Genomic DNA, 57,671 nt, shown 5'->3' on the forward strand with positions numbered 1-57,671 from the left:
ATCATTATGACTTAAATCAAACTCCTATCAACTTTACTGTTGAAAAGAGTCAAACCGCTACAGCTTCTGTTACTGCTACAAATAGCTTAACGAAGGGCGCTGTGGAACTTTCTAAAGTAGATGATGTCGATGGTACTGCTCTTAAAGGTGCAGTATTTAAAATCGTGGATATGAACGGCAATGACGTTCACTCTGATTTAACTACTGATAAAGATGGAAAAATTTCTGTTTCTGATTTACGTCCGGGTGACTATCAGTTTATTGAAACGAAAGCTCCTACTGGGTACGATTTAAACGCTAAGCCAATTCCTTTCACTATTACGAAAGGACAATCTCAAGTTACTTCTGTTAAAGCGTTAAATAGTTTAACAACAGGTTCAATAGAATTAACTAAAGTTGATATGGATCACAATGGAACACTTGAGGGTGCCATTTTCAATATTTTAGATCAAGATGGAAAAGTAGCACGAGAAGGCTTAAAAACAGATGGGCATGGTAAATTAATCGTAAATGATTTGAAACCTGGCAATTATCAACTAGTGGAAACAAAAGCTCCTGAAGGCTATCAATTAGATGCATCACCAATAAGCTTTACAATTGAAAAAGCCCAAGCTGCACCACTACAAATTACAGTTTCAAATAAAAAGATTGAATCTTCATCAGGTGGAGATAATGAATCAATTACTCCTCCGAATAAAGAAGAGAAACCAGGTAAGGAAACTTCCGAAGAACTAGAAAAAGGAAATCCTGAAACACCTGGTACAGAAACTTCTGAAGAACTAGAAAAGGGAAATCCTGAAGCACACGGTAAAGGAACTTCCGAAGAACTAGAAAAAGGTAACTCTGAAACACAAATAAACAAACAGCAAGATGACCGAAATACGGGTAAAGAACTTCCAAATACAGGTCACAAAAAAGATCCTACTCAAACAGTAGGTATCGTACTTCTACTAGCTGGATTGTTAAGTATTTTAACTACAAAACGCAAAAAATATTATTAATAGTTTTTCACACCCAATCAAGTGAACATTTGATTGGGTGTTTTTTTTATACAAAAAAGGACGATACATAGAGTATCGTCCTTTTAACGGGGTGAGGCTGTCCAAAAGTACGGAAAACCTTTGAACAGCCTCGTATTTTCATATGGATGCCTTACATATATCACTGATGATAATTATGAAATGCGGAAACATATTTATCATCACATGATTCAAACACGAGAAAAGAAACCCTACAGTGGATTCTTTTCTCTACATAATCTAAAGTTTGGGTACACTAGATTCATGCAATGTAGGAGCTTTCCAAGTAGAAAGCGAACCTTCGTTTAAAATGATAGCATACATATCTCCGTCAAAAATATGCAAATGTGCATATAGCGTTTTTTATTTCTCAATGTCAGAATATTGAAAAATAATAAAGATAAGGGTAAAATGAAGTCGTTATCCGTCTTCTTTTGTCAGTCAGAGAGAATAGAAGAATAGGAGAGGAAAAAATGAAAAAATCTTTGAAACAAAAAATAGTAAGCTCTTTGCTTGCTGTATCACTCGCTGTTAGCTTAGCTCCGATTGGACAAGCCAAAGCTGATTCCACTTCAGAAATCACACAGACTTCATCTATTACAAAACAAGTTGATGCAAGCCGCGCTATCGAACACATCCGTTTCTTATCCGAAACAATTGGTCCTCGACCTGGCGGGACAAAATCAGAAGAATGGGCTTCTCGCTACGTCGGTATGCAGCTTAAATCAATGGGCTACGAAGTAGAATATCAACCATTCCAAGTGCCGGACCAATACGTTGGATTTATTGAATCACCATTATCCACAAAGCGTAATTGGCAAGCTGGTGCTGCCCCTAACGCACTAATTTCTACAGAATCTGTTACGGCTCCTCTTATCTTTGTTCAAGGTGGGACAAAATTAGAGGATATCCCAAATGAAGTAAATGGAAAAATTGTTCTATTCGAAAGAGGAACAACAGTAGCTGACTATAATAAACAAGTTGAAAATGCCGTTAGCAAAGGAGCAAAAGGTGTTCTTTTATACAGTTTAATTGGTGGACGTGGAAACTACGGACAAACTTTCAATCCCCGCCTAACGAAAAAGCAATCTATCCCTGTCTTCGGTCTTGCTTATGCGCAAGGAAATGCATTTAAAGAAGAAATCGATAAAAAAGGAACAACAATTCTTTCCCTAAAAGCGAGACATGAATCTAATTTAACATCATTAAACGTCATCGCTAAAAAGAAACCAAAAAACAGTACAGGTAATGAAAAAGCTGTCGTTGTAAGTTCACACTACGATAGTGTCGTTGGAGCACCTGGAGCAAATGATAATGCTTCTGGTACAGGATTAGTATTAGAATTAGCTCGTGCTTTTCAAAATGTAGAAACTGATAAAGAAATTCGTTTTATTGCTTTCGGTTCTGAAGAGACTGGCTTACTTGGCTCCGATTATTACGTTAATAGTTTATCCCAAAAAGAACGCGATCGAATTTTAGGTGTCTTTAACGCAGACATGGTCGCAACAAATTACGATAAAGCAAAGAATTTATATGCTATGACGCCTAACGGTTCTCCAAACCTTGTAACAGATGCAGCCTTGCAAGCAGGTAAACAGTTAAATAATGACCTTGTACTGCAAGGAAAATTCGGCTCTAGTGATCACGTACCATTTGCTGAAGTTGGGATTCCTGCCGCTCTATTTATTTGGATGGGTGTCGATAGTTGGAATCCATTAATCTATCATATCGAAAAGGTATATCACACACCTCAAGATAACGTATTTGAGAACATTTCACCTGAACGTATGAAAATGGCATTAGAGGTTATTGGAACAGGAGTTTATAATACACTTCAAAAACCTGTCGCTCAAACTGAACAAAAAGCTGCTTAGTCATTTAAAAGACCACCGATTTTTATCAGTGGTCTTTTATTGAGAAAAAATATATATGCATAAAAGCATATTTTCTCCTACTCATTATCGTATACAATATTAACTGTAACAAAAATGATTACAACTAATAAGGAGGCTTTTTTACTATGAAAAAAATGATTTTAGCCGGTGCATTAACTTTAGCAGGAATTACTGGTGCTACCGCGTTTATTCCTGAAACAAAGGCCGCTGCCGCTACTCAAGAACAAAGCTTTACAAAATTTTATTCTTTGCAAACTGGAAGTAGTTCTGAACAAGAACCTGTTTTCCTTCAAAAGGGACAAGAGTTAACAGTTCAACCTAACAGCAAAACCCCTAGTTACAGTGTTTATGACTCAAATCATAACCTTATTGGACGTTATTCTGATGGCTACGGCCGAATTTTCACTGCAAAAACAGATGGGAATATGTACGTTCAATTTCATGCACCTTATGTTTACTATAGTCCTGTTAGCTTTTCGGTTACGTATACAATCCGATAAAATAAAGGCCCTTCCCAAGGGCCTTTATTTTGTTTCCCAATTCACTTTTACAAAACCATCTTTCACCATTAAACCACTTATACTAAATACATACTTTTCATTCGCTTTCAATGTAGCTTTAAAAGTACCTTTTTTGGATTCACAGATTTCTTTTAACTCCCTTATACCTTCTCCTTTCCTTTCATACAAGCTAAAGCATAAATTCCCACGTTTTGCATCTGTCTCATAGGAAAATGTTACTTCTGTGTCTTTTGCATACTCAAGTTCAATATCTTTCCCAGCAATATCCCATGATGAGAATTTTGCCTCATAGCTTGTCTCTCCTTGTTGCTCACTCTCTAAATATATATCACCAGCTCTCCACATATCATCTAACGTTTGAACGAAAGCGAAGCCGCTCAGTAATACAAACATCGCACTTGCAAATATGACAACTAATGTTATCTTTTGTTTTTTCATAGCATTCATCGTATGCTCTCCTTCTATTTTCTTGTTACTTCTCCGTATCATATATAACAAAACTCCAATAAAAAACGGCAATATAATCGCTACAACACTCCACCACTTACTTATTCCACGCGTTTTCGCATCTGTATACACCCATGATGTTATACATACTAAAAGTGCTATAAAAGCCAAAAACATTGTAATCCCAGCTACCTCAAATACTACAAATGGATTATCGAACTCTATCATGTAATTTATACTCCTTCTTTAAAAATGACTGTATGACAACATATATCGGAATGTATAGGTGCATCATAATAACTATCGTTATAATGACAGATATTTTATGCTCCAAATGACTAACAAACTGCTCTAGGGTGACTGTTAATACAATCATCCAAATAGCATGAATGAAAACAACCCATCTCTTCTCTAATTTCCGAGCATTTCGCATGCCCTGCTTCGTATTATTTATTAGCTCTTCGCTAGGAATCATCTCTCCCGCTAAACTACTTTTTATCTTTTGATCAAATTTATCTTCCTTCATAAACGAACCCCTCCAAATGTTCTCGCATTTGCTTCTTCGCATAATTAAGGCGGTATTTCACCGTACCAATTGGTATATTTAATATTTCACTCATTTCTTTGTAAGAATATTGTTCATAGTAGTAGAGTACGAGCACTGTTTTATATTTTTCGTTTAATAACTGTATAACTTCTCGTATCATTTCTGCTTCGACTTTTTGAATAAATTCTTCTGATATATTCACATCATCTGCATGCTCAATTTCTCCGCCATCTTCTTTATGAAATAAATCCAATACACGATCTTTCCATCTTTTCTTTTTACGATAAAAATCATAAAACGTACGAATACAAATCGTAGTAATCCACTTTTTATAATTTTCCACGTAAGAAAGTTGGTGCCGCGATGAAAAAACTTTTATCCATGTCTCTTGAAAAATATCTTCCGCATCTTCTTTCGTTTTCGCTAACTTATAGCATAAGGAATATATTTGCTGCTTATATATGTCAATCAATTCTTCTACCTTTTCTTCCATCATAAACCTCCTGTCATTTATATAAGACGACGCAAATTCTCCTTTTGTTTGATAAAATTTTATTTTTTTATTATTTCCATACAAAAAGGCAATCACAACATCGTGTGATTGCCTTTTACTGAAAGCGAAAAATCGGCTCCGCTTTTCTTAATTACATTTTTTCTGGCGCAGATACTCCTACGATTGCTAATGCGTTTTGAAGTGTAGTGCGTACTGCTTTCATTAACTCGTAGCGAGCTTTACTTAATTCTAAGTTATCTTGGTTTAATACTTTTTCTGCATTGTAGAAGCTGTGTAATGTTGCTGCTAATTCAAATGCATAGTTTGTAATACGGTGTGGTAAACGTTTTTGTGCTGCATCCGCAACTACTGCTGGGAATTCACCAAGTTTTTTCAGTAATTCTACTTCTTTCTCAGAAGTAACAAGTTTGTAGTTCACGTCTCCGCCTGTAGCTAATCCTAATTCTTCACCTTGACGAAGGATACTGCATACACGAGCATGAGCGTATTGTGCATAATATACTGGGTTTTCATTAGATTTTGATACAGCTAAGTCCATGTCGAAATCTAAATGAGAATCGCCACTACGCATTGCGAAGAAGTAACGCATTGCGTCCACGCCTACTTCTTCCATAAGCTCACGAAGTGTAACTGCTTTACCTGTACGTTTACTCATCTTCATTTTTTCACCGTTTTGGTATAGTTGTACCATTTGGATGATTTCTACTTCAAGTGTTTCTTTATCGTAACCTAGCGCTTGAATAGCAGCTTTCATACGTGGAATGTAACCGTGGTGGTCAGCACCCCAAATGTTGATTAACTTATCGAAACCACGCTCTAATTTATCACGGTGATACGCGATATCTGGCGTTAAGTACGTGTAAGAACCATCATTTTTAATTAACACACGGTTTTTATCGTCACCGTAAGTCATTGAACGGAACCAAGTTGCACCGTCTTCTTCAAAGATTTCGTCGCGCTCTTTTAATACAGCAAGAGCTTGATCGATTTTTCCGTTTTTGTATAATGATGTTTCTGAGAACCATACATCAAATTTAACACGGAAACTTTCTAAGTCTTTTTGAAGTTTTGCTAACTCATATTTTAAACCGTACTCACGGTAAAATTCATAACTTTCTTTTTCATCAGCTTTCGCATAACGATCGCCAAACTCTTCAGCTAAACGCTTACCAATTGCAATGATGTCCGCACCATGGTATCCGTCTTCTGGCATTTCTTTCTCTAAGCCTAAAGCTTGCATGTAACGAGCTTCAACAGAAAGAGCTAAGTTATGGATTTGGTTACCAGCATCATTAATGTAGTACTCACGAGATACATCATATCCTGCTTTTGCTAATAAGTTACATAACGTGTCACCTACTGCTGCACCACGTGCATGCCCTAAGTGAAGGTCACCTGTTGGATTCGCAGATACGAACTCAACTTGTACTTTTTCACCTTTACCAGTATTCGTTTCACCGTAAGCTTCACCAGCATTAACGATCGTTGGGATTAAGTCTGTTAAGTAGCTATTATCCATGTAGAAGTTAATGAAACCAGGACCTGCGATTTCAATCTTTTCAATAGAAGCTTTTGCTTTATCGAAGTTTGCAACTAATTCTTCTGCAATCATACGAGGTGCTTTTTTCGCAACACGTGCAAGTTGCATTGCCATATTTGTAGAGAAGTCACCATTTGTTTTATCTTTTGGAGATTCTAATACTACATTTGGAATCTGTTCTTCTGTCGCTAATTCTGCCTTTAATACAGCAGCTTGAATTTCTTCTTTAATTAATCCTTTTACTTGTTCTAAAGAATTCATTATTTTGCCTCCTTCAAATTAATCGTAATTGTATATCTGCCAGCTTCTTGTTCACTTAGAAGCAATGCGTACGTTAAGAAGAGTTGTCCTTTTTTCTTTTCATCCGACCATTTAAAAAGAACGTTATCAGTCTTTGTTTGCAATGCAAACGTACCAAGTTCACTCGTGTACGTACCAGTTGTCCATTCACCTTTCACATGCGTTTGACGCATAGAAACAGCACCTGAACGCATAATGAGAACTTGTTCATCTTGAATTTTAATAATTGTTTTCACTTCGCCTTGTTCGTTCGGCTCTTGGAATGTTACGTATGTACCTTGACCTTTTACATAGTATTGACCATTTGCTTCAAAAGCAACGGTTTCCTTCCTCGCCCCTTCACGGATTTCTGTTACGAAATGAACGTGTACCGGCAAGCCTGCAAGTTGTTTCTCCACGTCTTGCACACCTTTCAACTGTTATAGATATTAAATAATGTATATAATAAATCACTTTTCCTATCATATCAAAAAAAACCTCTGTCTGTCTGCTGAAAAATCAGGAAAACTCCATTTCAAAACATAATTCACTTTCACTTTATTTCATATGATAAAATATTTCTTAAATCTAAATATTCTTTCTTTTAAAGAGGTGAATGAAGTGCTACCAACAAAATTGAAAAAAGGTGATGAAATTAGAGTGATTTCACCATCTTGTAGTTTAAGTATTGTCTCAACTGAAAACAGGAAGCTTGCTGTAAAAAAGTTAACCGACATGGGCTTTCACGTTACATTTTCAACATATGCTGATGAGATAGACAGATTTGCTTCCTCTTCTATTTCTTCACGCGTTCAAGACCTTCACGAAGCATTTAGAGACCCGAATGTAAAAGCCATTTTGACGACACTTGGCGGATACAATTCTAATGGCTTATTAAAACATCTCGATTACGATTTAATTCGAGAAAACCCGAAATTTTTCTGTGGCTATTCGGATATCACTGCACTAAATAATGCAATTTACACTAAAACAGGACTTGTTACATATTCAGGCCCCCATTTCTCTTCATTTGGAATGGAGAAAGGGCTCGAGTATACAACAGATTACTTTTTAAAATGCGTAACTTCTAATGAGCCGATTGAAGTCCTACCATCTGAAACATGGAGTGATGATTCTTGGTACATTGATCAGGAAAATCGAGAGTTTATTAAGAATGAAGGATACGTTTCGATTCACGAAGGAGAAGCTACGGGAGATATTATCGGTGGTAATATGAGCACATTGAACTTACTGCAAGGTACACCATATATGCCAAACTTAAAAGATAAAATTTTATTTCTTGAAGAGGATAGTTTAACTGGGAGAGCTACTCTTAAAACTTTTGATCGATATTTACATTCTCTTATGCAGCAGCAAGATTTTGAACATGTAAAAGGCATCGTTATAGGAAAGATGCAAAAAGGCGCAGAATGTACGATAGAAGACGTGCAAGAAATGATTGCTTCAAAGCCTGAGCTTGCACATATCCCTATCATTGCAAACGCAAGTTTCGGTCATACAACCCCGATTTTCACTTTCCCAATTGGCGGACGTGCAACAATCATTTCTAACAAAGAAAAAACATCTATCACTATTTTAACGCACTAAAAAAGGAGCGAATAGGTCGCTCCTTTTATCGTTTTTCTATTTTCTCCAACGCTTTTTGCGGAATTGATTCTTTCGGGATTTCAGCCCATCCTTTTCCTTGCATACCTTTTGCATAAATTTTTATAAAAGCACCCGTATGCAATTCACGGTTCATCATTCTTTTAATAACCTGTAACTTTCCGTCTTCTGTATACCCTTTAAAAGTATACAAGTATTCTCCGTCTTTTTTCTCACCTTTATCTATAACCGCATAATAATCTTGTATTTCTTTATTTGAAAAGAAGTTGTCTACAAAAGCATGTACACCTTCTGTTTTTGTGTTCAAATAATACGCTGTTCCACCTAGAATGATGGCGAATACAACTAAAACTTTAATTACCAATTTCATACATGCGCCTCCTGTTTGCACTTCTTTTTCCCTAGTCATATATCTATACTTGTATTATACGAAAAATGGCATACTATACTCTATCTAAAAGTCTTACACTTTCCTTACATTATTGTAAGGCATTTTCACCTTATAGCAATTTCCCAAGAAAAAATTTTTCCGTTTCATACACTTTTATATTATTATTGAATGATACAAATTTTTATTACAAAAATCAAAGGAGACAGTTTTCAAATGGCTATCTTGCAAGGTTTAGCACTATTACTTGTTGTACTTTGTCTATTTACACTTTTTAGTTACCGTGCTCCTTACGGCATGAAAGCAATGGGTGCTTTAGCTAATGCAGCAATCGCAAGTTTTCTTATTGAAGCATTTCATCGTTATATAGGTGGAGAAATGTTTCATAATGACTTTTTACAATCAGTAGGAGAAGCTTCCGGTAGTATGAGCGGTGTCGCAGCAGCGATTTTAGTCGCATTAGCAATCGGTGTTTCCCCCGTATATGCTGTTTTAATCGGTATCGCTACTAGTGGATTTGGTATTTTACCAGGATTTTTCGCTGGATACGTTTGTGCCTTCGTCGTGAAATTTCTCGAAAAGAAATTACCGGCTGGTGTAGAGTTTTTAGCAATTTTATTTATCGCTGCACCAATCTCACGCGGAATGGCAATGCTTATGGATCCGCTCGTTAACGCAACACTTGGTAAAATCGGTTCTATGATTTCAGTTGCAACTACAGAAAGCCCTATTATCATGGGTATTATGCTTGGTGGATTAATAACAGTTATTTCTACCTCTCCACTGAGTTCTATGGCACTCACTGCAATGCTTGGATTAACGGGTTTACCAATGGCAATTGGTAGTCTTGCCGTAGCAGCCTCAGCCCCAATGAACTTTATTTTCTTTAAACGACTAAAGATTTGTTCAAAGAAAGACACAATTGCTGTAGCAATCGAGCCTTTAACACAAGCCGATGTTGTTTCAGCAAATCCAATTCCAATTTATGCGACAAACTTCGTTGGCGGTGCACTTGCTGGTATTATTACATCTCTGTTCCAGCTCGTTAATAATGCACCAGGAACAGCATCACCAATCCCAGGACTTCTTGTTTTATTCGGATTTAATGACGTTGTAAAAGTAACAATTGCTGCTATATTATGTGGAATCGTTACCACGATTGTTGGATACATCGGATCAATTGTGTTCCGTAAATATCCAATTCGCTCTGCTGATGACATTCGCGGCATTACTTCGGAAGAGAAGGTTGCATAAGAAAAAGAGCTATTCCCGTTGTTTAGGAATAGCTCTTTTTAATGTTACGTAATGGTAAATGAAATTATATCGACGATTTTTCAAATATATCGATCACAACTCAAAATATATCAACGATTTTTTCATTATATCGACGATTCGACAAGACATATCGACTTACCGACACATAACGACAAAATAAGAGCCCCTAATCATATAGAGGGCTCTTATTTTATCCAGCTACAGCGGATTCCGCTTTTATTTCACCCAACCGAGCAGCATTTCCCGCACGAATTTGCTTGCTGCGACTGGTGTTTGATCACTATGGTCGTAGACAGGAGCTACTTCTACTAAGTCTGCTCCAACTACATTTATATTTGAATTTGCAATTGCTACGATGGAATCTAATAATTCTTTAGATGTGATACCACCAGCTTCTAACGTTCCTGTTCCTGGAGCGTGAGCTGGGTCTAATACATCAATGTCGATTGTGACATAGACTGGGCGTCCTGCAAGTTTTGGTAATACTTCTTTTAACGGTTCTAATACGTCAAATTTATATAAGTTCATACCTACTTCTTTCGCCCATTCAAATTCTTCCTTCATTCCAGAACGAATTCCGAAAGAATATACGTTTTCCGGACCAATTAAATCACACACTTTACGAATTGGTGTAGAGTGGGATAAAGGCTCCCCTTCATACGATTCACGTAAATCAGTATGAGCATCCATATGGATGATTGCTAAATCCGGATATTTTTTTGCCATTGCCTTAAAAATTGGCCAAGACACTAAGTGCTCACCGCCGAGACCTAGTGGAAACTTATCGGCATCTAAAAGTTTTGATACATATTCTTCAATCATGTCTAAGCTGCGCTGTGCGTTTCCGAATGGTAATGGGATATCACCCGCATCAAAATATTTTACCTCTTCTAGTTCACGATCTAAATACGGACTATATTCTTCAAGACCGATTGATACTTCACGAATACGTGCAGGGCCAAAACGAGATCCCGGACGGTAACTTACTGTCCAATCCATAGGCATCCCATAAATAACTACCTTCGACTCTTCAAAACTTGGATGACTTTTAATAAATACTTTACCTGAATAAGCTTCATCAAAACGCATATTCTTTTCCTCCTTATGTGGAACTTAAGGTATCCCAACCTTTCATTATTTCTCAAATTTGGAGCGAGTTGCTCCTCTTTCTCGATTTACCGGGTCTTCTATTTCATACAAAGAAGACAATTTTCTTTACAGAAGTGTAAATAGCTAGCATGTTCAAGTCTTCTGGACAAACACCTTAAATGAGCTATTTACACTTTATTTGTTCCGTGCGATTCTCTTACTTAATTAAATCGCCAACAAATTTCGGTAATGCGAATGCTGCATTGTGTAATTCTTTTGTGTAGTATTTCGTTTCGATTTCGTGGAAACGCTCTTCACTTACTTCTAATGGATCATGTTTTTTAGATCCGATTGTGAACGTCCAAAGACCGCTTGGGTAAGTTGGAATGTTCGCTGTGTATAAACGAGTAATTGGGAAAATCTCTTTTACATCTTTAAACACAGTTGTAATTAGTTCTGGCGTAAACCAAGGGTTGTCCGTTTGTGCAACGAAAATACCATCTTCTTTTAACGCTTTTGAAATTCCAGCGTAGAAGCCTTTTGTAAATAGGTTTACTGCTGGTCCTACTGGCTCAGTAGAATCTACCATAATTACGTCATATTCATTTTCGCTTTCTGCGATATGTAGGAAACCGTCTCCTACTTTTACTTCTACACGCTCATTATCTAATGCACCTGCAATTGATGGTAAGTACTGTTTAGAGTACTCAATTACTTTTCCATCGATTTCAACAAGAGTTGCTTTCTTTACGCTTGGGTGTTTTAACACTTCACGAATAACACCGCCATCGCCGCCACCTACAACTAATACGTTTTCAGGGTTTGGATGTGTAAATAAAGGTACGTGCGCTACCATTTCATGATAAACGAACTCATCTTTTTCTGTTGTCATAACCATGCCATCTAAAATAAGCATGTTTCCGAACTCTTCCGTTTCGACCATATCAAGTTTTTGGAATTCTGTTTGCTCCGTATGTAATGTGCGGTTAATACGCGCCGTAATCCCAAAATGTTTTGTTTGTTTTTCAGTGAACCATAGTTCCATCGTACAATCACGCCTTTCAATGCAAATTTATAATAGGGACATCATTAATGTCCCCTAACAAAAATAAAACAAAACATCCAAAATGTATAGTTAAAAGTACAAAAATACCGAAAATATATTTTAGTCAGAGCGTTCTAACATATACATATAAAGAAAACCCTTTCTTAAGAAAGGGCTTTTCTCTCTACTTCTACCTGTTTTCGAATCGGAATTAAAATCATTACACAACCAACTAATACAACAATCCCACCTACTAAAAATGGACTTTGCGGTGAAACAGCGTGGCCGATAATCCCTGATAAAATGGGAGCAATTGCGCCACCTAACCAACGAACGAAGTTATAAACACCAGATGTAACAGATCTTTCATAAGGTGAAATATCCATTACATAACTTGTAAATAATGCATTATTTAATCCTGATGCTAATCCTGATAGAACAATTAATACAATTTGTAACCACATAATTTTCACGAAGAATAGTGCAATTAAGAATAGCGCAAATACGAGTAAACTGCCTTTCAACAATGTTTTCGGCTCATATTTCCCTTCTAGCTTATGTGCTAAAATTGCAGAACCGTAAGCTAACGCGAGTCCCCATCCACAAAATACAAAACCTAATTGAATAGCAGATAAATGCATAATAAGTGGTGAATATGCTAACACAACGAAAAATCCGTAGTAGTATAACATTCCTGAAATGGCGCCTTGCATAAACGGCTTATACTTCACCAGGTTAAATAATTCTCCTACGCCTGCCGCTTTACGCTTCACTTTTCGCTCTGGTTCTTTCACAAAGAAGAAAACTAAAATAAATGCTAAGAAAATTAAAATACTCGTCGCAAAAAATGGGTAACGCCAAGAATGTCCACCTAATATCCCGCCTAATAATGGTCCACCTGCCATTCCTAAACCGATAGCCGCTTCATATAACCCTACTGCTTCATGAACTTCTTTACTTAATGCAATCAATAAAGTCATCGCCGTTGCGAAGAACATCGCATTCCCTAATCCCCATCCAGCGCGGAAAAGAGATAACTGAGCAATCGTTTGCGATATACCGCATATAAACGCAAATACAGTCACGATGGCAAGACCGATTGTCATCATTCGTTTATCACCAAATCTCGATGCAAATATTCCAGCTGGTAACATCATAATTGCCATCGTTAAAATATATGCTGTAAATAACATCTCTACTTGCCAATGCGATGCACCAATCTTTTCAGCAATAATTGGCAAAATTGGATCGACTACCCCTATACCTGAAAAGGCAAGGAAAGTAGCCAACACTGTAATCAATCTCCCTAGTTTTTGTTTGCTCTCCATTTTGATTACTCTCCTTTTGTATTCTCTAAAAATGTCACTGCACGATGTAAGCTGTCTTCAAGTTCTCCCTTTACACGCTGCATTTGCTCCATTTTCTCGTCTAGCGTTTGCACTTGTTTTTCAAGCATCTCTTTAATTTCTTGAATCACTTCACGATCACGGGGATTCTCACTATTTCTTCTTTGCTCCATTCTTTCTTTTAACGATAAAAAATGTTGCATTTCTTGAAGCGTAATCCCTAACACTTCTTTCGCTTCCACAATTCTTTTAATTCTAGCGATATCTTCGTCTGTATACAGGCGAATGTTCCCCTCACTACGTTCTGGGGGATGAATTAAACCAATTTCCTCATAATAACGAAGTGTACGTTTTGTTAAACCAACTTGCTTTGTAACTTCATCAATCTTATACATGTTTATTCCTCCCTTCACTCGATTATTACATTTTACGTTAACGTTAACTTTTGTGCAACTGTTAGACTTTTGTAAATGTTTGTCATATTAAATTGTATTTTTTCAAAAGCAGTTTCATAATGAAAGAAAAGAAATGATAAGGAGAATTTCACATGAGTAAACCACTTATTTTCGCTCATCGCGGCGTAAAAGGAACACATCCAGAAAATACGATGATTGCCTTCCAAGAAGCTGAACGCATCGGCGCCCATGGAATTGAGCTTGATGTCCACCTATCAAAAGATGGTGAACTTGTCGTAATTCACGATGAAACAGTCGATCGTACAACGAATGATGTAGGTCTTGTCTCTGAAAAAACGGTAAAAGAGTTACAAGCTTTAGATGCCGGCAGCCATAAAGATCCTTCTTTCCATGAAGCAAAAATCCCAACGTTACGCGAAGTATTCATTTGGTTATCTACAACAAAGTTACAGCTCAACATTGAGTTAAAGACAGATGTCATTCACTATCCAAACATTGAAGAAAAAGTTGTTGCTCTCGTTCGAGAATATCATCTTTCTAATCAAATTGTATTCTCTTCATTTAATCACGACTCTGTTTCATTATTAGCAGAAATTGCTCCTGAAATCCCAAGAGCCATTTTATATGACCAGCCACTTGCTGATCCTATCGCCGAAGCAAAAAATAGAGATGCAACTGGTTTACACCCAAACTTTCAACTACTAACAAAGGAATTTGTTCAACTCGCGCAAAAACAAGGGTACGTTTTCCGCCCTTATACAATTAACGAATACAAAGATTTACAAACTATGATTGATTATGGCGTAGATGTCATTATTACCGATTGGCCAGCACGTGCATTTGAGCTCCTTTCTTAATTGAAGGAGCTCTTTATTTTCGAAATTTCATTGTTTAAAATAATCGAAAACCCTCAATACTAATACAATAATGTTTGTATGAATGAGGGGCTGAAAAAGATGGATCAAACTATGAATACAAAACTTAAAAAATATAAACGTCTTTTCTTCACCGTAATGTTTTCTTCTGTTCTTTTTTTCGTTTTCTCCTTTTTTGTTATTATTATAGTTGCAAAAATTATGGGACCTCCTCCTGTCGCTGTCCCGCAAACAAGTGTCTTTTATGCTAATGATGACACTGTTATAGGACAAAGTAATGAGATGCAAAAACGATACAATGTATCTCTCAAGGAAATTTCTCCTTACGTAAAAGAGGCAACACTTTCTATCGAAGATCAAAGATTCTACAAACATCATGGCTTCGATATGAAGCGTATCGCTGGTGCCATTGTTGCTGATTTAAAAGCGATGGCAAAAGTCCAAGGCGCTAGTACGATTACACAACAGTATGCCCGTAACCTATACTTAGATCATGATAAAACGTGGAAACGTAAACTATTAGAAGCAATGTACACAATCCGTCTTGAAGTGAATTATAATAAAAATCATATTTTAGAAGGATATTTAAATACAATTTATTACGGGCATGGTGCTTATGGAATCGAAGCTGCGTCCCGTCTATATTTTGATAAAACAGCAAAAGAATTAACATTAGCGGAAGCTAGTATGCTCGCGGGTATACCAAAAGGACCTAGTGTCTACTCTCCCTTTTTAAAAAAAGATCGTGCGAAAGAACGACAATCTCTTATATTAGATGAAATGGTAGAACAAGGCTATATTACGAAGAAACAAGCAGCTTCAGCAAAGAAAGAATCACTAACTTTCGCTTCATTAGATACGAAAAAAGTCGCAGAGGTTGCGCCTTATTTCCAAGATGCTGTACAAGCTTCTCTTCTTCGCGATGTTGGATTAGATGAGCAAGCCTTACAAAAAGGCGGCTTGCGTATTTATACAACGCTAGACCCAAAATTACAATCAGTTGCAGAACAAGCTGTAAAAGACCACATACCTGACACGACAAACATACAAACTGCGCTCGTCTCTATGAATCCAAAAACAGGTGAAGTAGCTGCCCTTGTTGGTGGAACTGATTATAATACAAGTCAATTTAACAGGGCTACACAGGCCGCTCGCCAGCCTGGATCTACATTTAAGCCATTTCTATATTATGCGGCATTAGAACGAGGATTCACCCCTGCTACGCGCTTAAAAAGCGAATACACCGTGTTCACTTTAGGTGACGGTGTTTCAAAGTATAAACCGAAAAACTATAAAGACTATTATGCAGACGATTTTGTAACAATGGCGCAAGCTCTTGCGGTCTCTGATAACATATATGCCGTGAAGACCAATTTATTTTTAGGCGAAGACATTCTTACAAAAACGGCGAAGCAATTCGGCATTAAAAGTGCATTAAAAGATGTCCCTTCCCTCGCGCTCGGTACATCTCCTGTAAAACCAATTGAAATGGTTAACGCTTATAGCATGTTCGCAAACGGGGGAAGAGAAGTAAAACCTATTTTCATTCGCCGCATTATGGATCATGAAGGAAATATTTTATACGATGCTCATTTGGATAGTAAACAAGTTCTTGATAAGAGCAAAGCATTTGTGATGGAAGAAATGATGACAGGCATGTTTAATAAAAAACTAAGCAGTTATGCTGCTGTAACTGGTCAATCAATGTTATCTAAACTATCAAGAACCTATGCCGGAAAATCTGGTTCTACCGAAACAGATAGTTGGATGATTGGGTTTACCCCGCAACTCGTAACTGGCGTATGGGTTGGATATGATCAACCTAAATCAATTTCAAACGTAGCAGAACAAGGCTATGCGAAAAGAATATGGACTGATACGATGGAGAAAGGCTTAGATGGACAACCTAAAAAAGAGTTTAAACAACCAAGTGACGTCGTTGCAGTCGATATTAACCCTGAAAACGGGAAAATCGCTACAAAAAATTGCCCAATTTCAGTGAAAATGTATTTTGCAAAAGGTACAGAACCAACTGAATATTGTATGGATCACGTTGATGATAAAGAGGAATTTGAAAAGACAACTGAAGAAAAGAAAAAAACAAGTTGGTGGAAAAAATATCTTCCTTGGTAGAATATCAAGCTATTTCACTGAACGTGGAATAGCCTCCTAGTCGAATCGTTGATATATCTTCATACAACAAGCCAAAATAAAAAGGATGTCTCACTAGTCCAACAATCGACTAGTGAGACATCCTTTTCTTTTATTCACTTAATAATGCACGGCGCAATTCTTCGCTAGACTCGTTCCAAATCGCTTCATTATGTTCTTTTAAGAATGTACCAAGTACTTTTTTAGATGATTCGTCCATATGTTCAACCATAATGTGACGCTTCAATGATTTATCCATTTTGTTTACGTGCTCTGGAAGTGACTTATATCCGCGGCGAATTTCACGGTCAACTGTCATTTCACAAGCTGTTACACCTGCGTAATACGCACCTGTTGCTGTTCTTTCAATCGTTACCCATACAAGCCAGTATGGTTTTCCGTTTGGAACTTCATCTTTATTTGTTAAAAATTTAATACCTTTTTCTACTGTACTACGTGCATGCATCGCACCGATATCAACAAATGCTGTTTTCTCTAGTACATCGACAAATACAGGTGAAATGTTTTCTAGACTTAATGCCCCAACGCCAAAACCACCATGTCCATCTGTTGAATCATTTTTCACGATATTAAAACCGATTTTTTTCTTTTTCTCTGTCATATGTAAATTCCTCCTCACTTAATGATTATAAAAGGCCAAAGATAGGCGCAATAATACTGTTTAAAAATGCAAATACGTATGGAATGACAACATTAAAAATAGGTTGGATTGTGTAATTGCTAAGCGGTGTAATAACTAGAATTAATAAAGCAATTGCCCCGTATTTTTCATACTGTGTCATTTTCGCACGAATATTTGTTGGTGCTAAATCCTCCACTACGCGATATCCATCAAGTGGCGGGATTGGTAATAAGTTAAAGACAAGTAAAACGATATTCAACATAATAAAAATCTGGAAAAATTGAGCTAGCGTATCTGCTACTGCAAATGGAATTGAGTCTAATACACCAAATGTTAATAAGCTATACCAAATAATTAAACCGATTGCGCTTAAAATTAAGTTACTAATCGGTCCTGCAATTGAAACTAATATACCTGCAAGACGAGGTCTTTTAAAGTTATATGGGTTAACAGGAACTGGTCTCGCCCAACCAAAACCAAGAATTAATACAGCAATCATCCCGATAGGATCTAAATGTGCCATCGGCGATAAAGTTAAGCGCCCTTGTCTCTTTGCTGTATCGTCTCCAAATTTATATGCTACATATGCATGCGCAAATTCATGCACTGATAATGCGATAATAATGGCCATTGCTACCAAAGGAATTTGGTGCAACGGGTATCTAAATAACTGATCCATGCTTCATCTCCTCTTCAATATGTCAAAAAAAGAAATTATTTGTTTTTTGATTGTTCTTCCACATAATCCGCTATAATAAGAGTGTAACTTACATAAAAGGAGCGATTATATATGCCATACGTAACAGTGAAAATGCTAGAAGGACGCACAGAGGAACAAAAGAAAGCTCTTGCTGAGAAAGTAACAGCAGCAGTAAGCGAAACAACTGGTGCTCCTGAAGAAAACATCGTTGTTTTCATCGAAGAAATGTCTAAAAACCATTATGCAGTTGGCGGAAAACGCTTAAGCGACAAATAATTTCAAGTTCTTTCATAAGAAGCAGCTTTTAGCTGCTTCTTATTTTTTTCCTTCGAGTAACTCGATGATTCTCTCTTTATATTTTCCTTTTCTTCCATCTTCATAGATTAAATCATGCGGGTAGAATAGCTTTTGATCCCTTCTCTTCTTACCAGTAATTGCCTCAACAATATCCGATTCACGTGAAAGCTCTCTAAGCTCTCCATTTGGCATAAGAAGTAAGATTGGCAGACGTTCTTCTTCTTCACCAGCACGGTAAAAGTCGTACGGTAAGTCTGATGTTGAATCAACTACTAAATAGTATTCTGGATCGAGTCCAATCTTTTTAAATAAGCTACTTAATTCCATCCAATTATCTAAACCGTGCTTATCTGTAAACTCTACATATTTAAATAGGTTTCGATTCATAAAACGACGGCATAAATCACTTAAAATTGGATCCTCTTCGTCTTGCCATACTTGGAAGTAATAATACATAACGTTCTCGTCTAACTTTAAATAATCCTCTACTGTTACTTCTTCTTCAAATAAAGAATAGAAATGAACCGGATGATTTTTAAATGTATAGTACTTCTCGTGCAATGATTTTGCACGGTGTAAAATCTTCGTTAAAATAACTTCAGCACTGCGCGTTACTGGATGGAAATATACTTGCCAGTACATTTGATAACGACTCATAATATAATGTTCAACAGCATGCATACCACTATTTTTAATAACTACTTGATTTCCGTACGGACGCATAACGCGCAGTATACGTTCCATATCAAAGTTTCCATACTTTACGCCAGTGAAATACGCATCTCTTAATAAATAGTCCATGCGATCTGCATCAATTTGACTGGAAATCATGCTAATCGCTAATTTATTAGTAGATGTTTTCGCAATTACATCGGCTACCTTTTGTGGGAAATCTTTATCCACACGACTTAATACACGATTAATTTCCGTATCTCCAACGATAATCTTTTGCGTAAATTTCTCATGGTCTAATGAAAATACTTTTTCAAACGAATGAGAAAACGGACCGTGACCGACATCATGAAGTAATGCCGCACATAAGCATAACAATCTATCTTCAGCATTCCAATTCGGTCTGCCATCAAACACATCATCAATCATACGACGAATAATTTCATATACACCTAACGAATGAGTAAAGCGACTATGCTCTGCACCGTGAAATGTAAAAAATGTCGTTCCAAGCTGCTTAATACGGCGCAAGCGTTGAAATTCTTTCGTTCCGATTAAATCCCAAATAACACGATCGCGCACGTGCACATATTTATGTACCGGGTCTTTAAACACTTTTGTTTCGCTGAGTTTGTCGTTTAAATATACCACTTTCCGACATCCCCCTTTCTTTACTGCATTCTTACTATATATTATAAACGAAATAGGAAACAGAAAGAAATGAAAGACTATATTAATTGCCCTTATATAAAGAAAAAATCACTTTTACCGGGGTAAAAGTGATCTCTTTTTATATATTATTTCCCTAAAACGAACTCAGCAACTTCATCTAAGATCATTTCTTTACCTAGTGGGAAGTAACCTTTGTTTAATTCTTCGTTTTTAATTGTAAATACGTGGTTGTTTTTAACAGCGTTCATATTTTTCCAAATTGATTCTTCTTGGAATTCTTTTAGGCGCTGAGAACCGTCACCAGTCGTAAATACGAATAAGTAATCTGGGTTGTAATCGATTAAAGCTTCTTTTTGTACTTGTACTAACGGTTTATCAGTTGGTGTACCTTTAACTGCTGGTAATTTTAAATCATTAAAGATTACACTACCGTAACCGTAGTCACCGTATACACGGAAAGCATTTGGATATGCAGCCATTTTCATGAATTTAGCATCGCCAGTTTTCGCAACGATTTTGTCATGTAATTTGCTTGCTTTTTCGTCATACTGTTTGAACCATTCTTTTGTTTCTTTCTCTTTACCGAAGATTTGACCTACTTCTTCGAATTTTGGACGCCATTGGTCTAATGGAGTTTTTAACATAACCGTTGGTGCAATTTTAGATAATTGATCATAAATCTTTTCTTGACGATTATTTACAAGAATTAAGTCTGGTTTTGCAGCAGCTACTGCTTCGATGTTAATTTTATCTCCCCAAGCAGAACCAACTGGTTTTACGTCTTTTAATTTCTTTTCAATATGTGCATCAATTTTTTCTTGAGATGTATTAGCAGTAATAATTGGTTTCATACCAAAGATTAATAATTCTTCTGTTGAACCACTAAGGTCAGCAATTTTCTTGGGATTTGCAGGGATTTTAATTTCCCCTTTTGCATGTTGTACAGTGCGCTCTTCAGTCTTCGCATCCTTCGCATCTGCTTTCTTCTCTTCTTTGTTAGAACAAGCTGCAAATAGTACAGAAGTAACGACTAGTACCATTGCTAATAACGCCATTTTAAAATTCTTCATGTTCCCACTCCTTCTAGCTGTATTTCTCTTATAAGTTACAGTGAACTATAAGAAACAAGGTTAACAATTAATAAATATATATTGATTAATTGTTGCTTATGCCCCCGTTCTAACGGGTGTTCAACTTCCTATTTACTAATAAGAAGCTCAACGTCCATTAGAAGCCCCCCTCTTTACGAGGGGGATTCTACTTATGCTTTTTTACGCAATTGATTACTAATCATCGCTAAATCATACGTTAAACAAATTGGCTTACAGTTTACTGGACATGGAACAATTTGAGCTTCAATCTCAAATACATTACGAAGTGTTTCACTCGTCATCACTTCATCTGGCGTTCCTTGTTTCATTAACTTACCAGCTTTTAATGCAATCATATGATCTGAGAAACGAGAAGCATGGTTTAAGTCATGGATAACCATAACAATCGTTCTACCTTCTTCTTCATTTAACTTTTTCAATAAGTTTAATACTTCTAATTGATGAGCCATATCTAAGTACGTTGTCGGTTCATCTAATACGAGTAATTCTGTCCCTTGTGCAAGAGCCATCGCAATCCATACGCGTTGACGTTGCCCACCTGATAATGCCTCTGCTGGACGATTTGCGAATTCTGTCATTCCCGTCACTTCAAGTGCCCAATGAATGTAGCGATAATCCTCTTCTTTCAACGTTCCAAATCCTTTTTGATGAGGAAAGCGTCCATATGAAACGAGTTCAAATACAGTAAGGCCAGTTGGTACTTCTGCAGTCTGTGGTAAAATTGCCATTTTCTTTGCGATTTCTTTCGTTGGTTGTTTCTCGATTGCTTTTCCGTCAAGATAAACAGTACCTTTTTTTGCTTTCAAAATACGAGAAGCCGTTTTTAATAATGTGGACTTTCCACAACCATTTGGTCCAATAATTGTTGTAATTTTCCCTTCCGGAATTTCAACTGTTAATCCATCAATAATTAACCCTTCATTATAGCCAACAGATACCGCATCAACTGCTAAAGTTGCCATACAAAAAGCCTCCCTTTACTTTGTCCTCATAAGTAAGTATATAAAATACGGTGCACCAATTACAGAAATAACAAGACCGACCGGTATTTCTGAAGTTGGTAACACACTTCTTGAAATTACGTCTGCGAATAAAAGTAAAAACGTTCCTATTAGTGCAGCTGTAGGCAGCATAATTTGATGTTTCCCACCAACAAGGCGCCTCGCTAAATGGGGAGCCATTAAACCGATAAAACCAATTCCTCCGGCAACAGCGACAGATGCACCTGCTAAACAAACTGCAATAAATAATAATTTACGTCTTTCCTTTTCTACGTTTACACCAAGACCAACTGCTGTAGAGTCGCCTAGGTTCATTACATTTAGTATGTGTGCTTTACTAATAGCTAGTGGCAAGAAAATAACCATCCATGGAAGGACACTTAGCACGAACTTCCAATCTGTGCCCCAAAGACTTCCTGCTAACCAAATCGTAGCAAAGCGGAAATCGTTAGATGTCATCTTCATAGAAAAAATTAAACTAACAGCACCAAACCCGGCTGCAACAGCGATACCCACAAGTATCAATCGAGTAGATGAAACGCCGTCTTTCCATGCTAGTAAATAAATAATAACAGCTGCTAATATCGCTCCAACTAGTGCGAAGAACGGAAGAATGAATACAGATAAAAATGTACCAGTTCCTACTTTCCCGAAGAAAAAGTAGACAAAGATAACAACTGTTAATCCCGCTCCAGCGTTAATACCGATAATACCTGGATCAGCAAGTGGATTTCGTGATAACCCTTGCAAGATCGCACCTGACATAGCTAAAGCAGATCCAACTAATATAGCAATGACCATACGCGGCATACGGAATTCAAATAAAATAACAGACTGATCTTCAGCCCCGAGTCCAACCAATGACTTTAATACGTCCATTGGCGGTATTTTAAATGTCCCTGTATTTAAACTCACTAAAAATACAGTAACGATTAATCCTACTAAAATTGTTAAAACCGAAACGTTCTTTTTTGTTAAGACACTCGTCCTCACATTTTTCCTCTCCCTTCGTTACGTGCTAAGTAGAGGAAGAATGGAACCCCAATTAGCGCTGTAATTGCTCCAATTGGCGTTTCAAACGGCGGATTAATAACGCGAGATAACATATCTGCACATTCAATTAACAGCCCGCCTAAGACCGCAGAACATGGAATAACCCATCTATAGTCTGAGCCTACAAGGAAACGAGTCATATGTGGGATGACAAGACCAACAAATCCAACCGATCCTGCCATAGAAACTGCCGAACCTGTTAACACAAGAACAAGTACTGTCCCGATAAATTTAATTAATGTCGTATTTTGACCAAGTCCAATCGCAATTTCTTCACCGAAGCTTAAAATTGTAATATACCTCGACATCATAATTGCAATGAAAAGACAAACTAGACCAATCGGTACTAACATATTAATACTTTCCCATTTCACTCCAGCAACTCCGCCTGCATTCCACATACTTACCTCTTGGGCAAGATTGAAATATAGCGCAATTCCAGATGAAATGGCCCCTAATAAAGCACTAATCGCGGCACCCGCTAAAGCTAATTTCACAGGCGTTAATCCACCTGGTGAAGAAGATCCAATTCCATATACAATGCTCGCTCCAAACGCAGCACCAATAAAAGATGCGATAACGAACATTAAATAAGGTGAATTAGGGAAGAATGCATACATAATTGCAATTCCAAATACAGCCCCATCTGTAATCCCCATTAATGATGGTGATGCAAGTGGATTTCGCGTCATACCTTGCATAATTGCTCCTGATACCGCTAAAAAGGCACCTGCTACTACGCCCCCTATTGCTCTAGGCATGCGAAGTTCTTGAATTACATTATGATGCGTAATAGAACCGTCAAACTGAAATACAGCTTGCCATACAGTCTTTAAACTAATATCTGCAGCACCAAACGAAATAGACAGTGCCATGCTTAAAGCTAACAAAATTGTACCTGCTACTAAAATAATAGAAGCAATGAGCGGCCTGCTCTTAATCTCTTTAACATTCACATCTTGCTGTTCTATACTCCTTGCACTCGCTTCCATCCCTCAACCATCCTAACCAACAACATATGTTTAATTTAACGAAATGAAATTTATTCTCAAATAGCAATAAAAAAATTAAATGAATCGGCCCTTTTCTGATAATGATTCTCAGAATCAGACACCTTCTATTCTACCTATCGCTTCAAAAGACTGTCAACCATTATTTTGAAATACAAATTCATATAGGCCGAGACCTTAATAAATAGATAATGCCTATCTGTCATGAACTATTATCATCACCAGTTAAGCTTTCTCAGAATAGATTCTTCCTCTTATGGGCATAAAAAAAGAAGAGTAATCTGTTCACTCTTCTTTTCCTTACTTATTTAACTTTGCTTCAATTTTTACAATTAATTCGTCTTCTGTTGGCGCTGCAACTGGACGATTATTTACAAATGCGAATGATTTTTTACGGCCAGGGCCACAGTAAGACTGACATCCAACTTCAATCGTTGCACATGAATCTACTTTTTTTAGCTTTGGAATCAGCGTTTTAACGTTCGTTGCCTGACAATCATCACACACACGAAATTCGTTTCCCATTATATAACACTTCCTCTATTTTAAACTTTTCTCAAGTACATTTAAAAATAAACACTAAATGGTATTTTACCGCTCTTTGAAGCTCGTTGCAAGTTTCCTTTCGACGCTCTTTCCTCATATAATGCTACATATGTATATGTTTTCCTACAGCAGCTTCCGTCATTCTTGGCAAAATTTATCCCGCTTTAATGGGCAGTAAGATCCCCACCTTAAAATTCAGCGAAAGCAAAGAAGTTAGGTAGGGGATGAAGAACCTCCCACTGATGAAATTTTCACTTTATACCTCTCATCGAAATCTACCATATTTTTAAAAGCTTTGTATAAAAGCTCATTTTTTTGCCCATTATAAAAATAGGAAGTTCATAAAAAGAAAGGGAGTTGAATCTATGAAAGTAAGACAAGATGCTTGGACGGATGAGGATGATTTATTACTTGCTGAAACTGTACTTCGTCACGTTCGAGAAGGAAGTACTCAATTAAATGCATTTGAAGAAGTAGGAGACAGATTAAATCGTACATCGGCTGCCTGTGGTTTCCGTTGGAATGCTGTTGTTCGCTATAGCTATGAACAAGCTCTTCAACTAGCAAAAAAACATCGTAAAGATAAAATGCGTGCTGCAAGTGGTGAACAAGCGAAAAAACGTTTACTTTATACACCACCAGCTTCAGATTCGATAACTAATTATGAAGAGTTCGTACAAGAGGAATCAATTGTACAATATAAAGAAGCTACTCCATATCAAGAAACTACCGTTCCTACTGCAAAAAGCTCTATGACAATGCAAGATGTTATTTATTTTTTACAAACAGTCGGATCTTCAAATATAAAAGTGACAGCTCTTGAAAACGAGAATACGAGATTGAAACAAGAAATTAAATCACAAATCCTTCGAAATGAAGAACTAGAAAAGAAACTGGAAAAATTAGAAAAACAATCTCATACTGTACAAGAAGATTACGAAACACTTATGAACATTATGAACCGCGCTCGTAAGCTGGCAGTCATGGATGAAGAAGAACGTTCTCAAACATCTTTCCGAATGGATCGAAACGGTAATTTAGAAAAAATTGCAGAGTAAAAAGGATGCATTACATGCATCCTTTTTGTTATTTCACTTCAACCATATGTGCTTCTTCTACTTTAGAATCCCTCTTTATATCTGGAAAAATCTTTTCCTTTGGATTCTCTTTAAAGGATGCTAAACCAATTGTTTTTACCGGTTCACTTATTTTTGCATATTCTGCATCACTAACAACTGCATACATATCTGTATATTTACGCGCATCACCAATTACTACATTGCCTTCGTACTTCATTTTCTTTCCATCAATTACTACATCTTTTTGTTCCTCTTTAGCAAATACAATTCCAGCTTCATCAGAAATAGCCGGCAATGCTTTAATAGGTTCTACATCTTCTTTCACTACTTTTTTCAGCATGTTTTCCTTTACCATCTTCTCAGCCGTTGTTTTATTCATGATTAAAACCTTTTTCTCATTAACAGTACCTAGTTTAGCTTCAAATTTATTTTGAGATTCAATTTTATCTTTATATTGATCCATTGTTTGTTGAACGCCTGTTTCATCTCCGTACATAACAACACCCGTTGCTTGTGGTGCAATCATATCCATAATAGAACAGCCACTAAATACAGCAGCTGACATAATCGCTACGATTCCTAATTTAACATTTTTCATTTGTATGCCTCCTAAAATCAATAATTACATCTCTTAGTTTAGCCATCTTAGATCATTTAACCAATTCACTTTCCTTACAACAACCTTACAATTCAGTAAGGTTTTCTCTTAAAAACTACTTTCATTATTTTTTGCTATAATAGAGATTGTCATTTTAAAGATAAGGGGTTAGTTATATGAGCAATTCCCGTTCCATTTTATCTCAGCCAGAGTGGCGTATTGTAGATCAGTCTAGTTTAGGACCAACATTCCATGCACTTCAATCATTCGCAATGGATGATACATTATGCACAAGCATTGGAAAGGGCGAATCAGCTGCAACAATGCGCTCTTGGGTTCATCACAATACAATTGTTCTTGGCATTCAAGATTCACGCCTACCACACTTAGAAGAAGGTATTTCCTTTTTAAAAGAAAACGACTTCAATGTTATCGTTCGTAATTCTGGCGGGCTTGCAGTCGTACTTGATGAAGGTGTGTTAAACGTATCACTTTTATTCCAAGAGACGGAAAAAGGTATCGATATTGATCTTGGATACGATACAATGTGGCATTTAATTCAGGAAATGTTAAAGGATTACGATGTTACAATTGAGGCAAAAGAAATCGTTGGTTCTTACTGCCCTGGTAGCTACGATTTAAGTATTCGCGACCAAAAATTTGCTGGTATTTCACAGCGCCGTATTCGCGGTGGTGTCGCTGTCCAAATTTATCTCTGTGCTACAGGAAGTGGCTCTGAACGTGCCGCACTCGTTCGTGATTTCTACAACCTAGCCATTCAAGGAGAAGAAACACGCTTTACTTATCCTGAAATTGTACCGAGTACGATGGCTTCACTTTCAGAATTACTTGGCGAAACCATTACAGTACAAAATTTAATGATGCGCCTTTTAAAAACATTGCAGCAATTCGCTCCAAAGTTAACACCATCTCAATTAACAATAGATGAAATACCTTTATATGAGACGAATTTACAACGTATTATTGATCGTAACAATAAAGCACTTGGCTTAGAAAAATAAAGACCGTCGCTATTTTAGCGACGGTCTTTATTTCAATTCGTTATAGAATTAAAGTGCTTGAGCTGCTGTAATTAAAGCTAACTTGTACACTTCTTCTTCGTTACATCCACGAGATAGGTCGTTTACAGGCATGTTTAAACCTTGTAAGATTGGTCCTACTGCTTCGAAGTTACCTAAACGTTGAGCGATTTTGTAGCCGATATTACCAGCTTCTAAGCTTGGGAATACGAATACGTTAGCATCACCTTTAATTGTAGAACCTGGAGCTTTTTTCTCAGCTACAGATGGTACGAATGCAGCATCGAATTGGAATTCTCCATCTAGAGCTAATTCTGGAGCCATTTCTTTTGCAATGCGAGTTGCTTCTACAACTTTTTCTGTTTCTGGAGATTTCGCAGAACCTTTTGTAGAGAAGCTTAACATAGCAACGCGTGGATCAATGCCGAATAGTTCAGCAGTTTTCGCACTTTCGATACCAATTTCAGCTAAATCTTGGCTATTTGGTGCAATGTTAATTGCACAATCAGCGAATACATATTTCTCTTCTTCACGTACCATGATGAATACGCCAGAAGTTTTTGTAACGCCTGGTTTTGTTTTAATGATTTGAAGTGCTGGACGAACTGTATCAGCTGTAGAGTGAGCTGCACCACTTACTAAACCATGTGCTTTGCCCATGTATACAAGCATTGTACCGAAGTAATTTTCGTCTTTAAGGATTTTGCGAGCGTCTTCTTCAGTTGCTTTACCTTTACGGCGTTCAACGAAAGATGCTACCATTGCATCCATTTCTTCGTATGTAGCTGGATCGTAAATATCAACGCCTGCTAATGTTAAATTCATGCTAGCAGCTTTTGCGCTAATTTCTTCTTTATTACCAACTAAGATTGGTTTTACTAACTCTTCTTTTGCTAAACGCTCTGCAGCGCCTAAAATTCTTTCATCAGTTCCTTCAGGAAGTACGATAGAAATGCCTTTTCCTTGAACTTTTTCTTTTACTGTTGTAAATAAGTTGCTCACGAATAAACCCTCCTACATATGTTAAAAAAACTCTATCTTTAAGAATACTTCTTTTCCTCTATATTTTAAACTTATAGCTCCCAAAAAATAGATAAAATAAAAATGATTATATTTTCATAAAATTCAGCCGTTAAATTCACCTTGCTTAAACACTTAAATGTGACAATTTTATGCGCCAAGGTTTTATATAGATGATTTTAAAACTATATATGCTATAGTTAACGTGTAAAACTATCATTAACTGAGGTGAATAGAATGAGTGAAGCAACAACAACGTTAGATGGCTGGTATTGTTTACATGATTTACGTTCTATTGATTGGGCTGCATGGAAAACATTATCTAGCGACGAACGCGGACAAGCTGTGTCTGAATTTTTAAATGTCGTTGAAAAATGGAACGACGTAGCTGCTGCAAAAAAGGGCAGTCACGCAATGTATACAGTTGTTGGCCAAAAAGCTGATATTATGCTTATGATTTTACGTCCAACAATGGAAGAGTTAAATGAAATTGAAACAGAATTGAATAAAACAACTTTAGCTGAATATATGGTTCCTGCATACTCTTACGTATCTGTTGTTGAACTAAGCAACTACCTTCCAGCTGATGAAGATCCATACCAAAATCCACAAATCTTAGCTCGCTTATATCCTGAGTTACCGAAAGCAAATCATATTTGCTTCTATCCAATGGACAAGCGTCGACAAGGTGATGACAACTGGTACATGCTTCCAATGGAGGAACGTAAGAAAATGATGTACAGTCATAGTAAAATTGGTCGCCAGTATGCAGGTAAAGTACGCCAAGTTATTTCAGGATCTGTTGGATTCGACGATTTTGAGTGGGGCGTAACATTATTCGCTGACGATGTTCTTCAATTTAAAAAGCTTATATATGAAATGCGCTTCGATGAAGTAAGTGCTCGTTATGGTGAATTCGGAACATTTTTCGTCGGAAACATTTTACCAGACGAAAAGGTAGAGAAATTTTTACACATATAAATCGTGAAAAAGGAACGAAATTCGTTCCTTTTTTTATTCCCCTCTATATTTCTCCTCAAAAAACTTCTTTTTTCCGCAAATTTGAACAAAAATCGACAAATCCTTTTAAATACCTTACAAAATTGTAACCTTTCTATATCCAAATTTATGCTAAAATGGTACGAGCTATATGCTAATAACGATGCGAAGGTGATAATGTATATGAAGAAAATCTTTTCTATTTTACTAGTGTTTCTATTGTCAATTTCTTCCTTAGGAGTAACAACATCCCATGCGGAAGAAAAAATACACATTGAGGCAGCTGCTGCACTTCTATTTGATGCAGATACAGGAAAAATACTGCATGAACAAAATCCAGATGAATTACTAGCTATCGCTAGTATGTCAAAATTAATTGTTGTTTATGCCGTGTTAGAAGCAATTAAAGAAGGAAAAATCACTTGGGATACAAAGGTAAATATTTCCGATTACGCTTATGAAGTTTCACGTAATAATGAATTCTCTAACGTGCCGTTCGAAAAAGGACGTCAATATACTGTAAGAGAACTATATCATTCTATCGTTATCTTCTCTGCAAACGGATCTAGTATTGCCTTAGCAGAACTTCTTGCAGGAAGTGAGAAAAACTTCTTAAATCTTGCAAATGAACATGCAAAAAAACTAGGGTTAAAGAAATATAAATTTGTAAACGCTACTGGTTTAAATAACGCTGACTTAAAAGGAAAACATCCTGAGGGTACTGATCCAAATGCAGAAAACTCTATGTCAGCTCGCGATATGGGTATACTTTCAAAAGCAATGATTACAAAGTATCCAGAAATGCTAGAGGATACAAAACAAAGATTTAGAAACTTCCCAGATAATCATCCGAAACCAATTCGTATGGAAAACTGGAACTGGATGTTACCAGGAGCTGCTTTCGCTTATGAAGGTGCTGATGGTTTAAAAACCGGAAGTTCTGATACAGCTGGATACGGATTTACTATTACTGCTAAACGTGGTGATGTACGTCTTATTTCGGTTATTATTAAAACAAAATCAATGGACGAGCGCTTCACAGAATCTCGTGAGTTAATCGAATACGGGTTTAATAACTTCGAAAAACAAAAACTAAAGGTCGATAAAAACAATACACTCTCTGTAGTACAAGGGAAAGAGGATCAAGTAACTGTTGCACCGGAAAAAGAAATAACCGTAATTGCAAAAAAAGGTAGCAAAGACCCTTATAAAATTGGAACTGAAGTAGATAAATCTCTTGCTGAAGATGGTCATTTAATTGCTCCTATTAAGAAAGATGCAAAAGTAGGATCGATTACTTTAGAATCAACCGATAAATATGGTTTCTTAGACGGTAGTAAAAGTATGAAAGTTACTGCAAAAACGACAGAAGAAGTTGAAAAAGCAAATTGGTTTGTATTAACAATGCGCTCTATCGGTGATTTCTTCTCAAACTTATGGTCTAAAGTTTTTTAATAAAAAAGCTGGCTCACGCTAGCTTTTTTTATTTTCCACTCTCCATGTAAAACTTTGTTTGGTTGTCATATCTGAGTCCTTTTTCTCATACGTATGAACTAGTAATTGTTACACACTTCATCTAGACATAAACCTCTTTCCACAAGGTATTCCAAAAAGAGAGGTGACACATAATGGGCGTTATCGCGTATAACGAAGAAGATGTAAAGTTATTAGCTAGACTGATGCGTGCTGAAGCTGAAGGTGAAGGACAACAGGGGATGTTAATGGTCGGAAACGTTGGAGTAAATCGTGTCCGTGGGAATTGTTTAGACTTTAAAAATATTCGTAATTTACGTCAAATGGTGTATCAAAATCCTGGTGGTTTTGAGGCAACTCAAAAAGGTTATTTTTATCAACGTGCAAGGGAACAAGATATCGCATTAGCAAGGCGAACGATTCAAGGACAACGTTTTTGGCCTGCAAATTTTGCCTTATGGTTTTTTAGGCCTGAGGGTGCATGTCCACCAACTTGGTATAATCAGCAAAACTCTGGTCGCTTCAAAAAGCACTGCTTCTTCCAGCCAAATGCTGGGGATTGCCCTAGCATATATTAAGGAATGAAAACAAGGAGGGATTTTTGAATGGCACAGCAACAAAATCCGTATTACGGAACAGGTTTCTATCAACCATCTGGAACTTACGTACAACCGCAACAAATGACCCCACAACAACAGCAACAGCAGCAAGCAATGCAACAACAAGCTGCGCAAGCTCAATATGCTGTTTCTCAAGGCATGTTACCTCTAGAACAGTCATATATTGAAAATATTCTTCGCTTGAACAAGGGCAAGCAAGCCACAGTTGTAATGACTTATGAGCGTGGTAGTTCACTCGGTACACAATCCTATACGGGTATTATCGAAGCGGCTGGTCGTGATCACATCGTAATTAGTGAGCCACAATCAGGGAAACGTTATTTATTATTAATGATTTACTTAGATTATGTAGAATTCCCAGAAGAAATTACGTATTTGCCTAGTCAACAAGCAACTTATGCTCCAAGACCATAAAAAAAGCTGGCGTATGCCAGCTTTTGTTTTTTATAATCCTTTTACAACTGCAGTTCCAACTAAGATCCATGCCACAATAAACGCTACACCACCAAGAGGTGTAATTGGACCAAAGAACTTAATACCTGTTGTACTTAATGCATACAGACTACCCGAGAACATAATGATCCCAGCTACCATAAGCCAACCAGCAGTAGTTAAGAGTGATGATTGAATTTTATCCATCAATAAAGCAACTACAAATAGTCCACCTGCATGAAACATTTGATATGTAACACCTGTTTTCCAAACCTCTAACATTTTTGCAGAAACTTTATTTTCTAAACCGTGTGCTCCGAAAGCCCCTAACGCAACAGATAGCCCCGCTGCAATACAACCTAGTAAAAAGAAAATTTTCATCTTAATTCCCCTTTTTTACTTTTATCATAAGCAATTTTTTCATATAAGCCAAACGATTTATCCTCTAAAAATCAAATAAAGAATTACCGTTTGCATCACTTTCTTTTATATATACTGGCTCATTAGAAACTGGTGCAATTGGTTGCATCGTGATTGGTTGTGATCCAATTATTTGTGATTGAACTTGTGGCTCTCTATACGTAGAAGATTCAACTTGCTCATCTAATAATAAATCACATAAAGCACGCACAACTAATACATGTTCTTTTGATTTTTGTCCTTCACTACTTTTTGCCTTTGCAATTTCATTCGCCATTTTATTTAAAATCTTATCGCTTGATATTTGCATCCCTTATCACCTCGTACTTTGTAGTTCTTTCTCAAATTGTCCCAGCTTCTCTACTGAACCAAATACTATTATCATATCATGTTCTTGCAACTTTTCCTGCCCCGTTGGATTATGTATAACATTCCCATTTCTCAAAATCGCTAAAATTGTTACATCAAATTGATTTCTAACATCACTCTCTAATAACGATTTATTAGCTAAAATAGAGCCCTTACCTACTGCAATTTCTTCAATTACAAATGACTGCTCCACGCCATACAGTACTGTATCAATATAATGAACTGTTAACGGATTCGCAATACCTTTTGCAATATGAATCCCTGCCATACTAGATGGATTAATCACCTTATTTGCACCAGCCCTCTTTAATTTGTCTTCGGTTTCTGGTTTTTCTGCTCTTGCCACAATTTTAATTGCATCGTTTAATCCTCTTGCAGTTAACGTAATAAATACATTTTCAGCGTCATTTGCTACGATAGCAACTAAACCAGCTGCCTTTGAAATCCCAGCATGTTGTAACACTTTGTCTTCTGTTGCATCTCCATGTACATATAAAAGCTTTTCCTTCTCTAATATGCTTTCATCTTTATCCACGACGACAAATGGGATCTTCTTTTCTTGCAATTCATGTACAACTTGTAGCCCTACTCTACCGCAACCACATACGATAATATGATTTTGTAACTGTGCTATTTGTTTATCCATCTTCTTCCTCCGTACTGCATGAAATAAATTCCCTTCAATAATCATAGCTGCCACTACACCAATTGCATACGTAACAATACCGACTCCAACCGGTATGATAAGGAGCGCAAAAACTTTTCCTGCATGTGTTACAGGAATGGCGTCTCCGTATCCCACCGTTAATACGGTAATCATCGTCATCCAAAATGCTTGAAATAAGCTAATCTCTTCAATTGTCATAAATCCTAATGTTCCTAGAATTACAACAAAAGTCATACATATAACTGCTATCCATAATTGCTTACGTGCATTCATATCATGTTTCAACTCTTTTCTCTATCTACAATCTTTGCCAGTGGAAATGAAATACATATATACTAGATACGGAATCTATGAAAGAGGTTGATATAATGAAAACATTTCTTTCCGCCTTACAATGGGCACTATTTATTTTAGCTGGGAGTCTTATTGTACCAATTAGCGTCGCAACTAGTTATGGTCTTGATGGCGCTGAAGCTATCGCATTCGTACAAAGAACATTATTTGTTCTAGGCTTTGCTGGTCTCTTACAAGCTATATTTGGGCATAAACTTCCTATTCAAGAAGGTCCTGCTGGCCTTTGGTGGGGAATTTTCTCCCTATATGCAAGTTTAGGTGTCGTATTATTTGGATCAAACAATGAGACACTTAAAGTTCTTCAATATGCTTTCTTATTAAGCGGTATCATTTGTATTATTCTTAGCGTTTTTGGACTTATTGATAAACTCGTTCGCTATTTTACACCGACAGTCATTGGAACGTACTTATTTCTTCTTGTTGCACAACTTAGTGGTTCCTTCTTAAAAGGAATGTTCGGCCTGGATGGAAAACATACAGAAGTACAACCTAAGGTATTTATTCTTTCACTCATTGTTATTTTACTATCCTTTTTCATCATGAAGCTACCTCTTATCGGACAATATTCTGTTCTTTTCAGTATCGTTTGCGGCTGGATATTATTCGCATGCTTTGGATTATCCAATCCAATAACACCAGTGACAGACATAATCCGTTTTCCATCCTTATTTGTTTTCGGAATGCCTCGTGTTGAATGGAACATGGTAATTACGGTCATTTTCGTTACACTCTTACTTCTAACAAATATGTTAGCAAGTATTCGCGTTGTACAAAAGGTTGTCTCTAAATATGAAGAAAATGCTGCATCAGATCGTTTTAAACAGGCCGGTATTATAACAGGAATCAATCAATTACTAGGCGGCCTGTTTTCGGCTATCGGACCTGTCGCTATTTCTGGATCAGCAGGTTTTATTGCAACGACTAATATTTATAAACGCCTCCCATTTATATTAGGGTCAAGCTTTATTATTGTCGTTAGTATATTCCCAAAGATCACTTCATTCTTTGCGGCAATCCCAGTTGCAGTTGGTTACGCTGCCATTTATCCTGTATTTGCAAGCATGATCGGTCTCGCCTTTCGAGAATACGAAACAGTACAGGATAAAGAACGATTATTTAAAGTAGCAGGTCTGTCAATCTTCACAGGAATTGGGGTTATGTTCGTTCCAGCAGGAGCATATTCCACGCTTCCACCATTTCTAGCTTCATTCCTAAGTAATGGTCTCGTTCTTGGGGCTGTAATGGCAATCTTACTAGAAATACTATTTTCTCGTTCGACAATAAAACAAGTATCGTAAATTGGAAAACTTCCATTATTGCACTCTACCTTTAGAGTTGTTACGATAAAATAAACATTTAATCATTGGGGTTTTGTCCATCCCCAATGATTATTAATTAATATGATGAGAAAAACACTCATAAAAATGAATCTACTTCTTTTTAAAGAGGTTCGATGTCTTACTATTATTTCTTACATCTCCATGAACATATATTTGATTTAAATAAAGAAGGGAATTTTCAATATGACTTATAAAATGATTGTTTTAGATTTAGATGATACTTTATTACGTGACGACCATACTATTTCACCTCGTACGAAAGAAGCTCTAATGACTGCACAAGAACAAGGTGTAAAAGTTGTACTTGCTTCCGGACGTCCAACGTTTGGTATGCGCAATGTAGCGAAAGAACTTCGTTTGGAGGAATACGGCAGTTTCATTCTATCTTTTAATGGCGCAAAAATTATTAACTGTAAAACAAACGAAGAAATCTTTAGTAGTACGCTTTCTCCTGAAATCGTTCACAACTTATTTGAAATTAGTAAAACTGAAGGTGTATGGATTCATACTTACATTGGCGATGATATCGTAACAGAAGAAAATAATCCTTACACTGAAATTGAGGGCGATATTACTGGGATGCCTATTGTTGTAGTAGATGACTTTAAAGCTGCTGTTAAAGAGCCTGTAGTAAAAGTATTAATGAATAAAGAAGCTGAACGCCTTGTTGAAGTAGAAAAGAAATTACAAAAACAACTAGAAGGACAATTAAGCGTTATGCGTTCTAAACCATTCTTCTTAGAATTTACTGAAGCCGGTGTTACAAAAGGAACGAGCTTAAACCAATTAATCCAAAAACTTGGCATTAAGCGCGAAGAAGTTATCGCAATGGGCGATAGCTATAACGATCAGGCGATGATTGAATTCGCCGGTCTTGGTGTTGCAATGGGCAATGCACCTGATGATATTAAGGAAATTGCAAACTATGTAACAGATACAAATATGAACGATGGTGTAGCAAAGGTTGTAGAGAAGTTCGTACTAAAAAAAGAAGCACTTGTTTAATATTTCCACTCATAAAACCTATTTGAAGTCAAACACTTCAAATAGGTTTTTATTTAAATTACCATGCTTTTGTGACTATATTTTGAACTTTACACTATTCTCGTAGTGTAAACTTTCTTTTTGTATATAATGAAACAAAATAGACTATTTTATTTAAAAAAAGAATACAAATTTACTATAAACAAGCATACGTTAAGGGAGGCTATTTTACATGTTATCTACACCAATCGGACGATTAAGAACAATTGGACTTATTGAGGGGATTTCTTTTCTACTACTATTATTTGTAGCAATGCCATTAAAATATTTCGCAGGATTTGCAACAGCTGTTAAAATTACAGGCATGGCTCACGGTGTTTTATTTATTTTATTTATCTTCGCAGTAATTCAAGTAACAATCGTACACCGTAAATCAATTTTATGGGCACTTGGGGCATTCGTTTCATCAGTTATCCCATTTGGCACGTTTGTACTAGATGCAAAATTAAAGAACGAGCAACAATAATGAAAAGGTAGTTAACGACTGTTAACTACCTTTTCTATTTATAAATTTGGAATTTCCCAATCAATTTCTCTCTCGCCCATATTAGCTAAAATCGTATTTACTTTAGAGTATGGCTTACTCCCAAAGAAACCTCGTCTTGCTGATAGTGGGCTTGGATGTACAGATTCGATAATATGATGATTTGAATTTGTAATTAACTTCTTCTTCGCCTGTGCATGGCGTCCCCACAATATGAAAATAACTGGCTTTTCACGTTCATTTAATAGCTCAATTACGCGATCTGTGAAATGCTCCCATCCTTTTCCCTTATGAGAATTTGCTTCACCTTGTCGAACTGTTAATACAGTATTTAATAATAAAACGCCTTGCTCTGCCCACTTTACTAAATAACCGTTATTTGGAATATCATACCCATATTCATCTCGAAGTTCTTTATACATATTTAACAACGATGGTGGCGTTTTAATACCGGGTTGCACAGAAAAGCTTAAACCATGCGCTTGATTCGGTCCATGATATGGATCTTGTCCTAAAATAACGACCTTTGTATTTTCATAACTTGTATACTCTAGAGCGTTAAAAATATCTTCTTTCTTTGGGTAAACAACATGTGTACTGTACTCTTCTTTCAAAAAATCAGCTAGCTTACGATAATATTCTTTCTCAAATTCTGGTGCCAATAGCGGCTCCCAATCATTCTTTAAAACATTTTCCATACTGTCACTTCCTGTCTAATTAATTCACCATATCCTGTTTTGTAAATACTACGAACGAAATAATAAGGGAAACAACTGCCCAAACCGTTAAATTCATTAAAGAAAACTCCATCGATAAACCTTGTAATGCAGGTAGTTTTCCTGATAGATAATCTGTTAATGATAAATTCACACTAAAAATATATTTCGCACCTTCCCAAGATGTTGCGAACGAGCTTAAAATACCGCCTGCAATTAATGCAGCTAGCATAACGCCCATACCAGCTGGTGTATTACGAATTAAAACAGAGACCATAAATGATATAGTTCCGACAACGATAGCAACAAACCAAGCTAATCCATACGCCATCAAGATATATTGCCATTGCGGAATAAGATGTACAAAATTCGTATTTAACGTTTCCTTATCAATAACAAATCCAGTTAACACAGGTAAATTCCATCCCGAGTATCCAAATACAAGCCCTGATAATATGTATGCAAACACACCTACAAGGAGCAGTATGAGCGAAATGAAAAATAACATCGTTACGTATTTACTAAGGAGTATTTTCCAGCGCCTAATCGGCCGCGTAAGTAACATCTTCATCGTTCCATCACTTCGTTCTCCTGAAACAATATCAATGGCGACAATCATTACGAGAAGTGGAATAAATAATGTAATTCCTTGCTCAATAAACGCCCTCACAAAAGTTGGTGCGCCCGGTGCCATCGGGTTAATATCATGATCTAAATAATATTGTTGCTGCTCAACTCTTACCTTTAACCAATCACGCCATTCTTCTGGCAACCTAGAATTGTTCAACCGGTTCTGGGAATCAACAATTTGCTGTTGCAATGAAACCTTCCAATCAGTTGTACCGAGTCTTTTTTGTGTCGTTTCTATTTCACGATACTGCGCATATACAAAAAGCGGGATCAAGATTGCTAAAATAAGCATAACAACAAAAATACGCTTCTTACGATAAATCTTCTCCGATTCGTTTAAAACTAGATTCGCAAATTCACGCATGCTGCTCACCCCTTGTGAGTTCAATAAATAAATCTTCTAGCGTAAATACAAGTTCCTTAACACTATGTACATCTATCCCGTTTTCTACAAAATGTTTATTCCAATTACTTATAGATGCGATATTCATGCGGCATAGTAATCGATCACCTTCTATACTCACTTCTCTTACTTCCTCAGCATCTTCTAGCATATCTTTTGCCTTCCCAATCGGCGTAACAATCCATTCTACGCGATCACTTGCTGTTTTAATTAACTCTTCAACCTTGGCAACTGTTATCATCTTTCCTTTATGAATAATAGCAACGCGATCGCATATCATTTGCACTTCACTTAGCAAATGACTTGAAATAAACACGCTCATATTTTCTTCTTTTACAAGCTTATGTATAAATTCCCTAAGTTCTCTAATCCCTGCTGGATCTAAACCATTCGTTGGCTCATCTAATATGAGCAATTTTGGATTCCCAAGGAGCGCCTGCGCAATTCCAAGTCGTTGTTTCATACCAAGTGAGTACGTTTTTACCTTGTCATGAATTCTTTCATCTAAATGAACCATTTCAGCAATTTCAATAATACGTTCATCTGATATATCACCTAACATACGAGCAAATTGCTTTAAATTTTCCCATCCCGTTAAATATGTATACAACTCTGGGTTTTCAACGATACTCCCAATTTGACGCATCGCTTCTCTAAAATTTTCCTTAATCGAATAACCACCGATAGAAATCGTACCTTCTGTCGCCTTAATTAATCCGACTAACATTCGAATGGTAGTCGTCTTTCCAGCACCATTTGGTCCTAAGAACCCGAACACTTCTCCTTGCTTTACATCAAAGGAAATATTCTCTACAAGAGTCTTCTTTCCAATTACCTTCTTCAAGTCTCGTACGGAAAGTATCGTCGTCATTTTACCCCTCCTTGTTCTAGTTTTAATTTACTTACAACATTTTGAACTAAACGTTCTGCCATATACGTATAACCTACTTCGTTCGGATGAAAATGATCAGAGTATAATAAATCTTTCCCACGATTTTGGAATAAATCAAATGTCGGTGTAATATACACATTTTTATTATTTATCGCTAACTTCTCTAAAGATGCATTCCAGTCTACAACAATGTTTGAAGACCCCTTTAAATCTTCTACATCTTCAAAAGGATTGTATAAGCCAAGCCAAAAAATCGGACTATCTGTATTTAATTTACGAATTTCTTCTATAATTTTCTTCGCTTCATTTTGGAATGTTTCTGTATCAGGACGATATGTTTCTAAATCTATCTTTCCAAGCGATTCCCAGCCTGGAAATAAATCATTTCCTCCAATCGTTAAAACGATTACATCTGCTTGTTTAATTGAATATTGAGCGCCATTACTTTCAATTTGTTTTAATAAATCGGGCATTTTTGCACCACTAACTGCTAAATTTGTTAATGCAATTTTTTGCTTATAATCTTTTTGTAAATCCTCTTTCATTCGTCCCACATAGCCAATTCCTTCTTTATCACCAACGCCACGCGTTAATGAATCACCTAAACTGACGATTTGTAACGTTCCTGTTTTCTTTTTCTCTTTTGCCACTACATCGGTCTTTTTAATTAAATTTGAAGCTTTCGGATTTAATACATCATTTACACCTGAAACAAAGCCATATGCAAATAAACAGAAAGATGCAATTGTAATGAGTAGAATTACTTTTACTACTTTTGATCTCATATCAAAACCCCTTTTAGCCCTCATAGATTGTCCATAATTATACCAAACGCAATTTTGAAAAGCGATTTTCATACCTTATCTATTATGTTGTTTCCCTTTGTACGAATTCTGGCAATAACTCTACGTGCTTTACATCTATTTGCTCATCATTAATCTTTTCATATAATAATTCAAATGCCTTCACGCCAACATTTTTACTAGAATATGAAATCGTCGTAATGCCTAAAATGTCTGCTACATCTTGATCATCACAACCGATAATCGTAACATCTTCTGGAATACGAATTCTTTGTTTTTTCGCCTCCGTTACCATTCCCGCTGCAATATGGTTACAAGATACAAGAAACGCAGTTGGCTTTACTGACATAGAGGCCCACTCCCTAATTACATTACGCCCATCTTCCACCGTAAAACAGCCTTCAAACTTCCAAGTTCCTATCGGTTTTTCAGCAATCTGTTGAAGTGAATCCGCATATGCTTGTTTTCTTCTCTGGCTATTAATGCTATTACTTCTTCCAATGCAATATCCAATACGTGTATGACCAGCATCTATTAAGCTTTTCATCCCTTGTGAAAACACTTTATAGTAATCAACATGGACACTTGAAATGCATTTTGAATCTATTTCTTCACACATAACAATTGGACCGAATTTCGTATATTCTTCAAGCTTCTCCTTACTATTTGCCCGAGAACAAATAATAACCCCATCAAGCTTTTTCATTTTTAACATATTTAAAATTTCTAGTTCTCTTTCTTCACTATAATTCGTCTGGCAAAGCATCATATTATAATTATTCTTTGCTGTTTCCTTTGATATTCCCTCAATAATGGCACTATAATATTGATCATTAACGTGCGGTAATAAAACGCCAATTACATTCGTTTTTCCTTTCACTAAATGAATTGCATTCACATTTTGCGTATAGTTTAATTCTTCTATAATTGCTAAAATTTCTTTTCGCTTCTGTTCATTCACATATGGATGATTATTTAGTACACGTGAAACAGTTGAAACAGATACCCCAGCAAGTTCAGCAATCTTTCTTATATTCGTCATCTCATTTTCCCCTTCCCTGCAAAAATTCTCCCTTGACCTGGTAAGCTTTCCACAATATATCCTTTCCTAGCAAATACATTTTGAAAGGATATACAACTATGCTTCGATTCAAATTAGAATATATATTTTTCATTGGTGGTCTACTCATTCTCGCCATCGGTATTAATATGATGACGACCATTACTTCCTTTGGACTTAGCCCTTATGATTCCTTCTTTATTGCACTATATCAAAATTTCGGGATAAGTATCGGTTTTTGGATTTTCATGATTAATTTTGCCTTTACCCTTATCGTCCTCTTTTGGAATAAAAGACAAATTACAATCGGTACAATCGTAACAATGGTTCTTATCTCTCTTTTTGTTGATTGGATTGGTTCCATTACAACTATTATGGACGCTGTCCGTTCTCTTCCAAAATATATAACACTTATTTGCGGAAATCTATTCGTTGGAGCCGGAATTGGTCTTTATGTCTCTACAAACCTTTGTGCAGCACCGCAAGAAGCTTTCGTTTTAACAGTTGCTGAGAAAAAGAAATGGACATTTAGAAGAACAGAAATTTCGTTAGCGTTTTTATTTTTAACATTAAGCTTTTTATTAGATGGACCTATCTATTTTGGAACAATCATCTTATCTTTTACAACAGGCTGGATTATCCAAGCATTTATTCAAGTTGGTACAAAGATTTTAAATAGAAAAAAACCTATTAAGCAAGCCGCTTAATAGGTTTTTTCTTAGAGGAGATACTACTTTGCATCCCCTTCAATTCGATAGTTTGCTTTCAAACAATCTATTTCTTCATACCCTTGCAACGTATGTAGAATATAATCATAATCAGCAAGAGAAGCACGATGCGTTACAATTACAATTTCAGCTTTTCCTTTCTCTTCAAGTGGCATTTGAATAATTTTTTCAAAGCTAACGCCACGCTCAGAGAATAACGAAGTAATTTTTGCAAATACACCAATTTCATCTTTCACATGAAGTCTTAAAAATTTCTTCACAACAATTTCGTCTGGCTCTTTTAATACTTTTTGATATTGCGGGACTACAGCACTATTTCCTGTTACCCCTAATCTAATATTTTGCATTACAGCTACTAAATCGGAAACAACAGCTGTTGCTGTCGGTAAACTTCCTGCACCTGGTCCATAAAACATCGTTTCTCCAACTGCTTCACCATACACATATACAGCGTTATATTCATTTTGCACGGCCGCAAGAGGATGTGTATTTGGAAGTAAAGTCGGTTCAACTGTAACCTCTAATTTTTCACCATCTCGCTTCGCAAGACCGATTAGTTTAATCGTGTAACCTAAACTCTTACTGTATTCGATATCTTCCTCTGTAATAGAAGTAATCCCTTTTACCTTCACATCTCCAAGCTCTACATTTGTAGAGAAACCAAGGGTAGCCAAAATTGTCATTTTTCTTGCTGCATCTAAACCTTCTACATCTGATGTTGGATCCGCTTCTGCAAATCCAAGTTGCTGGGCTTCTTTTAACACGTCGTTATATGCTCTCCCTTCATCTGACATTTTCGTCAAAATAAAATTTGTCGTTCCATTTACAATTCCCATTACTTTCGTAATAAGATCTGAAGAAAGTCCCTCTACAATACTTCGTAAAATCGGAATCCCTCCGGCTACACTTGCTTCATAAAACAAATCTGCTTTATTATCTTTTGCTACCGCTAATAGTTCCGCCCCATGTAACGCCATTAAATCTTTATTGGCAGTCACAACATGCTTCCCGCTTTGTAAAGCTTGCAAAATATATGCTTTTGCATCATCAATGCCACCCATTACTTCGATGACAACGTCGATGTTTGGATTGTCTAAGATTTCATGTGCATCTTGTGTTAATAGAGTAGAAGGTACCTCTACTTCTCTCTCTTTTTCAATATTTTGTACTAGTACTTTCGTTACTTTTACAGGACAACCTACTTGGTGTATAAGTCGCTCTTGGTGATCTGTAATGATACGAACTACTCCGCTACCAACTGTCCCAAGACCTAATAAGCCAACTTGAATTTCTTTCATAATACTGTCCACCCCTCAAAAATTGTGTTTAGATGAAATTATATGAATAAAAAATCTGAAAAACAATGTTTTTTGAACATTCGGAAAAATATAGATTAATCTTTACAAAGAAAACGTTGCCACGTGTGACACAATCTTTTTTTATAATACATAAGGGGTTTCTTGATACACGTAATAATTCAGCCAATTAGAGAATAATAGATTCCCATGGCTTCTCCACCTTACAAGCGGCTTCTCATTTGGATTATTATGCTTAAAATAGTTTTTCGGCACATCAATATTTAACCCTTTTTGGCGGTCCCGTTCGTATTCTTGCTTTAACGTATCACAACTATATTCACTATGCCCGAGCGCAAACACTTGTCTTCCTTCTTGCCCAATAACAAGGTGAACACCTGCTTCCTCAGAGTTTGCTAATAATGTTAATTCTTTCACCTCTCTAATATCACTCTCTCGTACTTCTGTATGACGCGAATGCGGGGCGAAAAACAATTCATCAAAACCTTGTAACAGTTTCACATGTTGCTCACGGACTTCATGTTCAAATACACCAAACATTTTTTCCTTAAGAGGATACTTTGGAACGCCATAATGATGATACAAACCAGCCTGTGCCCCCCAGCAAATATGAAGCGTAGATGTTACATTCGTTTTTGAATACTCCATAATACGTTTAAGCTCTTCCCAATAATCTACCTCTTCAAAAGAAAGGGTTTCAACTGGTGCTCCTGTAATAATGAGTCCATCAAATTTCTCATTCTCAATATCACGGAATGTTTTATAGAAACTCGTTAAATGTTCCTGTGCAACATTACGAGACAAATGCGATTCCATATGAAGTAAATGAACATCTAATTGCAACGGTGTATTTCCAATTAAACGAAGTAATTGCGCTTCTGTTTCTTGCTTTGTAGGCATTAAATTTAATATAGCAATTTTCAATGCCCGAATATCTTGTGTTTCTGCTCGCTCTTTTGTCATTACAAAAATATTTTCCTCCTGCAACACTTTGCGAGCTGGCAAATCTTTATCAATTATGATCGGCATGTTGTTTGCCTCCGACTAGCGCTGCTTCTAAATCTGCAATAATATCCGAAACATCTTCTATACCAACTGATAAACGAATTAAATCTGATGTGACGCCAGCTAAGCGCTGATCTTCGGCACTTAATTGTCTATGCGTTGTACTAGCAGGATGTATAACGCAAGTTCGTGCATCAGCTACATGCGTTACGAGAGTTGCTAGTTTTACATTTGCGATAAATTCTTTTGCTGCTTCTAATCCTCCCTTAATGCCGAATGTTAAAACACCACTCGCACCTTTTTTCAAATACTTTTGTGCTAACGAATAATTTTCATTACTATTTAATCCCGGATAATTCACCCATTCAATACGTTCATGATCAGCAAGCCATTTAGCAACTGCAAGAGCATTTTCACTATGACGCTCCATTCGTAAATGCAATGTTTCTAAGCCGATATTGCTAATATACGCATTAAATGGGCTCATACAGTTTCCGTAGTCTCTTAATAATTGAACACGTGCCTTCACAATATAAGCTGCTGCACCAAAATTTTGAACGTAACTTACGCCGTGATAACTTGGATCCGGTTCAACTAGTTCAGGATATTTCCCGTTTGTCCAATCGAAGTTCCCTCCGTCAATTACAATGCCACCTAACGAACTTGCATGACCATCAATATATTTCGTCGTAGAATGAACGATAATATTTGCTCCATGTTCAAATGCTTGGCATAAATAAGGAGTTGCCAATGTATTATCCACGATAAAAGGTACTTCCAACTCTTTCGCTGCATCTGAAAGTTCTTTGAAATTTAAAACGTTCATCGCCGGATTTCCTAGCGATTCTGCATAAACAAGTTTCGTCTTATCATTAGCAAGGGCCACAATTTCATCAGCAGTTAAATTCGGATTAAAGAATGTAACATCGATACCAAGTTTACGCAAACTCACTCCAAATAAATTAAACGTCCCGCCATAAACTGTGGAAGAACAAAGCAAGTGGTCTCCGCTACTACAAATATTTAAAACAGCAAGCATAATAGCAGCTTGCCCAGAAGCCGTTGCAACAGCACCTACACCACCCTCTAAATCCGCTAACTTTTGCTCAAATGCAGCTAAAGTAGGATTTCCAATACGCGTGTAGATATATCCTTCTGCCTCTAAATTAAATAGCGCTGCTAAATCATCTGAAGTATCGTATTTATACGTTGTACTTTGATAAAGCGGTAAAACACGCGGTTCACCATTCTTTGGCGTATAGCCACCTTGCACACAAATCGTTCCTTTCCCCCATGATTCTCCCATTTCTTATTCTCCTTTCTTTTATACAAAATAAAAAACTGCCCCTTTCCTGAAAACAAGAAAGGAGCAGTTTGAAAACACGCTCTAAAGGCTCTTTCTTATCTCTCAGGGTTATTACCTGCAGGATTTGGCACAATTCCGTTATACGGCTGTTGCCAAGGTTTCATCGGGCCTGTCCCTCCACCTTTTCTTGATAAGACTATGCAATTACCGTTGATTTTATAGCAATAATTTCCTCATGTCAATTAGTTTTTCTGAATGTTCTAAATTAAATACAAAGAACTTAATGTACATAACAAAAGAAATATATTCTATATCCATTTGAAAAAGACCTTTTAAAACCTCCGCTTAATTTACTATTACCAATGCTTGGGGCAGCTACTATCGGAAATGCATTTCCACTTCCAAAACATAACGAAACTACAAATAAAAAAAATAGGCAGTGTGGACAAAAGTTCCACTGCCTATTCTCATTACACATGCTGCTTCAATAATGCATATAACTCCTCAAAATTATGCACTTCATATGTCGGTATAATCCCACTATCATTTAATTTCCTTTCTGGATTAAACCAACAAGTATCAATTCCCGCTACATATCCACCTTTCATATCAGCGCTTAACGAATCCCCAATAATGAGCCCTTCTTCAGGAACAAAGTTAGGAATCCTTTCAAAAACATAATCAAAATACTCTTTCATCGGCTTTTGATAACCTGTATCTTCAGAAACGAAAATATCTTGAAACAAGGCATGTAACCCTGCATTACGTAATCGTTTATCTTGCGTCTTAGAAATACCGTTTGTCACTATATATAAATCGTACTCACTTTGAATTTGATTTATAAATTGTAAGGCACCTTCCATGAGCTGATTTCCTTCTTCTAAGTAACTGCGATAATTATTTTCGAATAATATCCCATCTACTTCTTCCCCGTATTCTTTAAACAAAATTGAAAATCGTGTATTTACAACTTCATCACGATTTATTTCACCTTCTTCAAAAGCAGTCCAAAGACTTTTATTAATTTTTTTATATTGCGCTTCAATCTCGCTAGTGAGAGACATCCCTTTCTCTTCAAAAAGCATACGTAATGCCGATTTTTCTGCCTTTTGAAAATCCAACAATGTATCATCTACATCGAATAATAATGTTTTATATTTTTTCATAAGCCCTTCACACTCTCTTTTCTACAAAAACAAATTTACGTAAATCGTATCATTCTTTCTTGTAAAAATAATAGGAGATATCTCATACTAAACATGAGGTGAAAACATGAAAGTCAGCAGAAATAGCGAAGAAATCTCTCATTACATACAAACTTACAATTTCCATACTCTTTTTTCTTTTGATATCTTACCGTATGCTGAACTACATTCCTTTCAGAAGAGAGAAAAGATATGTAATGAAGGGGGCGATGTTCCTTATCTTTATTACTTAATTTCTGGGAAAGCAAAAATATATATGAGTCACAAAAACGGAAAGGTCTCCTTGATTAACTTTATTCAGGCACCTTCGTTCATTGGGGAATTAGGATTAATTGGCGTAGAATCTGTTACGAAAACGGTGGAAGTAATGGAAGATTGTATATGCTTAGCGCTTCCTCTTAAAGATTGTCAGCATCTTTTGTTACAAGATGCTACCTTTCTACAGAAACTATGCAAATTTATCGGTGAGAAAACCATTACCCGAACAGAAAGTTATGCTAAAAATAATAGTTATCCGTTCGAAAATCGATTAGCGGCGTTTATTCTATTAACAGAACAAAATAACAGTTATATAGAAAAACATACTGAGGTTTCGGAATACTTAAATGTTAGCTACCGTCACCTTTTATATGTATTAAACCAATTTTGCCAACAAAATTACTTAAAGAAAGATGGAAGAACTTATTACATACAAGATCGAATTCAGTTAGAAAAACTAGCTGACGAACTTAAAATATAAAAAAGTAGCATTAACGTTTATCTGTTAATGCTACTTTTTTGAGTGACGATTCTATTTTCAATTAAAATTTACTTGCTACTTTAGCTGCTTCTTCAAGACCAGCTGTAATGATTTCTTCTGCTTTATCTGGGAATTGGTTATGTCCTTCAATAACTACTGTTTCCATGTTTGTTGCGCCGAAGAAGCCCATCATGCTTGCTACATATTTAACAGCCATTTCTACTTCTGCTGCGGGACCTTCAGAGTATACACCGCCGCGCGCGTTTAATAATGCAATCTTCTTATCTCCAATTAGACCAACTGGACCTTCTGGCGTATATTTAAACGTTTTACCAGCACGGTTTAAATAATCAATATATGTGTGTAACACTGCTGGAATCGTTAAGTTCCATAATGGGAAACCGAAAACGACTTTATCAGCTTCTAGGAATTGATTTAAATACTTATCAGCAACTGCTACTGCTTTTGCTTCCTCTTCAGTTAAATCAAACCCTTTACCAGCTTTGAATGTACCATTAATCATATCTACGCCTACATATGGTAATTCTTCTTTATATAAATCAAGTTCTACTACTGTATCGTTTGGATGCGCTTCTTTGTAACTTGCTAAAAACGCTTCATATAATTTTACACTAACTGCTTGTTCCGCTGGACGGTTGTTTGCTTTTACGAATAAAACTTTTGTCATTATGTTTTCCTCCTAGTACTAACTCTTCTGTTGTTATATGCTTTCAAAAAAGGTATCCCTTGTAATTGTTGTTTTGTTGCTTACAAACATATTTTATCTTTATATCAAGACAATTTCGTCCTCACATAGACGTATTTTTCCATAAAAAAAGTCCACCTTCTAAAGGCGAACTAGGTCTTACGACTTTCGTCTTATACAATTCCATTTTTTACTGCATATAATGCTGCTTGCGTACGATCAGATAAATTCAACTTACTCAAAATACTACTTACATGAGCTTTTACCGTTTTTTCCGTAATAACTAAAACAGAAGCGATTTCTTTATTACTCATCCCTTTCGCTAATAGCTGCAATACTTCATTTTCTCTCGCTGTTAACACATCCACTTGAATAGAAGGCTCTTCTTCCTTTTCTTCTACAGGTAATGTTTGAGAGAGAAGAGCATTTGCTATATCAGGATGTAATTGAATATTACCTTTATATGCACTTCGAATAGCCTCAACAAGCTGATCCGGTTCTACATCTTTTAAAATATACCCGCTTGCTCCAGCCCTTAATGCTGGTAACACATGCGCCTGATCAGAAAAGCTAGTTAATACAATTACTTTCACATCCGGATATTCTTTTTTAATACACGCTGTCGCCTCAACACCATCCATTTCGGGCATATATAAATCCATTAGTACAACATCAGGATTCGTCTCCCCTACTTTCATTAGTGCCTCTTTCCCATTACTTGCTTCTCCAACTAACTCTATATCTTCCTGTGTACTTAAGAAAAATGCTAATCCTTTTAAAACGACTGTATGATCATCAACTAACAATACTTTTATTTTCACAAACTTCCCTCATTTTCACATCATAATGGCACGTTTATTTTTACACTTGTCCTTTTCTTATCACTTACAATTTTAATTGTTCCACCGACTAATTCTACTCTTTCTCGCATCGTAGTCATGCCAAGTGATTTCTTCTCTTTTATATCCTTTTCTACGAAGCCGGTTCCTTGATCGACTATTTCTAATGATACATTCTTCTCCGTCACTTTGAAATAAATCGTCGCTTCTCTAACATTTGCATGCTTACTTACATTATTTAAAGCTTCTTGTCCAATTCTCCATAGCGCTTCCTCTACTACGCGTGGCAAATCACGGACACCTGTAACTTGTTCTCGAATTTTCAATCCCAAACTTTCACCATATTGCTTTAAAGCTGGTAATAATCCTTTCTCCAAACCCGCTGGACGTAATTGCCAAATTAACGTCCTCATTTCTTTTAAAGCTCCTTGCGCTAGTTCACGCATATCATGCAAAGATCGATCCACTTTTTCGTTTTGACCTTTTAAAACCGCCTCAGCGCCTTTTGTCATAAAGGTTAACGAAAATAGCTTTTGTGAAACAGAGTCATGTAAGTCCCTTGCTAATCGATTTCTTTCTTCCATTCGTACGAGTTCACGTCGTTGCTCATTTAACCTTAAATTTTCTATCACGAAAGAAATATGAGTTGTTATTGCTTGAAGTACATCTAACGTATTTACATCAAATTCACCATTATTTGAACTAACACATAAAACACCAAATATGTGAGTTTGAATCTGTATTGGGGTGGCGATAACCGTCCTATTAGAGGCAATCTTATGACTGATTTGATCGTTTAATAAAATAGGTTCACCTTTTTCTAACGCTTCTTTCGCTGCTTCTTTTATATCCTCCTGCCATTCTTCCTGGCAATAAGATGCCCGCAAGGATAATTCTTTCTCTTCCCTAATAAAGAATGCGACTTGATTCCACTGAAACACTTCACCTAATTGACCTACAACTTTTTCAGGCAATATATTAAATTGATGAATCGTTCTTAAAACTTGAATGAACCGTTCTAATTTCACATAATAATGTGCTCTTCGCTTTTCATTTTCATATAACTTTGCTCGTTTTAAAGCCGTTCCAATTTGGAAAGCAACTGATTGAAGCAATACTAATTCTTCTTCTGAAAAATGTGTTTTACCTGGGCTTGCCACATTTAACAAACCAAATTTTTCTCCTCCAGCCTTTAAAGGAACCGTAGCATGATGAAGAATTCCTTCTGTATCTCCCCAATTATATTCAATTGCATTATTAATTCTTTTACATTCAATAATATTAACAGCTCGTTCTAATTTTCCATCCACAAAGCCACGTAAACACCAACATTCTCCTTCACACATCGGACGTTTGTTTTCATATGTAAGTGCCTCTGGTAATTGATAATCAATTAATTTTGTATACCTACCATTTTCATCCGCAAGAAATATCCATCCTGTCGTTAAACCTGTTACACTCAGCAATTTTTCTAGTACTGCTTGCAATACATGATATGTATCATTTGATGTATTTAGTGTTTCTGCAATCTCTTTTAATATAACTAATTCATTTGTACGATTCTCTTGAAACATAATTCGTCTCCTACATACAAGATTTTACATAGTTCCTAACATAAATCATCTACTTTTCACTTTGTACTTATTCGTAACATTGATATAATGGTGAAAACATAGTTTTCATTATATCACCTGAGGGGGCTTTTCATAATGACATTAAATAAAGCACTTACTATCGCTGGTTCTGACACAAGTGGCGGTGCTGGTATACAAGCAGATTTAAAAACATTCCAAGAACTTGGTGTGTACGGAATGACATCTCTTACGACAATCGTAACGATGGATCCACATAACGGTTGGGCACATAACGTATTCCCAATCCCAGCTTCTACATTAAAACCACAATTAGAAACGACAATTGAGGGCGTTGGCGTAGATGCTTTAAAAACAGGTATGCTTGGATCGGTAGAAATTATTGAAATGGTTGCTGAAACAATCGAAAAACATAATTTCAAAAATGTAGTAGTTGACCCTGTTATGGTATGTAAAGGTGCTGATGAAGCATTACATCCTGAAACGAATGATTGCTTACGTGACGTTCTTGTTCCAAAGGCATTAGTTGTCACACCAAACTTATTTGAAGCTTACCAATTAAGTGGCGTAAAGATTAATTCTCTTGAAGACATGAAAGAAGCAGCGAAAAAAATCCATGCTTTAGGTGCGAAATATGTCCTAATTAAAGGCGGTAGCAAGCTTGGTACGGAAACTGCAATCGACGTCCTATATGACGGAAAGACATTCGACATTCTAGAATCAGAAAAAATTGATACGACAAATACACACGGCGCAGGTTGCACATATTCTGCTGCAATTACAGCAGAACTTGCAAAAGGAAAACCTGTGAAAGAAGCAGTAAAAACTGCTAAAGAATTTATCACAGCTGCTATCCGTTATTCATTCAAGATCAACGAATACGTAGGCCCAACACATCACGGTGCATATCGTAAATTCGTTGTATCAAAAGAGCTTGTCTAACCTATAAATAAAAACACCCACAGAGTGTGTATTTTCCCTCTCTGTGGGTGTTTTTATTTATAAGCTCTTCTGGTCATCTTATCTTTAAGATGCAGAACTGACCTGATTTCTACCATTTCTTTTGGAGTAATATAATGCATCATCAGCAGCTTGAATAAATTGCTCTGGTGATTGTTCATATACTGAAATTCCTACTGAAACTGTAATTTTTATTTTTGTTCCATCTAACAATTGGAATGAATGTTTTTCAACAGCTGCGCGAACTTGTTCCCCCATACGCATTCCGTAAGCTAATCCCTTCTGTGGTATAAGAAGCGCGAACTCCTCTCCACCCTTTCGAAAAGCCAAATCTGGAAACGTTGAAACTTCTCGTAAAATACGCCCTATCTGTTTTAATACTTCATCTCCTGCAGGATGCCCGTACGTATCGTTTACAGACTTAAAATGATCAATATCTATAAGTAGTAAACAAAGTGAATCATTTTTCATGCGCTTATTACCAATATGATGATTCATTTCTAAATCAAACTGCCTTACGTTTCCTAACCCTGTCAATGCATCTATCGTTGCATATTGCTTCATCTTTTGAAATAACTCATTGGATTGCAATACATAATTCGCGCTTATAAATGTGATATATGCTGCAACACTACTACAAGCTAAATATAATGATACTATAGACATATCCTTAAACAGCATAGAAAGTGGCACCGCTAAAATAAATAAACTATATACATTAAACCAGATCCATCTTGTAAACATAGAAACTTTCATCCGCCAAATGAAAGTAACCCCAATACCTATCAATACAATAGTATAACAAGCCAATTCAGAGGCTAAAGAGTACTCGGTTAAAAATAATCGGGTAATTAAAATAATCGTAACTGTTATACTACTAGCTATCGGACCTCCAATTATAATTGCCAAAATAACAGCTAAATAGCGTAGATCTAACATAATATCCCCAATATGTACGCCAAAGTACATCAACAGTACACTTAATATTCCAGTAAAAATACCTACTACACATTTCTGCCAAAAAGAGAACTCTTCTTTTAACGGTTTATCTCTTAAAAGCTGACCTCCAATAAAAATAAAGGAAAGAATAATTGTTGTGTTTACAAATAAGTCCCTTAACATAAAATAATCTCCCTACTTTTCTATCTATCCCTTTCCTTATTTTATTGTATACGAAATCCCTATAATTCCCAAATATTTTTATTTATTTTTTGCTGTTCCACGTGAAACAGCAAAAAATAAAAAGGACGAAAATTCGTCCTTTTCACTAACAACAGCGCGATATCTTTCCACCCTTTGCATTAAATCTAGCTTCTTGCGCTTCTGCAAAAAATTGTTTTTGACATACAACTTCTTCTTCTGGATGATGCTTTTTCATATGCTCTACATATGTTTCATAGCTTGGTACCCCAACAAGTAAGCTAATAAAGTGTTTCCTTTGTCCCCATACTTGCCGTAGTCTTTTAAGCATAGTTCCTCGACTCACTTTCATCTTTAGGGATATATGGTGCCTCTTTTAGCGGCATCGGCTTATTTCTTAATACTTGAATCCAAATTCGAATTGCAGAAATTAATACAGCGATTACAACGATCATAAAAATTCCACAAAGTGCTGCATCAATATAATCATTGAAAATAATTTGCTTCATTTGAGCCACATTTTTAGCTGGCGCTAACACTTTCCCCTCATCTAATGCTCCTTGAAACACCTTTGCGTGGGATAGAAATCCTATTTTAGGGTTTTCATGAAATAGCTTTTGATAACCCGCCGTCATCGTTACAATAAGCAATCCGACAGTTGGAATAAGCGTCACCCAAACATATGCCTTTTTTCCCATTTTGAACAAAATTGTCGTTCCAAGTAATAACGCAATACCTGCTAACATTTGATTTGCAATACCGAAAAGTGGCCATAATGTATTAATTCCACCAAGCGGATCAACTACCCCTTGATATAAGAAATAACCCCATCCTAACACACATAACGTTGTAGCTATTACATTCGCTAATGTAGAATCCGTTTTCCCAAATGGCTTATATACATGCCCTAAAATATCTTGAATCATAAATCGACCTACGCGCGTTCCAGCATCAATCGTTGTTAAAATGAATAACGCTTCAAAGAGAATCGCAAAATGGTACCAAAATGCCATCATGGCCGTTCCACCTATTACTTTTGAGAAAATATATGCCATACCTATCGCTAACGTTGGTGCACCACCTGTACGTGATAAAATCGTTTGCTCTCCAACGTTTACAGCGAGATCTTTTAGTTCATTTGGTGTAATAGCAAATCCCCATGAGGAAATAACTTGAGCTGCCTGCGAGACATCTGTACCGATAAGTGCTGCAGGACTATTAATTGCAAAGTACGTTCCCGGTGTTAATACACAAGCTGCAATCATCGCCATGGCTGCTACAAACGACTCCATTAACATTGCTCCATAACCGATTGGCTGTGCGTGTCCCTCTTGCTCAATCATCTTCGGCGTCGTACCTGATGAAACAAGAGCATGGAATCCAGACACTGCACCACAAGCAATAGTAATAAATAAGAACGGGAATAAATTTCCAGAGAACACAGGACCAGTTCCATCAATAAATTTCGAAACTGCTGGCATTTGTAAATCTGGTGCTACAATTAAAATACCGATTGCTAATCCTACAATTGTTCCGACTTTTAAAAATGTACTTAAATAATCACGTGGTGCTAAAAGCATCCAAACTGGTAATGCCGATGCGATAAATCCATATACAATAAGCATTATAGCAATTGTTTCTCCGCTAAACGTGAACATGCTTGCAAGCGCTGGATTTTCCGCTACATACTGCCCTCCAATAAGAGACAGTATAAGTAGGATAATTCCAATTACTGACCCTTCACCAACCCGTCCAGGCCTAATGTAGCGCATATATACTCCCATTAAAATAGCAATAGGAATCGTTGCTGCTATCGTAAACATTCCCCAAGGGCTTCCGACAAGCGCCTTTACTACTACTAATGCTAATACTGCTAATAAAATAATCATAATGCCTAAAATACCAATCATTGCAATAAGTCCTGTAACAGGACCAATCTCATCTTTAATCATTTCACCGAGAGATTTACCATTACGTCTCATCGAAGCAAATAAAATGACAAAATCTTGCACAGCTCCAGCGACAACTACCCCTACAATAATCCATATTGTCCCTGGCAAATATCCCATTTGTGCCGCCAAAATCGGTCCTACTAAAGGACCAGCCCCAGCGATTGCTGCAAAATGATGCCCAAATAATACCCATTTATTTGTCGGAACATAATCTTTTCCATCATTTAATGTATGAGCTGGCGTTTGTCGATTATTATCTAAACCGAATACCTTTCTCGCTATAAATCTACTATAAAAGCGATAAGCAACTGCATACACACATACCGCAGCTACTAAGAGCCATACAGCATTAATAGTTTCACCTTGTGATAAAGCTATTACACCAAAAGCCCCGGCTCCTACTGCTGCAATAACTCCCCAAAGTAAAATCGACTTCAATGTTCTCACATACAATCCCCCCAATACTATTTCTTAGTGGGATTGTACTAAATTTTCTGAATATTTAACTTGAATCCTCCCTATCATGAAGGATTTTTAGTTTATCATGTTAAAAAATTCGCACTATCTACTATAATTCAATTTTATTTCGAAGTCGTTTCACATAATTACGACTTACTGGAATCGGTTGCTCATCATATTTATCTAAATACAGATTATATGTGCCATTATAGTAAGGCTTTAACTCTTGTACATATGACATATTAATTAAATAACTTTTATGCACACGTAAAAAATCATATGCATTTAGCTTATTTTCTAGCTCCTGGAGTGTATATGTTGAAATATACTGATTATTTGTTGTATAAATTGAAACTGTTTTGTTTTCCTTATTTTTGCTTACATATACAATATCTTCAGGGAAAATATACCGAATCCCCTCTTGACCTTCTATCGGTAGTTTACGCAAATAGCTCTTTGCTTTCTCACCTTGCTCTCTAGCCATTCTATATAAGAGGAATTGCAAATCTTCCTCGCGAAATGGGCGTAGTAAATAATAAACTGCTTGAAAACGAAATGCTGTAATGGACTCTTCTATATCTTCACCCATAAAAATAAATTTCGTATAACAATTTACTTCCCGTAATAAACTCGCATATTCAAAACCCGTTCCATCTAGTAATTTTGAATTTAAAAAAACAAAATCTGGTGTATGCTTCTTCATCATAAATAATGATTCTGTTCCTGTATTTGCTTCAAAACATTCTACATTCCTTATATTTTCAGTAAATTTTTCAACTAAACTTCTTCGCTCTTCTGCATCTTCCATGATCAGTAAAATTTTCATTTCTTCAACCACCTAATTCTTTTGTCCGTATGTCCTGTTGTATACATTCGCTTTTATAAGGAACATTCCCTTTTTCTTACTATACCATTATTTATCTAAAAAAACAGAAAAAAGGGAACCATCATGGTTCCCCCTGCCCTTTTTTCCGTTATTTGTAGGCAGTAAAACCCACTGAATGAGAAAACATGGGCTCTTATTTTTACTACTCTAAAACATAATTGGTACGGACCAATAATTGAGATCACTTACCGATTAAAGTTTTACCTTATACTAATTCTCGTTGTTTCGTTTCTTGCCCAAGTATAATTACAGCAAATACGCCTATTAAAATTGATCCACAGAAAATCGTAAATATTAGTGATAGTGAAGCCTGTAAAGCAACTAAATATCCTACTAATAGCGGTCCAAGAATACCACCAATACGACCGAATGCTGCCGCCATCCCTGCACCTGTACCACGAATAACTGTTGGGTATTGTTCAGGTGTATAAGCATATAATGCACCCCAAGCACCTAAATTAAAGAATGATAGTAACATGCCTGCTACGATTAATACCGTTAATGACTCTGCCACTCCAAATAAGTAAGCACTGCAAGCTGTACCAATTAAATACGTAACTAAAACAAACTTACGACCAAGACGTTCAATAAACCAAGCAGCTGTGAAATAACCTGGTAATTGAGCTAACGTCATAATAAGTACGTATTGGAAACTTTTTATTAAACTAAATCCTTTTAATACCATTACACTAGGTAACCAAAGGAACATGCCATAATAGGAGAAGACAACAGAAAACCATAAAATCCATAACATAATTGTTGCCTTACGATATTCTCCAGACCAAACTGACTTTATATTTTCGATAACGGATGGCCTTTTTTCAACCTTTTGGAATCTTGGAGAATCCGGTAAATTCCATCTTAAATATAAAGCATATAGTGCCGGAACCGCACTCAATATCATCGCAACTTCCCAACCATATTTCGGTATAACAAAATACGAGATAAGAGCTGCGATTAGCCATCCACCTGCCCAAAAACTTTCTAATAGCACAACTATTTTGCCACGTTCATGTGCTTCAACACTCTCCGATACTAATGTAGAAGCAACTGGAAGTTCTCCACCAAGCCCCATACCAATTAAAAATCGTAAAACAAGGAACATAGCAAGTGTCGTCGTTAAAGCCGTTAAACCACTACCGATAGAAAATAATAATAATGTAATAATAAAGACTGATTTCCGCCCTATTTTATCTGATAGTATTCCAAAAACGAGCGCCCCGACCGCCATACCAATTGAATTAATACTGCCTATCCAGCCCATTTCTTGGGTACTTAATCCCCAATCTTTTTGCAGCGCTACCATTACAAATGAAAGCATTCCAACATCCATTGCATCAAATAACCATCCAAGCCCCGCTATACCAAGTAGCTTTCGCTTCGAAATTTCTTTCACCTTGCCCACAAGAAGTCCTCCTCACACAGCTGTCTTTACACATCATTTTACATGTGTGAATTGTATAAGTAAAATACTTTCGTGTAAAAAATTCTCCTTCATCATTCCCAAAAAGTAAAATACTTATCCGACTATTTGAGGGCAGTAAGACCCCTCACCTCAAAATTCAGCTGAAGCAAAGAGCGATAGATAAAAAAACCATGGCCATTAAACACCCGATTAGTGAGTGTCCGCAATCGGTAGTAGATGAATAAAAACGCACTTTATTAAAAATGGACAAATAAAAAAGTAGCGATAGAACGCTACTTTTTTGAACGCAT

61 protein-coding genes and 1 riboswitch (1 of these 62 running past the window's edge) are annotated in these 57,671 nt (G+C 36.4%); of the genes, 20 read left to right on the forward strand and 41 right to left on the reverse strand.

The window, feature by feature from the left end; genetic code table 11:
* The 3 genes from BAQ46_RS23100 to BAQ46_RS23110 form a co-directional block, all read left to right on the forward strand.
* Window positions 1-1,001, forward strand: a 1,001-nt coding sequence (locus tag BAQ46_RS23100) for an MSCRAMM family protein (protein WP_116777262.1), incomplete at its 5' end; no start/stop codon positions are given.
* A gap of 491 nt (window positions 1,002-1,492) precedes the next feature.
* Window positions 1,493-2,893 carry a M28 family metallopeptidase gene (locus BAQ46_RS23105; protein ID WP_071742869.1) on the forward strand — a complete coding sequence of 467 codons (1,401 nt, stop codon included), beginning with the start codon at window positions 1,493-1,495 and terminating at the stop codon, window positions 2,891-2,893.
* Window positions 2,894-3,039: 146 nt separating this feature from the next.
* On the forward strand, window positions 3,040-3,414 hold the full coding sequence (locus BAQ46_RS23110; RefSeq protein ID WP_061131885.1) for a hypothetical protein: 375 nt from the start codon (window positions 3,040-3,042) through the stop codon (window positions 3,412-3,414).
* A gap of 24 nt (window positions 3,415-3,438) precedes the next feature.
* On the opposite strand, the gene BAQ46_RS23115 is transcribed toward BAQ46_RS23110, so the two are convergent.
* From BAQ46_RS23115 to BAQ46_RS23135, 5 genes are all read right to left on the reverse strand, one after another.
* Complete coding sequence (locus BAQ46_RS23115; protein ID WP_071742871.1) at window positions 3,439-4,110, reverse strand: anti-sigma factor; 672 nt, start codon at window positions 4,108-4,110, stop codon at window positions 3,439-3,441.
* Complete coding sequence (locus tag BAQ46_RS23120) at window positions 4,094-4,408, reverse strand: hypothetical protein (RefSeq protein WP_000656675.1); 315 nt, start codon at window positions 4,406-4,408, stop codon at window positions 4,094-4,096. The genes BAQ46_RS23115 and BAQ46_RS23120 overlap by 17 nt, the downstream gene beginning before the upstream one ends.
* Window positions 4,395-4,922 (reverse strand): RNA polymerase sigma factor, encoded by a 528-nt coding sequence (locus BAQ46_RS23125; RefSeq protein ID WP_071742872.1) that lies wholly within the window; start codon window positions 4,920-4,922, stop codon window positions 4,395-4,397. The genes BAQ46_RS23120 and BAQ46_RS23125 overlap by 14 nt, the downstream gene beginning before the upstream one ends.
* 151 nt (window positions 4,923-5,073) lie before the next feature.
* The gene (gene argS, locus BAQ46_RS23130; protein WP_001086449.1) at window positions 5,074-6,744 is read right to left on the reverse strand and encodes an arginine--tRNA ligase; all 1,671 of its coding nucleotides are present in this window, start codon (window positions 6,742-6,744) and stop codon (window positions 5,074-5,076) included.
* On the reverse strand, window positions 6,744-7,181 hold the full coding sequence (locus tag BAQ46_RS23135; protein ID WP_000414867.1) for a YwiB family protein: 438 nt from the start codon (window positions 7,179-7,181) through the stop codon (window positions 6,744-6,746). The genes argS and BAQ46_RS23135 overlap by 1 nt, the downstream gene beginning before the upstream one ends.
* 202 nt (window positions 7,182-7,383) lie before the next feature.
* Here BAQ46_RS23135 and BAQ46_RS23140 point away from each other — a divergent pair, with 202 nt between their 5' ends.
* Complete coding sequence (locus tag BAQ46_RS23140; protein ID WP_071742874.1) at window positions 7,384-8,370, forward strand: S66 family peptidase; 987 nt, start codon at window positions 7,384-7,386, stop codon at window positions 8,368-8,370.
* Window positions 8,371-8,395: 25 nt separating this feature from the next.
* On the opposite strand, the gene BAQ46_RS23145 is transcribed toward BAQ46_RS23140, so the two are convergent.
* Window positions 8,396-8,758, reverse strand: a complete 363-nt coding sequence (locus BAQ46_RS23145) for a YxeA family protein (RefSeq protein WP_000779936.1) — start codon at window positions 8,756-8,758, stop codon at window positions 8,396-8,398.
* Window positions 8,759-8,992: 234 nt separating this feature from the next.
* Here BAQ46_RS23145 and BAQ46_RS23150 point away from each other — a divergent pair, with 234 nt between their 5' ends.
* Window positions 8,993-10,030, forward strand: a complete 1,038-nt coding sequence (locus BAQ46_RS23150) for a PTS sugar transporter subunit IIC (protein ID WP_000996317.1) — start codon at window positions 8,993-8,995, stop codon at window positions 10,028-10,030.
* A gap of 237 nt (window positions 10,031-10,267) precedes the next feature.
* On the opposite strand, the gene speB is transcribed toward BAQ46_RS23150, so the two are convergent.
* The 4 genes from speB to BAQ46_RS23170 form a co-directional block, all read right to left on the reverse strand.
* Entirely contained in the window at window positions 10,268-11,140 is an 873-nt protein-coding gene (gene speB / locus BAQ46_RS23155; protein WP_001209831.1) for an agmatinase, read from the reverse strand.
* 217 nt (window positions 11,141-11,357) lie between these two features.
* Window positions 11,358-12,185, reverse strand: coding sequence for a polyamine aminopropyltransferase (gene speE, locus BAQ46_RS23160; protein ID WP_000424696.1), 828 nt, complete (start codon window positions 12,183-12,185; stop codon window positions 11,358-11,360).
* 164 nt (window positions 12,186-12,349) lie between these two features.
* Window positions 12,350-13,513, reverse strand: a complete 1,164-nt coding sequence (locus tag BAQ46_RS23165) for an MFS transporter (RefSeq protein ID WP_071742876.1) — start codon at window positions 13,511-13,513, stop codon at window positions 12,350-12,352.
* Between the two features lie 5 nt (window positions 13,514-13,518).
* Window positions 13,519-13,926, reverse strand: coding sequence for a MerR family transcriptional regulator (locus BAQ46_RS23170; protein WP_000276568.1), 408 nt, complete (start codon window positions 13,924-13,926; stop codon window positions 13,519-13,521).
* 152 nt (window positions 13,927-14,078) lie between these two features.
* Here BAQ46_RS23170 and BAQ46_RS23175 point away from each other — a divergent pair, with 152 nt between their 5' ends.
* Together BAQ46_RS23175 and BAQ46_RS23180 are read left to right on the forward strand one after the other, a co-directional pair.
* Window positions 14,079-14,804, forward strand: coding sequence for a glycerophosphodiester phosphodiesterase (locus BAQ46_RS23175; protein ID WP_061131890.1), 726 nt, complete (start codon window positions 14,079-14,081; stop codon window positions 14,802-14,804).
* Between the two features lie 99 nt (window positions 14,805-14,903).
* Window positions 14,904-16,955, forward strand: a complete 2,052-nt coding sequence (locus tag BAQ46_RS23180) for a transglycosylase domain-containing protein (protein WP_071742877.1) — start codon at window positions 14,904-14,906, stop codon at window positions 16,953-16,955.
* 130 nt (window positions 16,956-17,085) lie between these two features.
* Here the strand turns inward: BAQ46_RS23180 and BAQ46_RS23185 are convergent, their stop codons facing one another.
* Window positions 17,086-17,595, reverse strand: a complete 510-nt coding sequence (locus tag BAQ46_RS23185; RefSeq protein ID WP_000136688.1) for a YwhD family protein — start codon at window positions 17,593-17,595, stop codon at window positions 17,086-17,088.
* A 25-nt stretch (window positions 17,596-17,620) separates the two neighbouring features.
* Window positions 17,621-18,295 carry a site-2 protease family protein gene (locus tag BAQ46_RS23190; protein ID WP_000372461.1) on the reverse strand — a complete coding sequence of 225 codons (675 nt, stop codon included), beginning with the start codon at window positions 18,293-18,295 and terminating at the stop codon, window positions 17,621-17,623.
* A gap of 111 nt (window positions 18,296-18,406) precedes the next feature.
* On the opposite strand from BAQ46_RS23190, the gene BAQ46_RS23195 reads away from it, so the two are divergent.
* Complete coding sequence (locus BAQ46_RS23195; RefSeq protein WP_001147171.1) at window positions 18,407-18,592, forward strand: 2-hydroxymuconate tautomerase; 186 nt, start codon at window positions 18,407-18,409, stop codon at window positions 18,590-18,592.
* Between the two features lie 39 nt (window positions 18,593-18,631).
* Here the strand turns inward: BAQ46_RS23195 and BAQ46_RS23200 are convergent, their stop codons facing one another.
* The 6 genes from BAQ46_RS23200 to BAQ46_RS23225 form a co-directional block, all read right to left on the reverse strand.
* Window positions 18,632-19,936, reverse strand: coding sequence for an HD domain-containing protein (locus BAQ46_RS23200; RefSeq protein WP_000262739.1), 1,305 nt, complete (start codon window positions 19,934-19,936; stop codon window positions 18,632-18,634).
* Window positions 19,937-20,082: 146 nt separating this feature from the next.
* On the reverse strand, window positions 20,083-21,027 hold the full coding sequence (locus tag BAQ46_RS23205) for an ABC transporter substrate-binding protein (RefSeq protein WP_000787743.1): 945 nt from the start codon (window positions 21,025-21,027) through the stop codon (window positions 20,083-20,085).
* A 191-nt stretch (window positions 21,028-21,218) separates the two neighbouring features.
* Entirely contained in the window at window positions 21,219-22,031 is an 813-nt protein-coding gene (locus BAQ46_RS23210) for an ABC transporter ATP-binding protein (RefSeq protein ID WP_000212060.1), read from the reverse strand.
* Window positions 22,032-22,046: 15 nt separating this feature from the next.
* Window positions 22,047-23,063 carry a FecCD family ABC transporter permease gene (locus tag BAQ46_RS23215; protein WP_001260776.1) on the reverse strand — a complete coding sequence of 339 codons (1,017 nt, stop codon included), beginning with the start codon at window positions 23,061-23,063 and terminating at the stop codon, window positions 22,047-22,049.
* Window positions 23,060-24,115 (reverse strand): FecCD family ABC transporter permease, encoded by a 1,056-nt coding sequence (locus BAQ46_RS23220; protein ID WP_000388276.1) that lies wholly within the window; start codon window positions 24,113-24,115, stop codon window positions 23,060-23,062. Before BAQ46_RS23220 ends, BAQ46_RS23215 begins: the two co-directional genes overlap by 4 nt.
* Window positions 24,116-24,433: 318 nt before the next feature.
* Entirely contained in the window at window positions 24,434-24,658 is a 225-nt protein-coding gene (locus BAQ46_RS23225; protein WP_000526077.1) for a YuzB family protein, read from the reverse strand.
* Between the two features lie 386 nt (window positions 24,659-25,044).
* Between BAQ46_RS23225 and BAQ46_RS23230 the strand changes: the two genes are divergently transcribed.
* Window positions 25,045-25,737, forward strand: coding sequence for an RsfA family transcriptional regulator (locus BAQ46_RS23230; RefSeq protein WP_061185273.1), 693 nt, complete (start codon window positions 25,045-25,047; stop codon window positions 25,735-25,737).
* 28 nt (window positions 25,738-25,765) lie between these two features.
* On the opposite strand, the gene BAQ46_RS23235 is transcribed toward BAQ46_RS23230, so the two are convergent.
* Window positions 25,766-26,356: a lipoprotein BA_5634 family protein gene (locus BAQ46_RS23235; protein WP_000800129.1), complete on the reverse strand. Its 591-nt coding sequence runs from the start codon at window positions 26,354-26,356 to the stop codon at window positions 25,766-25,768.
* 176 nt (window positions 26,357-26,532) lie between these two features.
* On the opposite strand from BAQ46_RS23235, the gene lipL reads away from it, so the two are divergent.
* Window positions 26,533-27,378 carry an octanoyl-[GcvH]:protein N-octanoyltransferase gene (gene lipL, locus BAQ46_RS23240; protein ID WP_071742879.1) on the forward strand — a complete coding sequence of 282 codons (846 nt, stop codon included), beginning with the start codon at window positions 26,533-26,535 and terminating at the stop codon, window positions 27,376-27,378.
* Window positions 27,379-27,426: 48 nt separating this feature from the next.
* On the opposite strand, the gene pta is transcribed toward lipL, so the two are convergent.
* Window positions 27,427-28,398: a phosphate acetyltransferase gene (gene pta / locus BAQ46_RS23245; protein WP_000067214.1), complete on the reverse strand. Its 972-nt coding sequence runs from the start codon at window positions 28,396-28,398 to the stop codon at window positions 27,427-27,429.
* Window positions 28,399-28,653: 255 nt separating this feature from the next.
* On the opposite strand from pta, the gene hemQ reads away from it, so the two are divergent.
* The 4 genes from hemQ (at window position 28,654) to gerQ (ending at window position 31,922) form a co-directional block, all read left to right on the forward strand.
* The gene (gene hemQ, locus BAQ46_RS23250; protein WP_001287585.1) at window positions 28,654-29,397 is read left to right on the forward strand and encodes a hydrogen peroxide-dependent heme synthase; all 744 of its coding nucleotides are present in this window, start codon (window positions 28,654-28,656) and stop codon (window positions 29,395-29,397) included.
* Window positions 29,398-29,592: 195 nt separating this feature from the next.
* Complete coding sequence (locus tag BAQ46_RS23255; protein WP_001998707.1) at window positions 29,593-30,870, forward strand: serine hydrolase; 1,278 nt, start codon at window positions 29,593-29,595, stop codon at window positions 30,868-30,870.
* A gap of 173 nt (window positions 30,871-31,043) precedes the next feature.
* On the forward strand, window positions 31,044-31,466 hold the full coding sequence (gene cwlJ / locus BAQ46_RS23260) for a cell wall hydrolase CwlJ (RefSeq protein WP_000538165.1): 423 nt from the start codon (window positions 31,044-31,046) through the stop codon (window positions 31,464-31,466).
* 27 nt (window positions 31,467-31,493) lie between these two features.
* Window positions 31,494-31,922 carry a spore coat protein GerQ gene (gene gerQ, locus BAQ46_RS23265; protein WP_000068648.1) on the forward strand — a complete coding sequence of 143 codons (429 nt, stop codon included), beginning with the start codon at window positions 31,494-31,496 and terminating at the stop codon, window positions 31,920-31,922.
* Between the two features lie 30 nt (window positions 31,923-31,952).
* Here gerQ and BAQ46_RS23270 read toward each other — a convergent pair whose 3' ends face one another.
* The 3 genes from BAQ46_RS23270 to BAQ46_RS23280 form a co-directional block, all read right to left on the reverse strand.
* Window positions 31,953-32,321 carry a DUF423 domain-containing protein gene (locus BAQ46_RS23270; RefSeq protein WP_000688322.1) on the reverse strand — a complete coding sequence of 123 codons (369 nt, stop codon included), beginning with the start codon at window positions 32,319-32,321 and terminating at the stop codon, window positions 31,953-31,955.
* 64 nt (window positions 32,322-32,385) lie between these two features.
* Window positions 32,386-32,670: a YwdI family protein gene (locus BAQ46_RS23275; RefSeq protein WP_001167357.1), complete on the reverse strand. Its 285-nt coding sequence runs from the start codon at window positions 32,668-32,670 to the stop codon at window positions 32,386-32,388.
* A gap of 6 nt (window positions 32,671-32,676) precedes the next feature.
* On the reverse strand, window positions 32,677-33,669 hold the full coding sequence (locus BAQ46_RS23280; protein ID WP_000993997.1) for a potassium channel family protein: 993 nt from the start codon (window positions 33,667-33,669) through the stop codon (window positions 32,677-32,679).
* 95 nt (window positions 33,670-33,764) lie between these two features.
* On the opposite strand from BAQ46_RS23280, the gene BAQ46_RS23285 reads away from it, so the two are divergent.
* From BAQ46_RS23285 to BAQ46_RS23295, 3 genes are all read left to right on the forward strand, one after another.
* Entirely contained in the window at window positions 33,765-35,048 is a 1,284-nt protein-coding gene (locus tag BAQ46_RS23285; protein WP_071742881.1) for a purine/pyrimidine permease, read from the forward strand.
* Window positions 35,049-35,273: 225 nt separating this feature from the next.
* Entirely contained in the window at window positions 35,274-36,095 is an 822-nt protein-coding gene (locus BAQ46_RS23290) for a Cof-type HAD-IIB family hydrolase (RefSeq protein WP_000221391.1), read from the forward strand.
* Window positions 36,096-36,306: 211 nt separating this feature from the next.
* A complete protein-coding gene (locus BAQ46_RS23295; protein ID WP_071742882.1) occupies window positions 36,307-36,600 on the forward strand; it encodes a DUF3817 domain-containing protein in 294 nt (97 codons plus the stop codon).
* 38 nt (window positions 36,601-36,638) lie between these two features.
* On the opposite strand, the gene BAQ46_RS23300 is transcribed toward BAQ46_RS23295, so the two are convergent.
* Genes BAQ46_RS23300 through BAQ46_RS23320 form a run of 5 tightly spaced genes read right to left on the reverse strand, consistent with a single transcriptional unit; the run spans window position 36,639 to window position 41,104 of the window.
* A complete protein-coding gene (locus BAQ46_RS23300; RefSeq protein ID WP_071742884.1) occupies window positions 36,639-37,316 on the reverse strand; it encodes a uracil-DNA glycosylase in 678 nt (225 codons plus the stop codon).
* 19 nt (window positions 37,317-37,335) lie between these two features.
* Complete coding sequence (locus BAQ46_RS23305; RefSeq protein ID WP_001206492.1) at window positions 37,336-38,328, reverse strand: DUF2705 family protein; 993 nt, start codon at window positions 38,326-38,328, stop codon at window positions 37,336-37,338.
* On the reverse strand, window positions 38,321-39,238 hold the full coding sequence (locus tag BAQ46_RS23310; RefSeq protein WP_000207715.1) for an ABC transporter ATP-binding protein: 918 nt from the start codon (window positions 39,236-39,238) through the stop codon (window positions 38,321-38,323). Before BAQ46_RS23310 ends, BAQ46_RS23305 begins: the two co-directional genes overlap by 8 nt.
* Window positions 39,235-40,116 (reverse strand): SGNH/GDSL hydrolase family protein, encoded by an 882-nt coding sequence (locus tag BAQ46_RS23315; RefSeq protein WP_116777263.1) that lies wholly within the window; start codon window positions 40,114-40,116, stop codon window positions 39,235-39,237. Before BAQ46_RS23315 ends, BAQ46_RS23310 begins: the two co-directional genes overlap by 4 nt.
* Before the next feature lie 10 nt (window positions 40,117-40,126).
* Window positions 40,127-41,104, reverse strand: a complete 978-nt coding sequence (locus tag BAQ46_RS23320; protein WP_071742886.1) for a LacI family DNA-binding transcriptional regulator — start codon at window positions 41,102-41,104, stop codon at window positions 40,127-40,129.
* A gap of 98 nt (window positions 41,105-41,202) precedes the next feature.
* Between BAQ46_RS23320 and BAQ46_RS23325 the strand changes: the two genes are divergently transcribed.
* A complete protein-coding gene (locus BAQ46_RS23325; RefSeq protein WP_000943413.1) occupies window positions 41,203-41,829 on the forward strand; it encodes a YczE/YyaS/YitT family protein in 627 nt (208 codons plus the stop codon).
* Window positions 41,830-41,852: 23 nt separating this feature from the next.
* Here BAQ46_RS23325 and BAQ46_RS23330 read toward each other — a convergent pair whose 3' ends face one another.
* The 4 genes from BAQ46_RS23330 to BAQ46_RS23345 form a co-directional block, all read right to left on the reverse strand.
* On the reverse strand, window positions 41,853-43,148 hold the full coding sequence (locus tag BAQ46_RS23330) for a homoserine dehydrogenase (RefSeq protein ID WP_000659098.1): 1,296 nt from the start codon (window positions 43,146-43,148) through the stop codon (window positions 41,853-41,855).
* A gap of 141 nt (window positions 43,149-43,289) precedes the next feature.
* A complete protein-coding gene (gene metA / locus BAQ46_RS23335) occupies window positions 43,290-44,195 on the reverse strand; it encodes a homoserine O-acetyltransferase MetA (protein WP_001121520.1) in 906 nt (301 codons plus the stop codon).
* On the reverse strand, window positions 44,179-45,477 hold the full coding sequence (locus tag BAQ46_RS23340; RefSeq protein ID WP_000504756.1) for a bifunctional O-acetylhomoserine aminocarboxypropyltransferase/cysteine synthase: 1,299 nt from the start codon (window positions 45,475-45,477) through the stop codon (window positions 44,179-44,181). Before BAQ46_RS23340 ends, metA begins: the two co-directional genes overlap by 17 nt.
* Before the next feature lie 92 nt (window positions 45,478-45,569).
* Window positions 45,570-45,674: riboswitch (SAM riboswitch) on the reverse strand.
* Window positions 45,675-45,947: 273 nt separating this feature from the next.
* Entirely contained in the window at window positions 45,948-46,643 is a 696-nt protein-coding gene (locus tag BAQ46_RS23345) for a YjjG family noncanonical pyrimidine nucleotidase (protein WP_000760172.1), read from the reverse strand.
* Between the two features lie 106 nt (window positions 46,644-46,749).
* Between BAQ46_RS23345 and BAQ46_RS23350 the strand changes: the two genes are divergently transcribed.
* A complete protein-coding gene (locus tag BAQ46_RS23350; RefSeq protein WP_071742887.1) occupies window positions 46,750-47,421 on the forward strand; it encodes a transcriptional regulator YeiL in 672 nt (223 codons plus the stop codon).
* Between the two features lie 61 nt (window positions 47,422-47,482).
* On the opposite strand, the gene BAQ46_RS23355 is transcribed toward BAQ46_RS23350, so the two are convergent.
* The 3 genes from BAQ46_RS23355 to BAQ46_RS23365 all read right to left on the reverse strand — a co-directional run bounded on the left by BAQ46_RS23355 (window position 47,483) and on the right by BAQ46_RS23365 (window position 50,540).
* The gene (locus BAQ46_RS23355) at window positions 47,483-48,109 is read right to left on the reverse strand and encodes an FMN-dependent NADH-azoreductase (RefSeq protein WP_000170050.1); all 627 of its coding nucleotides are present in this window, start codon (window positions 48,107-48,109) and stop codon (window positions 47,483-47,485) included.
* A gap of 191 nt (window positions 48,110-48,300) precedes the next feature.
* Entirely contained in the window at window positions 48,301-48,948 is a 648-nt protein-coding gene (locus tag BAQ46_RS23360) for a response regulator (RefSeq protein ID WP_000695784.1), read from the reverse strand.
* 20 nt (window positions 48,949-48,968) lie between these two features.
* Window positions 48,969-50,540, reverse strand: coding sequence for a GAF domain-containing sensor histidine kinase (locus BAQ46_RS23365; RefSeq protein ID WP_000485091.1), 1,572 nt, complete (start codon window positions 50,538-50,540; stop codon window positions 48,969-48,971).
* A 135-nt stretch (window positions 50,541-50,675) separates the two neighbouring features.
* Between BAQ46_RS23365 and pdxK the strand changes: the two genes are divergently transcribed.
* Window positions 50,676-51,500: a pyridoxine/pyridoxal/pyridoxamine kinase gene (pdxK, locus tag BAQ46_RS23370; RefSeq protein ID WP_061131905.1), complete on the forward strand. Its 825-nt coding sequence runs from the start codon at window positions 50,676-50,678 to the stop codon at window positions 51,498-51,500.
* Window positions 51,501-51,584: 84 nt separating this feature from the next.
* Here the strand turns inward: pdxK and BAQ46_RS23375 are convergent, their stop codons facing one another.
* The 6 genes from BAQ46_RS23375 to BAQ46_RS23405 all read right to left on the reverse strand — a co-directional run.
* Window positions 51,585-52,640, reverse strand: coding sequence for a GGDEF domain-containing protein (locus BAQ46_RS23375; protein ID WP_071742889.1), 1,056 nt, complete (start codon window positions 52,638-52,640; stop codon window positions 51,585-51,587).
* 145 nt (window positions 52,641-52,785) lie between these two features.
* The gene (locus tag BAQ46_RS23380; RefSeq protein WP_000919824.1) at window positions 52,786-52,989 is read right to left on the reverse strand and encodes a YbdD/YjiX family protein; all 204 of its coding nucleotides are present in this window, start codon (window positions 52,987-52,989) and stop codon (window positions 52,786-52,788) included.
* Window positions 52,982-55,057 carry a carbon starvation protein CstA gene (gene cstA / locus BAQ46_RS23385; protein WP_001259567.1) on the reverse strand — a complete coding sequence of 692 codons (2,076 nt, stop codon included), beginning with the start codon at window positions 55,055-55,057 and terminating at the stop codon, window positions 52,982-52,984. The genes BAQ46_RS23380 and cstA overlap by 8 nt, the downstream gene beginning before the upstream one ends.
* 121 nt (window positions 55,058-55,178) lie before the next feature.
* Window positions 55,179-55,895, reverse strand: coding sequence for a LytR/AlgR family response regulator transcription factor (locus tag BAQ46_RS23390; protein ID WP_071742891.1), 717 nt, complete (start codon window positions 55,893-55,895; stop codon window positions 55,179-55,181).
* 265 nt (window positions 55,896-56,160) lie between these two features.
* Entirely contained in the window at window positions 56,161-57,360 is a 1,200-nt protein-coding gene (locus BAQ46_RS23395; RefSeq protein ID WP_000521096.1) for an MFS transporter, read from the reverse strand.
* 293 nt (window positions 57,361-57,653) lie between these two features.
* Window positions 57,654-57,671: the 3' end of a WecB/TagA/CpsF family glycosyltransferase gene (locus BAQ46_RS23405; RefSeq protein WP_000290759.1), read on the reverse strand. It continues 723 nt past the right edge of the window; 18 of the gene's 741 nt are visible here — the last part of the coding sequence; its start codon lies off the right edge, out of view; its stop codon occupies window positions 57,654-57,656.

This window comes from Bacillus paranthracis (genome assembly GCF_001883995.1).
Classification (GTDB): Bacteria; Bacillota; Bacilli; order Bacillales; family Bacillaceae_G; genus Bacillus_A; species Bacillus_A paranthracis.

Coding starts and splice junctions, on each gene's coding strand:
- BAQ46_RS23355 (WP_000170050.1), bottom strand. CDS start 48,109: ATGACAAAAGTTTTATTCGTAAAAGCAAACAACCGTCCAGCGGAACAA.
- BAQ46_RS23300 (WP_071742884.1), bottom strand. CDS start 37,316: ATGGAAAATGTTTTAAAGAATGATTGGGAGCCGCTATTGGCACCAGAA.
- cwlJ (WP_000538165.1), top strand. CDS start 31,044: ATGGGCGTTATCGCGTATAACGAAGAAGATGTAAAGTTATTAGCTAGA.
- BAQ46_RS23365 (WP_000485091.1), bottom strand. CDS start 50,540: ATGTTTCAAGAGAATCGTACAAATGAATTAGTTATATTAAAAGAGATT.
- metA (WP_001121520.1), bottom strand. CDS start 44,195: ATGCCGATCATAATTGATAAAGATTTGCCAGCTCGCAAAGTGTTGCAG.
- BAQ46_RS23230 (WP_061185273.1), top strand. CDS start 25,045: ATGAAAGTAAGACAAGATGCTTGGACGGATGAGGATGATTTATTACTT.
- BAQ46_RS23285 (WP_071742881.1), top strand. CDS start 33,765: ATGAAAACATTTCTTTCCGCCTTACAATGGGCACTATTTATTTTAGCT.
- BAQ46_RS23320 (WP_071742886.1), bottom strand. CDS start 41,104: ATGACGAATATAAGAAAGATTGCTGAACTTGCTGGGGTATCTGTTTCA.
- BAQ46_RS23330 (WP_000659098.1), bottom strand. CDS start 43,148: ATGAAAGAAATTCAAGTTGGCTTATTAGGTCTTGGGACAGTTGGTAGC.
- BAQ46_RS23280 (WP_000993997.1), bottom strand. CDS start 33,669: ATGAATGCACGTAAGCAATTATGGATAGCAGTTATATGTATGACTTTT.
- BAQ46_RS23120 (WP_000656675.1), bottom strand. CDS start 4,408: ATGAAGGAAGATAAATTTGATCAAAAGATAAAAAGTAGTTTAGCGGGA.
- BAQ46_RS23190 (WP_000372461.1), bottom strand. CDS start 18,295: ATGGATCAGTTATTTAGATACCCGTTGCACCAAATTCCTTTGGTAGCA.
- BAQ46_RS23180 (WP_071742877.1), top strand. CDS start 14,904: ATGGATCAAACTATGAATACAAAACTTAAAAAATATAAACGTCTTTTC.
- BAQ46_RS23185 (WP_000136688.1), bottom strand. CDS start 17,595: ATGACAGAGAAAAAGAAAAAAATCGGTTTTAATATCGTGAAAAATGAT.
- BAQ46_RS23150 (WP_000996317.1), top strand. CDS start 8,993: ATGGCTATCTTGCAAGGTTTAGCACTATTACTTGTTGTACTTTGTCTA.
- BAQ46_RS23325 (WP_000943413.1), top strand. CDS start 41,203: ATGCTTCGATTCAAATTAGAATATATATTTTTCATTGGTGGTCTACTC.
- BAQ46_RS23340 (WP_000504756.1), bottom strand. CDS start 45,477: ATGGGAGAATCATGGGGGAAAGGAACGATTTGTGTGCAAGGTGGCTAT.
- BAQ46_RS23125 (WP_071742872.1), bottom strand. CDS start 4,922: ATGGAAGAAAAGGTAGAAGAATTGATTGACATATATAAGCAGCAAATA.
- BAQ46_RS23175 (WP_061131890.1), top strand. CDS start 14,079: ATGAGTAAACCACTTATTTTCGCTCATCGCGGCGTAAAAGGAACACAT.
- BAQ46_RS23235 (WP_000800129.1), bottom strand. CDS start 26,356: ATGAAAAATGTTAAATTAGGAATCGTAGCGATTATGTCAGCTGCTGTA.
- BAQ46_RS23390 (WP_071742891.1), bottom strand. CDS start 55,895: ATGAAAATTTTACTGATCATGGAAGATGCAGAAGAGCGAAGAAGTTTA.
- BAQ46_RS23350 (WP_071742887.1), top strand. CDS start 46,750: ATGAAAGTCAGCAGAAATAGCGAAGAAATCTCTCATTACATACAAACT.
- BAQ46_RS23315 (WP_116777263.1), bottom strand. CDS start 40,116: ATGAAAATCGCTTTTCAAAATTGCGTTTGGTATAATTATGGACAATCT.
- BAQ46_RS23220 (WP_000388276.1), bottom strand. CDS start 24,115: ATGGAAGCGAGTGCAAGGAGTATAGAACAGCAAGATGTGAATGTTAAA.
- speE (WP_000424696.1), bottom strand. CDS start 12,185: ATGGAACTATGGTTCACTGAAAAACAAACAAAACATTTTGGGATTACG.
- BAQ46_RS23290 (WP_000221391.1), top strand. CDS start 35,274: ATGACTTATAAAATGATTGTTTTAGATTTAGATGATACTTTATTACGT.
- BAQ46_RS23210 (WP_000212060.1), bottom strand. CDS start 22,031: ATGGCAACTTTAGCAGTTGATGCGGTATCTGTTGGCTATAATGAAGGG.
- BAQ46_RS23110 (WP_061131885.1), top strand. CDS start 3,040: ATGAAAAAAATGATTTTAGCCGGTGCATTAACTTTAGCAGGAATTACT.
- BAQ46_RS23165 (WP_071742876.1), bottom strand. CDS start 13,513: ATGGAGAGCAAACAAAAACTAGGGAGATTGATTACAGTGTTGGCTACT.
- BAQ46_RS23275 (WP_001167357.1), bottom strand. CDS start 32,670: ATGCAAATATCAAGCGATAAGATTTTAAATAAAATGGCGAATGAAATT.
- lipL (WP_071742879.1), top strand. CDS start 26,533: ATGAGCAATTCCCGTTCCATTTTATCTCAGCCAGAGTGGCGTATTGTA.
- BAQ46_RS23375 (WP_071742889.1), bottom strand. CDS start 52,640: ATGTTAAGGGACTTATTTGTAAACACAACAATTATTCTTTCCTTTATT.
- BAQ46_RS23170 (WP_000276568.1), bottom strand. CDS start 13,926: ATGTATAAGATTGATGAAGTTACAAAGCAAGTTGGTTTAACAAAACGT.
- BAQ46_RS23310 (WP_000207715.1), bottom strand. CDS start 39,238: ATGACGACGATACTTTCCGTACGAGACTTGAAGAAGGTAATTGGAAAG.
- argS (WP_001086449.1), bottom strand. CDS start 6,744: ATGAATTCTTTAGAACAAGTAAAAGGATTAATTAAAGAAGAAATTCAA.
- BAQ46_RS23205 (WP_000787743.1), bottom strand. CDS start 21,027: ATGAAGAATTTTAAAATGGCGTTATTAGCAATGGTACTAGTCGTTACT.
- BAQ46_RS23255 (WP_001998707.1), top strand. CDS start 29,593: ATGTATATGAAGAAAATCTTTTCTATTTTACTAGTGTTTCTATTGTCA.
- BAQ46_RS23225 (WP_000526077.1), bottom strand. CDS start 24,658: ATGGGAAACGAATTTCGTGTGTGTGATGATTGTCAGGCAACGAACGTT.
- BAQ46_RS23105 (WP_071742869.1), top strand. CDS start 1,493: ATGAAAAAATCTTTGAAACAAAAAATAGTAAGCTCTTTGCTTGCTGTA.
- gerQ (WP_000068648.1), top strand. CDS start 31,494: ATGGCACAGCAACAAAATCCGTATTACGGAACAGGTTTCTATCAACCA.
- BAQ46_RS23270 (WP_000688322.1), bottom strand. CDS start 32,321: ATGAAAATTTTCTTTTTACTAGGTTGTATTGCAGCGGGGCTATCTGTT.
- BAQ46_RS23345 (WP_000760172.1), bottom strand. CDS start 46,643: ATGAAAAAATATAAAACATTATTATTCGATGTAGATGATACATTGTTG.
- BAQ46_RS23145 (WP_000779936.1), bottom strand. CDS start 8,758: ATGAAATTGGTAATTAAAGTTTTAGTTGTATTCGCCATCATTCTAGGT.
- BAQ46_RS23380 (WP_000919824.1), bottom strand. CDS start 52,989: ATGCTTAAAAGACTACGGCAAGTATGGGGACAAAGGAAACACTTTATT.
- hemQ (WP_001287585.1), top strand. CDS start 28,654: ATGAGTGAAGCAACAACAACGTTAGATGGCTGGTATTGTTTACATGAT.
- BAQ46_RS23305 (WP_001206492.1), bottom strand. CDS start 38,328: ATGCGTGAATTTGCGAATCTAGTTTTAAACGAATCGGAGAAGATTTAT.
- BAQ46_RS23295 (WP_071742882.1), top strand. CDS start 36,307: ATGTTATCTACACCAATCGGACGATTAAGAACAATTGGACTTATTGAG.
- speB (WP_001209831.1), bottom strand. CDS start 11,140: ATGCGTTTTGATGAAGCTTATTCAGGTAAAGTATTTATTAAAAGTCAT.
- BAQ46_RS23195 (WP_001147171.1), top strand. CDS start 18,407: ATGCCATACGTAACAGTGAAAATGCTAGAAGGACGCACAGAGGAACAA.
- BAQ46_RS23115 (WP_071742871.1), bottom strand. CDS start 4,110: ATGATAGAGTTCGATAATCCATTTGTAGTATTTGAGGTAGCTGGGATT.
- pdxK (WP_061131905.1), top strand. CDS start 50,676: ATGACATTAAATAAAGCACTTACTATCGCTGGTTCTGACACAAGTGGC.